The sequence below is a fragment of the Corynebacterium xerosis NBRC 16721 = ATCC 373 genome (assembly GCF_001552415.1).
GTDB lineage: Bacteria > Actinomycetota > Actinomycetes > Mycobacteriales > Mycobacteriaceae > Corynebacterium > Corynebacterium xerosis.
The window spans coordinates 1-57671 of sequence record NZ_BCRD01000006.1 but is presented as its reverse complement, the minus strand read 5'-3'; the positions used below and the strand labels follow the sequence as shown (position 1 = coordinate 57671).

The window sequence follows — 57671 nt, the reverse complement described above, 5'->3', positions numbered from 1 at the left end:
TCGGGCAGGTCGATGCGGGCGACGCCCTCCGGGGCGTCGATCCGGGTGACGTCGACCTTCCACGTGGCGGGCACCCCGCCTCGACCGGCGCCCGGGGCCTGATTGGGGATTTCCTCGAGAGAAGTGGTGCGCGCGCCCGAGGCGAACAGGGCCGACCCGCCGGTCAGCGCGGACCCCGCGAACAGTTCGATCAGCGACGCCGGCAGTTCCCCGCCGGGGCCGGTCGCCCGCGGCACCGGACGGCGGCCGGACAGCTTGCGCAGGCCCCTGCCCACGCGGCCCTCCGCCCCGACGTCCAGGCCGGCGTCGAGAAGCGCCGACAGCGACTCCGGCAACGTGTCCGATTCCCATTCGCCGGCGAGGTACGACTCGCCGAGGCCGACCCAATCCGCCTCCGCGATGCGCCGGAACATCGCGTCGGACTCGCGGATGCCGATGGTCGTCGACCCCTCGCCATCGAGATCCACGCCATGGCGGACGCACGCGCGCTCGAAGGCCTTCCGGGCCAGGTCGGCGCGCTTGCCCAGCAACGGCCCCTCGGGGACCCGGGCGACCCCGGGCCACCGGTCGGCGTCCACGGAAAAACGCTCAACTGGCATCGCGGACGCCCTCCCCTCGTTTTCGGCCATGGCGGACAGGCTACCGGTGGACGCCGCTGAATAGGCGACGGCGCACCGCACGAACTATCATGTCCCGGTACCCCAACCATGTACGACTTTTCGAGGAGAATTTCATGACCGAGACGCCCCACCGGCCGCGCACGGGACGACCGCACGTCGTCATCGTCGGTTCGGGTTTCGGTGGCCTCTTCGCCGCCCGGAAGCTCAAGGACGAAAACGTCGACGTCACCCTCATCGACCGTACGAACCACCACCTCTTCCAGCCGTTGCTGTACCAGGTGGCCACGGGCATCCTCTCCTCCGGCGAGATCGCCCCGCCGACCCGCCAGATCTTCGACGGCGAGCCGAACATTCGCGTCGTCAAGGGCGAGGTCACGGACATCGACGTCGACAAGCGGACCGTGACGTCCAAGCTCGGCGACCGCGTGCAGGACTGGGAGTACGACTACCTCCTCGTCGCCGCCGGCGCCGGCCAGGGCTACTTCGGCAACGACCACTTCGCCAACTACGCCCCCGGCATGAAGAGCATCGACGACGCGCTGGAGATCCGCTCGCGCATCATCGCCTCCTTCGAGCACGCCGAGCTGGCCACCGACCCGGCCGAGCGCGAGCGCCTGCTGACCTTCGTGGTCGTCGGCGCCGGCCCGACCGGCGTGGAGCTGGCCGGCCAGCTGGCCGAGCTGGCCAACCGCACGCTGAAGTCGTCGTTCCGCAGCTACAACCCGCACGCCGCCCGCGTCATCCTCCTCGACGGTGCGCCGCAGGTGCTGCCGCCGTTCGGCAAGCGCCTGGGCCGCAACGCCCAGAAGCAGCTGGAGAAGCTCGGCGTCAACGTCAAGCTCAACGCAATGGTCACCGACGTCAACGAGTACGGCGTGACCTACAAGAACGCCGAAGACGGCACGGTCGAGACCATCCCGTCCTACTGCAAGATCTGGTCCGCCGGCGTCTCCGCGTCGCCGCTGGGCAAGCTCATCGCCGACCAGTGCGGCGTCGGCGTTGACCGCGCCGGCCGCGTCGAGGTCAACCCGGACCTGTCCGTCGGCGAGCACAAGAACGTCTTCATCGTCGGCGACATGATCGCCCTCGACGGTCTGCCGGGCGTGGCGCAGGTGGCCATCCAGGGCGGCGAGTACGCCGCCGGCGTCATCGCCGCGGAGACCGAGGCCGGCGAGATCGGCGACCGCGAGCCGTTCGAGTACTTCGACAAGGGCTCCATGGCCACCGTCTCCCGCTTCGCCGCCGTGGTGAAGATGGGCAAGGTCGAGGTCACCGGCTTCCTGGGTTGGGTCCTGTGGCTGGCCGTGCACCTGATGTTCCTGGTCGGTTTCCGCAACCGCCTGGTGTCGGTGCTCAGCTGGGGCCTCAACGTGCTCACCCGCGATCGCTACCAGCTGGTGTCCACCCGCCAGCAGATGTACGCGCGCACCGCCATCGCCCGCCTGACGCAGCTGACCGGCGACGACACCGGCATCCGCGACAAGAAGAACATCTCGGAGATCGAGCGCGGCGACAAGTAGCGCTCGCCCGCCGCATGCCCGCGGTCGGGTACCCTCCGACCCCATGAGCAGCATTGAACCGGCGCCCCGCCTCACCTTGAGGCGGGGCGCCGGCATTCTCCGGGACCACGTCCGCGAATCCCGGGCAGCGCTGATCGCCGTGGTGGTGCTGTCAATCGTCGGGGCGGTCGCGTCGCTGGTTCAGCCGGTCCTGGTCAACGGGGTCATCGAGGCGGTCGGCGCCGGTGACGCGCTGGCCCCGTTCATCGTGGGCCTCGTCGCCGTGGTGCTGCTGTCCTCGGTGGTCGGCGCGGTCCAGCAGTACCTGCTCGGGCGCACCGCGGAAACGATGGTGCGGTCGTTGCGCCATGCGCTGCTCGACCGTCTGCTGCGGTTGCCGACCTCCTCCTATGGCCGCCACCGCACGGGTGACCTGGTTTCCCGCGTCGGGGCCGACACCGATTCGGTGCGCGCGGCGCTGACCGGCGGCATCGTCGACGCCGTCGGCGGCGTTCTCGTCATCGTCGGTTCCGCCGCCGCCATGATCTGGCTGGATCCGCTGCTCTTCGTCGTTGCCCTGGGAGTGTTGGCGGGCGCGATCGTCACCGTGGTCGCCGCATCCGGGAAAATCCAGGAGCTGTCAAGACGCGTGCGCGAGTCGACGGGCGCGATGTCCTCCGGCGTGGAGCGCGCCCTGTCGGCGTTGACGACGGTCCGCGCCGCGGGCGCGACCGACTCCGAGGCCGCCGCGTTGAAGGACGATGCCGACCGCGCCTGGCGGGCGTCGCTGCGGTCGGTCCGGCTGGAGGCGATTCTCTGGCCGATGAGCGGCCTGGCCGTCCAGGTCGCTTTCCTCGTCGTGCTTGGTCTCGGCGGCGCCCGCGTGGCGGCCGGGGAGCTGTCGGTGGCGAATCTGGTGGCGTTCCTGATGTTCCTGTTCATGCTGATGATGCCGGTCGGCCAGCTGTTCGGGGCGATCACCTCGGTCGCCGAGGCCCTCGGGGCTCTGGCCCGCATCGACGAGGTGATGTCGGAGGATCCCGAGGACGCCGCCGACTCCCCCGTCCCCGGTGCCCGCCCCGACCTGTCCGGCGCGGTGCCGGCGGTCGAGTTCGACGGCGTCGTGTTCGCGCATGACGACGCGGAGCAGCGCCCCACGCCGAATCGCCCCGTGCTCGACGGCGTCTCCTTCGTCGCCGATGCGGGGCGGACGACGGCGCTCGTCGGGCCGTCGGGTGCGGGAAAGTCGACGATTCTCGCGCTCATCGAAAGGCTCCACGACCCCCGACGCGGCATCGTCCGCGTCGGCGGCGCCGACGTCCGCGATCTCGACCGGTCGAATCTGCGCCGCCACATCGCCTACGTCGAGCAGTCGGTGCCCATTCTGGCGGGCACCATCCGCGCGAACCTGACGCTCGGGCTGGCCGACGTGCCGGACGACCGGTGCCGCAGCGCCCTGGCGTCGGTCCGGCTGTTGGACCGAATCGACGCCCATGGCGATGGCCTGGACGCGACTCTGGGCGATCGCGGCATCGGGTTGTCCGGCGGCGAACGCCAGCGGTTGGCCATCGCGCGGGCGCTGTTGTCGGATCGGCCGCTTCTGCTTCTCGACGAGCCGACCGCCTCGCTGGATTCGCGCAACGAACGGGCGCTGCAGGCCGCCATCGACACCGCATCGCGGAGCCGGACCGTCATCATCGTCGCGCACCGCCTGGCCACCGTCGCCGGCGCGGACCGCATCGTCGTCGTCGACGAGGGCCGGGTGCGCGCCACCGGCACCCACCGGGAGCTTATGGAATCGTCCGACCTTTACCGCGACCTCGCCCGGGACCAGTTGCTGCGCTGAGCCGGTGGCCCGGGCCGGATTCTTCGGCCTGCCCGATAACACCCGAACGTGACCGAATACGCATCCCGCCGATCTGCGTTCGGGCATCGACGGGCGTAAACTCACGCTCGAAGAGCGGACAAGCGCCTCGAAGCGCCGGTGTCCGACCATCTCCGCACCACCACGCGGACCTGATCGGCCCGGCCGGCCGCCGGTGAATGACTCGGCGGATGGACGTGCGAGGGCGTCGTCCGCCCGGACAAGAACTCCATCCGACGATCGCGGCCCGACACACCGGGGCCGAGAAAGGTGGCACGCGTGACCATCGCCGCCCCCAACGCCCGCATCCAGTCCGACGGCAGCTCGATCGACCCCTGGGACGGTTTCACCGACGGCCCGTGGCGCGAGTCGATCGACGTCCGCGATTTCATCCAGCGCAACTACGCGCCGTACGACGGCGACGCCTCGTTCCTCGCCGGCCCGACGGAGAAGACGCTGCGCGTGTGGGATCACCTGGAGAAGAATTACCTGTCGGTGGAGCGCAAGAAGCGCGTTTTCGACGTCGACACGCGCACCCCGGCCGACATCGACGCGTTTCCCGCCGGCCACATCAGCGAAGACGACGACGTCATCGTCGGCCTGCAGACCGACGTGCCGCTCAAGCGCGCGATGATGCCCAACGGCGGCTGGCGCATGGTGGAAACGGCCATCAAGGAGGCCGGCAAAGAGGTCGACCCGCAGGTCAAGGAGATCTTCACCAAGTACCGCAAGACCCACAACGAAGCGGTCTTCGACATCTACACCGCCCGCATCCGCGCGGCGCGCCGCTCCCACATCATCACGGGCCTGCCCGACGCCTACGGCCGCGGCCGCATCATCGGCGACTACCGCCGCGTGGCGCTCTACGGCGTCGACCACCTCATCGCGGAGAAGGAGGCGGCCAAAACGGCCGTCACCGACAAGGGCTTCTCCGAGCATTGGGCCCGCTACCGCGAAGAGCACGCCGAGCAGATCAAGGCGCTGAAGAAGCTCAAGGCGATGGCGGCCTCCTACGGGTTCGACATCTCCGGCCCCGCCGCCACGGCGAAGGAAGCCGTGCAGTGGACCTACTTCGGCTACCTCGCCTCGGTGAAGTCGCAGGACGGCGCCGCGATGTCGATCGGCCGCCTGTCGGCGTTCTTCGACCCGTATTTCGAGCGCGATTTCGCCGCGGGCCGCCTCGACGAGACCGGCGCGCAGGAGATCATGGACGCGCTGGTCATCAAGCTGCGCATCGTCCGCTTCCTGCGCACCATCGACTACGACCAGATCTTCTCCGGCGATCCCTACTGGGCCACCTGGACCGACGCGGGCTTTTCCGACGACGGCCGGCACATGGTCACCAAGACCGCCTTCCGCCTGCTGCAGACGCTGCGCAATCTGGGCCCGGCCCCCGAGCCGAACATCACCGTGTTCTGGGATCCTGCGCTGCCCGCCGGCTACAAGGACTTCTGCTCGGCCATCTCCATCGAGACCTCGTCCATCCAATACGAGTCCGACGAGCAGATCCGCGATCGTTGGGGCGATGATGCGGCGATCGCCTGCTGCGTCTCCCCCATGACCGTCGGCAAGCAGATGCAGTTTTTCGGGGCCCGCGTCAACGCGGCGAAGGCCCTGCTCTACGCGCTCAACGGCGGCCGCGACGAGGTCTCCGGCGACCGGGTCGTCGACGGTTACGAGCCGATCACCGGCGACGGCCCGCTGGACTTCGACGAGGTCTGGGCGAAGTACGAGGACATGCTCGACTGGGTCATCGGCACCTACGTCGAGGCGCTGAACATCATCCACTGGTGCCACGACAAGTACGCCTACGAGTCCATCGAGATGGCGCTGCACGACTCCGACATCGTCCGCTCCATGGGCTGCGGCATCGCCGGCCTGTCGATCGTGGCGGACTCGCTGTCGGCCATCAAGTACGCGAAGGTCACGCCCGTGCGCGACGAGACCGGGCTGATCGTCGACTACGTCACCGAGGGCGACTTCCCCGTCTACGGCAACGACGACGACCTGGCCGACGACATCGCGGCGACGATCGTCCACACCGTCATGGCGAAGATCAAGGAGATCCCGCTGTACCGCGATGCGATCCCCACGCAGTCGGTGCTGACCATCACCTCCAACGTCGTCTACGGCCGCGCCACCGGCAACTTCCCGTCTGGCCACCGCGCCGGCACCCCGTTCGCGCCGGGCGCCAACCCCGAAAACGGCATGGACACCCACGGCATGGTCGCGTCCATGCTGTCGGTGGGCAAGCTCGACTACGAAGACGCCCTCGACGGCATCTCGCTGACCAACACCATCACCCCGTCGGGGCTGGGCCGCACGAAGGACGAGCAGGTGGCCAACCTGGTCGGCATCCTCGACGCCGGCTTCATCATCGACGAGCAGTAACCCGCACCCGCACACCCGCACACCCGCACACCCGCGCACACAAGGAGACCACCCGATGTCCGCCAAGACCTTCGACGAGCGCCTCGCCGACATGAAGTCCCAGCGCACCGCCAACAACGCCGGTTCCGGCCTGTACCACGCCAACATCAACGTGCTGGACAAGTCCACGCTCGAGGATGCGATGGAAAACCCCGACAAGTACCCGAACCTGACGGTGCGCGTGTCGGGCTACGCGGTGAACTTCGTCAAGCTCACCGCCGAGCAGCAGCGCGACGTCCTGGACCGCACGTTCCACGAGAGCGCGTAGGCGCCGCCGGATGGCCGACGGCCTGAACCGCGAAGTCACGGTCGCTCCCTCGGACGGTCCGCGGGTGCGCGGAGCCGCCCGCGGGCTCGGTGGCCCGCCCGACGTCGGCGGCATCGTCGACGTCGCCGAGCACAACCGCAGGGCGCTTTTCGACGCCCGCCGCACCGGCGACATCGGCCTCGTCCACTCGTGGGAGCTGGTCACCGCCGTCGACGGGCCCGGCACGCGCATGACCCTGTTCATGTCGGGCTGTCCCCTGCGCTGCAAGTACTGCCACAACCCCGACACCATGGAGTTGCGGGAGGGCACGCTGGAAAACGTCGACGACGTGATCAAGCGGGTCAAGCGCTACCGCAGCGTCTTCCGCGCCTCCGGCGGCGGCCTGACCATCTCCGGCGGCGAGCCGCTGTTCCAGCTGGCGTTCACCAGGCGGGTGCTGGCGGCGGCGAAGGAGGCCGGCATCCACACCGCCGTCGACACCTCGGGCAACCTCGGCCACCGGCTTTCCGACGACGACCTCGACCTCGTCGACCTGTTCCTCCTCGACGTGAAGTCGGGTCTGCCGGAGACGTACGAGAAGGTGACCGGCCAGAAGCTCAAGCCGACCATCGAGTTCGGCGAGCGCCTGGTCGCCCGCGGCAAGAAGATGTGGATCCGCTTCGTGCTGGTCCCGGGGCTGACCGACGATCCGGCCAACGTCGAAGCCACCGCGGACATCGTCGCCCGCTGGGCCCCCTCCGTCGAGCGCGTGGAGGTCTTGCCCTTCCACAACATGGGCGCGGACAAGTGGGCGAATCTGGGCATGACCTACGAGCTCGCCGACGTCCGCCCGCCGTCGCGGGAGTCCCTGGAATCGGTCCGGGAGGTCTTCCGTTCGCGGGGCTTGACGACGTTCTGACGCCCCCGCCCGGCGCCCTGTCCGGCTACTCGCCCGGGTTCTGGTCCTTCGGCAGCACGGCCAAGCGCAGGTTGGTGCGGCTGAGCAGCTTGCCGTCGGACTCGCGGGTGTGCCGGATTTCCCACACCTGGGAGGTCCGGCCCAGGTGCACCGGCGTCGCGGTGGAAATGAGCACGTCGCCGGCCACGGCCGAGCGGTAGAAGTCGGTGCTGTTGTTGACGCCGACGACGGGGCGGTCCGCGCCGGCGGCGATGAATCCGGCGATGGAACCGCAGGACTCGCCCACGGTGGAGTACACCCCGCCATTGGCCACGCCCCACGGCTGCAGGTGCTCGGGGCCGATCTCCAGGCGCATGCTCATCAGGCGCGGGCCGACGGCGACGTAGCTGGTGCCCAAGTGGGCGTCGAGCCCCGACGCCTCGATGTCGCCTTCCGTCAACGCGTTGAGCTCGGCGATCTCCTCGTCGGTCAGCACCCGTTCCCCCGCCGCATTGAGCAATCGCGCGTAGACGCTGAACTGTTCCCGGGACATGGGCATGGTGGGTACCTCTTTCGTAGGCGGTGGCATCCTCGGTTCCGCCCGACGACGCCCATGTGGGCGTCGTCACGCGGAACACCTTTCCCCGAGGTTACCGGGGCACGCCCCGAGCCGTAGCCGAATCCCCGCCGCCGTCATCACGCGGCAACTACCGGCAACCTAGGCCCGTACCGCCGTGCCGCCGCGACATTGCGCTTAAACTGACGGCCATGGACAACGAGAAGCAGCAAGCACAGATCGGCGTCGTCGGCCTGGCCGTCATGGGCTCCAACATCGCCCGCAACTTCGCCCGCAACGGCCACACCGTCGCGGTCTACAACCGCAGCCCCGAAAAGACCCGCGCCCTCATCGCCGACCACGGCGACGAGGGCTCCTTCGTGCCCTCGGAGACCATCGAGGACTTCGTCGCCTCGCTGGAGCGCCCGCGCCGCGCTCTGATCATGGTCCAGGCCGGCCCCGCCACCGACACCGTCATCGACCAGCTCGCCGATGCGATGGAAGAGGGCGACATCATCATCGACGGCGGCAATTCGCTGTACACCGACACCATCCGCCGCGAGAAGGCGATCCGCGCCCGCGGCCTGCACTACGTCGGCGCCGGCATCTCCGGCGGCGAGGAGGGCGCGCTCAACGGCCCGTCGATCATGCCGGGCGGCCCCGCCGAGTCCTACGAGTCGCTGGGCCCGCTGCTCGAGTCCGTCTCCGCGCACGTCGACGGCGTGCCGTGCTGCACGCACATCTCCACCGATGGCGCCGGCCACTTCGTCAAGATGGTCCACAACGGCATCGAGTACGCCGACATGCAGGTCATCGGCGAGGCGTACCAGCTGCTGCGCGACGCCGCGGGCATGACGCCGGCGGAGATCGCCGACGTGTTCCGCGAGTGGAACGCCGGCGACCTGGATTCCTACCTGGTGGAGATCACCGCCGAGGTGCTCTCGCAGGTCGACGCGGAGACCGGCAAGCCGCTGGTCGACGTCATCGTCGACGCCGCCGGACAGAAGGGCACCGGCCGCTGGACGGTCAAGGCCGCCCTCGACCTGGGCATCCCCACCACCGGCATCGGCGAGGCGGTCTTCGCCCGCGCCCTGTCGTCGTCGCTGGACCAGCGCGCCGCCGCCCGCGATCTGCCCTCGGGCGAGGTCACGGGTGGCCCGGAGGACCGCGACGAGTTCATCGAGAAGGTCCGCCGCGCCCTCTACGCCTCGAAGATCGTGGCCTACTCGCAGGGCTTCGACGAGATCAACGCCGGCGCCGCCGAGTACGGCTGGGACATCGACCGCGGTGCGCTGGCCACCATCTGGCGCGGCGGCTGCATCATCCGCGCCCGCTTCCTCAACCGCATCAAGGAGGCCTACGACCGCAACCCGGAGCTGCCGGCCCTGCTGCTGGACCCGTACTTCCGCGATCAGGTCTCCGAGTGCCTCGACGCGTGGCGCGACGTGGTGGTCACCGCCACCCGCATGGGCCTGCCGACCCCGGTGTTCTCGTCGTCGCTGGCGTACTACGACGCCCTGCGCGCCGAGCGCCTGCCCGCCGCCCTGATCCAGGGTCAGCGCGACTTCTTCGGCGCCCACACCTACCGCCGCACGGACAAGGACGGTTCCTTCCACACGCTGTGGTCGGGCGACCGCTCCGAAGTGGAGGCCTAAACCTCCGCGCCATCCACGCCGTCCGCGTTTCCCGCGCTTTCTGCGTTTTCTCAGGCACCGCTACCGGGGTCCCCGTCGGGGCCCCGGTATTCTTTTGCCCATGTCATCCGATGCGGGCGCCACGCCCGACGCCGCCCGTTCCTTCGACGTTCTCGGGGTGGCGCCGGCGGTGCTGCGCACGCTGCGCACCATGCGCATCACCGACCCGACGCCGATCCAGGCCGCGGTGCTGCCCGATGCGATCGCCGGCCGCGACGTCCTCGGCCGCGCGCCGACGGGCTCCGGCAAGACGCTGGCGTTCGGCATCCCCATGGTCCAGTCGCTGACGGGCGCGGCGTCGAAGCCGGGCCGTCCCCGTGGCCTGGTCATCGCCCCCACCCGGGAGCTCGCCGACCAGATCGCCGACGTCCTGGGCGACCTCGGTGCCGCGGCGGGCCTGCGGGTGCTGGCCTTCGTCGGCGGCGAGAACATCAACCGGCAGAAGCTCAAGCTCGCCGCGCCCGTCGACATTGCGGTGGTCACCCCGGGCCGGGCGCACGATCTGCGGCGGCAGGGGCAGCTGTCGCTTGACGACGTCACCGACGTGGTCATCGACGAGGCCGACGAGTTGGCGGATCTGGGGTTCCTCCCCGATGTCCTCGGCCTGGTCCGCGCCACCCCGCGCGACGCGCGACGCATGCTCTTTTCGGCGACCCTGGACGAGACCGCCGATGTCCTGATGAAGGGCCGCGAGCCCGTCCGCCACGAGGTCTCCGCGGTGACGGTGTCGGTGGACACCATGAAGCACCTGGTGTTCCGCGTGCCGGACAACGGCGTCGCCGACGAGGTCTGCGCGTGGATCGCCGCCCGCGAGGGTCGCGTGGTCTTCTTCGCCAACACCCGCGACCGCGTCGTGGGCCTGGCCAAGCACCTGACGGAGCAGGGCATCCATGCCGAAGCCCTGCACGGCGACCGCGGGCAGACCGCCCGCCGCGAGGCGCTGGCCGGCTTCGCCTCCGGCGAGGTGCCCGTGCTGGTGGCCACCGACGTCGCCGCCCGCGGCATCGACGTCACCGACCTCGACCTCGTCGTCCACGCCGATCCGCCGCCCGAGGCGGCCACCTACGTGCACCGCTCCGGCCGGACCGCCCGCGCCGGGGCCACGGGCACCGTGGTGACCATCGTCCGCGACCGCCAGGCCGAATCGGTGACGGGGATGCTCCGCAAGGCGGGCGTCACGGCAGAAGTCATGGACGTCTCCCCCGGCTCGAAGGCCCTGAAGAAGTGGACCGGCGCGCGCAAACCCTCCGGCCCGGATCCCCGCGCCGGCCGCGACTCCCGCGCCACCCGCGGCGCGGGAGGCCGCCCCGGAACGCCGGGGACGGGCCGTCGTCAAGCGAAACCGACGGCGGGCGGCGGCCACCGGGGCCGGGGCAAACCGCCCGCCTCGCGGCCGCACCGCCCGAAGAAGAAGCGCGGGAAGAAGTAGACGGGAAGAAGTGGGCGGGCGGGTCACCTGACCGGCAGCGACGCTGCGGAGTAGGATCTTTCCCTAATCATGGACATATTTCTCAACATCGTCGCCGTGGTCGGCTTCATCGCGCTGACCGCGGGCACGGGACTTTTCGTCGCGTTCGAATTCGCGGTCACGGGGCTGGAACGGTCGGCAATCGAGACCGACGTGGAAAAGCGCGGCGACGGTCCGGCGCACTCGGTGCGCAAGGCCCACAACAAACTGTCGTTCCACCTGTCGGGCGCCCAGCTGGGCATCACCCTGACCACGCTGGCCACCGGTTTCCTGGCGGAACCGGTGCTCGCCCGGTACTTCACCCCGATGCTGGAGTGGATCGGGCTCTCCGAGTCCGCCACCGGGCCGACGGCGCTGGTGCTGGCCCTCATCGTGGCAACCGGGCTGTCGATGATCTACGGCGAGCTGGTGCCCAAGAACGTCGCCATCACCGAACCGCTCGGCGTCGCGCGCGTCACCGCCCGGCCCGTGATGTGGTTCAACTGGGTGTTCTACCTGTTCATCCAGTCGATGAACGTCACCGCCAACTGGATGGTGCGCAAGATGGGCATCGAACCCGCCGACGAACTGGCCTCGGCCCGTTCGCCGCAGGAGCTCGGGGCGCTGGTGCGCAACTCCGCCCAGCACGGTGCGCTGGACAAGCAGAAGGCGCAGATGCTGCAGAGCTCGCTGAAGTTCGGCGAGACCACCGCGGAAGACCTGATGACCCCGCGTTCGACCATCGTGTCGCTGGCCGCTGACGCCACCGTCGACGACCTGCTGTCCACGGCCCTGGAATCTGGCCGTTCGCGTTTCCCCGTCACCGACGGCGACCTCGACGCCACCATCGGCGTCGTCCACGTCAAGGACGCGTTCACCGTCCCCGCCGCCCGGCGCAAGTCCACGCACGTGTCGCAGCTGGCCCGCCAGGTGCCGGTGCTGCCGCAATCGCTCGACGGCGATGCGGTGCTCGAGGCCGTGCGCTCCGCGGGCTCCCAGATCGCGTTGGTCGCCGATGAGTACGGCGGCACCGCGGGAATCATCACCATCGAGGACGTGGTCGAGGAGATCCTCGGCGAGGTCTACGACGAGTACGACGACGCCGAAGCCGAGCAGGAAGTCCGCCGCGTCACCGAGGGCTGGGATTGCTCCGGCCTGGTCCGCGTCGACGATCTGCCGAACAAGGTCGGATACTTCGCGCCCGACGGCGACCACGAGACCCTCGGCGGCGTGATCATGCTCGCGCTGGGCCGCATCCCCGCCGAAGGCGACGTGGTGCTGCTGCCGGAGACCGACCGCGACATGCTCGACGAATTCGAGTCCGGCCTGGCCGGGCGCTGGTACGCCCGCATCCTGGAGATGGACGGCCGCCGCGTCGACCGCGCCCTGCTGATCCCCATCACCGACGAGCGCGCGAAGGAGATGTTCGACCGATGAGCGACTGGTTCGGAATTTCCCTCACCGTCCTGCTGCTGGCGTTCAATGCTTTCTTCGTCGGCGCGGAGTTCGCCCTCATCGCCGCCCGCCGCGACCGCCTGGAGGCATTGATCGCCCAGGGCAAGAAGCGGGCCAAGACGGTCCTGGGCGCCACCGAGCACCTGTCCATGATGCTCGCCGCCGCCCAGCTCGGCATCACCATCTGTTCGCTGCTGCTGGGCAAGGTCTCGGAGCCGGCGATCGCGCATCTGCTGGAGGAGCCGTTCGCCGCCGTCGGCGTGCCGGAGTCCCTGCTGCACCCGATCAGCTTCGCCATCGCGCTGCTGTTCATTTCGATCCTGCACATCCTGCTCGGCGAGATGGTGCCCAAGAACATCGCCCTGGCCGGCCCGGAGACCATGGCCATGTGGCTGACGCCGGCGCATCTGGCGTTCTACAAGATGACCAAGCCCCTGCTGCTGTTCTTCAACTGGGTCGCCCGCCACACTCTGGCGTGGTTCGGCATCACGCAGAAAGACGAGCTGGATTCCACGGTCAACACCGACGAACTCGCGTCCATGATCGCCGAGTCCCGGCAGGAGGGGTTGCTCGACGACGAGGAGCACTCGCGCCTCAACCGCGCCCTGTCCTCCGAGAACAGGTCCATCCGGGAGGTGCTCATCGTGCCGTCGAAGATTCGCACGGTGCCCGCGTCGCCGACGGTGGGCGACCTGGAGGCCGCGGTGACAGAAACCGGGTTCTCCCGTTTCCCGGTCAGCGGCACCGATGGGGGCTATCGGGGTTACATCCACGTCAAGGACGTCCTCGACCGCGTGCTCGACCCGGCGTCGGGCCCCGAGACGCCGATCCCCGACGAGGAGATCCGCGAGCTCATCTCCGTCGACGCCGACGGCGCCATCGACCGCACCATGCGCGAAATGCGCCGCCGGTCCGCGCACATGGCCATGGCCGTCGGGGACGGCGGACCCGTCGGCATCGTGACGCTCGAGGACCTCATCGAGGAGCACATCGGCGTCGTACGCGACTGGACGCACGAAACCAACGAGGCCATGGTCTCGCGCCCCATCAAGTCCACCGCCCAGGGCACCGCGGCCAAGGCCGTCCAGGTCAAGACCGCCGCCGTCCGCGCAGCCGCAAAGGCCGGCCACACCAAGCCCCCGACCCAGCCCCAGTCCAAGTCCCAGCCCCAGCCGAGGCCCGGCGGCGGCCCCCGCAACGCATGACCCCGACGCACGGAACCCCCGACACCGGCACGGAAACGGTTCTCCCGCTCGACGAGTGGCTGCCGCGCGCCCGGGCCCACGCGGCCCGCGCCGATGCGTTGTGCGCCGATCATCTGGCCCGCCGCTCACGGGGCGAGAAGCACCCGGTGTGGGATTTCCTCTTCGAGTACTACCCGGTGCGGCCCGGCACGCTGCGCCGCTGGTCGCCCGGTCTCGGCGTGGCGCTGGCCGGCGCCGACGACCCCCGGGCCACGGAGTTCGTGTCCCACATGCGCGACGTCTCCGTCGGCGACGACGGCGTTGCCCGGCTCGATCGGCGCGCCCACGCCGAGCGCCGCGGCGAGGCGATCGCCTACATCGCCGACCTGTTGGCGGGCACCCTGGCCAACGACGCGCACTTCGATTGCTTCGGCCTGCATGAATGGGCCATGGTCTACCGCGCCGACGAAAAGCGCCACGCCGTGCCCCTGAGGTTGGGCCGCTCGGGGACGGACGAAGTCGTCGACAAGCATCGCGTCCGATGCACGCACTACGACGCCTACCGCTTTTTCACGCCCGACGCGGTGCCGCTGAACGAAAACCGCCCGACCCGCGCCACGCAATCCTCCTGCGAGCAGGCCGGATGCCTGCACGCGAACATGGACCTGTACAAGTGGGCGGCCAAGCTGGGGCCGCTGGTGCCGGGCGAACTGTGGCTCGATTCCTTCGAGTTGGCCCGCGACGTCCGGCGTCTGGACATGGAGGCCTCGCCCTACGATCTCGCCGACCACGGGTTCGCGCCGGTGCGCATCGAAACCCCCGAGGGCAAGGCCGAGTACGTGTCGCGCCAGCGCCGCCTCGCCGAGCGGGCCGCGCCGATTCGCACGGAGTTGCTCCGTTTGGCCAGGTCCTTTCGCGGCTAAGGTGGGGTTCGACACGCTTCACCGCAGCAGTCGTCGACCCGTGAGGAGCTGAGCGCCGTGGGCAGGCATTCCGACGGACAACCGAACTACCGCGTGGCCAAGGGCCCGCTGATCCTTCTTCTCGTGGCCATCCTCGTCGGTGCCCTGGTCTTCGCCTGGTTCGCGTTGCGGGCATCCGACCGAGACGCGCTCGGCGCCGGCGGAAACTGCGTGAAGGGCGACCTGACGTTGGTCATCGCGGCGGACCCGGCCGTAGCCGGTCTCGTGCGTGACGACGCCGACGCATGGGCCGCCACCGATCCCGTCGTCCGGGACTATTGCGTACGCCCGCAGGTCACGGTCAACGGTTCGCAGCAGATCCTGGATGCGATCCGCGATCACGGTGCCGATGCCGGCGAAGGGGCGGGCGGAATCAAGCCCGTCCTGCCCGCCGTCTGGGTGCCGGCGGACGACTCCTTCATCGAGGCCGCGCGCGACGCCGGCGTGGTCGGCGTCGACGGTGAAACCGCCCGTTTCGATCCCCAGCCCGTCGGTCTGGCGGTGGCCTCCGACCGCGCCGCCGACCTCGAAGGAAAGGGGTGGGAGGACATCGACGGCGCCGACGACCTGGTCATCGCCACGCCCGGCGGCCCCGATGCAGTGGTCTCCTCCGTGGTCAACGCCCGGCTGATGCCGAACGCCGGGGCTCCCGAGCGCCTCGCCGCGTCCGAGGGGCGGATCACCGCCGGCGGCAGCTTGACGTCCGAGGCGCTGCTCGGCCAGCTGGCGAAGGGCACCGCGGAGGGGTACGACGCCGTGAGCGCGACCCAGTCGATGGTCGACGCCGCGACGAAGAACGGCTCCGAGGGGCTCAGCTTCATCTCCCCCGACGGTTCGCCCGCCCTGTCCGCGCCCATGGTCGCCTTCACCTCCGGCGGCCCGATCGACGAGACGAACGCCCGCGCGGCCGCCGAGTTCGTCGAGTTCGCCCGCGAAGACGGGGGCGCCGACGCCGACGATCCCGGCGGCGGACCCGGTCCCCTCGACGGGGCGGCCGGGGAGATCCTGCCGGACATCGCCGCCCGCGGCACCGATCCGACCGCCGGGGCCCCGACGGAGGCACCCGAGCAGCCGACCGCCACCGAGCCCGCCGGTTCCACGCTGGTGTTGCTGGACACTTCCAGCGGCATGGACATCGGGGCGGTGCGCACCGCGTTGACGCCGTTGCTCGACCGCGCCATCGACGGCGAGGGCCGCCGGGTGGCCCTGTGGAACTACTCCTCCCCCATGTCGGAGGGCGTGACCAGCCCGGTGCGTCCCAACGTCCGTTTCGGCGCGGGCGCCAAGGACCGGTCGGCGGAGGTGCTGGCGCAGCTCGGCACCGGCGGCGAGCCATGGTTGTGGCGTTCCGTCGGGCCGGCGGTCGACTACGTCGCCGAGACGCATTCGGCGGGCGTCGCCAACCGCGTGGTGCTGGTGACCACGGGCGCCGATGCCACCGGCGATGATGCCGGTGCCGCAATCGACCGCATCGCCGCGGCCGCCGGCACCGACCGCCCGGTGCGCGTCGACGTGGTCATCGTCGGCGAGGACGCCACGGGCGGCGACCTCGCTGCCCTGGCCTCGGCCACGGGCGGCTCGGTCCGCGTCGGCGGCGAGGATCTGACCGCGGCGTTGGTCGCGGCGATGGGACTCTAGCCGGCCACGAAAAAACGCCCCGCGGGGAGATGCGGGGCGTTCGTGGCGCGTGGTGCGGTCAGCCGATGCGGCGACGGCGGCGGGCGGCCAGCTCGTCGACGGGGCCGTCGCCCGGGGTGCCGTCCACGCGCTCGGACGGGAAGCTGGCGATGGAGCCGGCGAGCTCCTTCATGATGCCCGGCACCGCAATGCCGAACACTCCCTGGCCGCCGTTGAGAAGGTCGATGACCTCCTCGTTGGAGCGGCACTGGTACACGGTGCGACCATCCGACACCAGGGTGATGGTGGCCAGGTCATCGACGCCGAGGTCGCGGAGCTTGTCCACGGCCAGGCGGATGTTCTGCAGCGAGATGCCGGTGTCGAGCAGACCGCGCACGATCTTCAGGACCAGAATGTCGCGGAACGAGTAGAGCCGCTGCGAACCCGAGCCGTGAGCGTTGCGGATGGACGGCTCGACCAGCCCGGTGCGGGCCCAGTAGTCGAGCTGGCGGTAGGTGATCCCGGCGGCCTGGCAGGCGATGGGCACGCGGTAGCCCACTTCCTCGTCCGGGCCCATGTCGAACAGCGACTCCTGCACGCCGGCGTCTGCGGCGTCGTTGAGGTCGGCGTCGGGGCGATCAGCGAAGCGATCGTCGGCCATGTTCGTATTCTCCCCTGGTAGTTCCACTGATGTCGTTTATCTTTCGCCAAGGGTAAGGCACTGTCAACAGGATTTCGGCCAACACGCCGCGTGTCTAAACCTAAACTTCAGGTTCAGAGTTTTGAAATTACAAAGCCCCAGTTCACGGCACTGACCGGACACGCGACGTGGGTTTTTCCCACTCAAGTCAAGGATCAGACTTCGGGGGTGAATGGGGGTGCCACTTGCGACACTTCAGTCAAATCCAGTCACACGAGTAACAGCTTCGCGCATCAAAAACATGCTTGACGACGGCCACCGGGCCCGTGATCCGTCGTCTCGTTTCGTCCCCCCCCCGGTTTCGTGGACGGTCAGCGATCGTCCGCGTCGTCCCCGCCGCGACCGTCCTCCCCCAGGAAGTCGGCGGCGTCGATCTCGTCGAGGAAGCGGGCGAACTCCTCGACCGACTCTTCCTCTTGCGCGGCGGGCCCGTCGACGTCGTCGTCGAAAAGCGCGCCGGCCGGAACGGACGTGGCCTCGAGAATCTCCCGCGCCACCACCAGCGGCGCCTCCGAGATCTCGCACACGGCCAACGCATCGGACACGCGGCAATCCACGCGGCCGCCATCCGACAGCACCAGCGCGGCGATGAACACGCCTTCGTGGAACCCGGTGACTTCGGCCCGCTCGATGGAATTGCCCGTGCTTTCCGCCATCTCGACGATGACGTCCTGGGCGCAGGGACGGTTCTGCGTCATGCCCGCTTCGCGCGCGGCGAGGTACGCGGCTTCCGCGGCACCGAGCCACACCGGCACCACCCGGCCACTGCCCGGCCAGGACAGCAGCAGAACGGGGTGATCCTCCGGCTCATGCACCAGGATCCCGCGCGACTCGACCTCGACGAACTCGTCCATGCCCAATGAAACTCTTCCCCGCTCAGCGATTCAGGTCGTCGTTGACCTGGCGCTTGACCAAGGTCCCGTGCAGGGTGACCAACAGCGCGGTCATCTCGCGCGCCATCTCCTCCGCCTTCTGGCGGGCGCCGTCCCCCTTCGACCGCGCCATCGGCGCCGCCGCCTGGCCGACCAGATCGGCCTCGCGCGCCGCGGCCGTGCGCACCGTCTTCATGTGCCGGGCATCCAGGCCGAACTCGCGCAGCTTGCCGGCGGTGGTCGCCACCGCCAGATCATCGCCGTCGAAACCGTCCATCGCGTCCGGCGACAGCAGGCGCGCGCGGACCAGGCTGCCGACGAATTCCTCGTCGATGCCCGCCCGCTCCGCCAGCTCCGCCCGCGTCAGGTACACCACCGCGGCCTCGCGGAACTGATCCGGGGTCACCAGCGGCGTCACCGTGGCCAAACCCTCGCCGGCTGCGGCGACGTTGCCCGCGTCGATGTTGTCCAGCTGTTCCTTGATCACCTTCAGCGGCAGGTAGTTGTCGCGCTGGACGGTGAGGATGTAGCGGAGACGATCGACGTCGGCACGCGCGAACCGCCGGTACCCGGACTGGCTGCGGGACGGCGAAATCAGGCCCTCGGACTCGAGGAAGCGGATCTTCGACACCGTCACGTCGGGGAACTCCTGCTGGAGCTCCGACAAAACGGCACCGATGGACATCGTCCCCGCGGAACGGGTCCGCGGGGAGGTGCTTCCCGAATCGGGGACGGAAGCTGGGACGGCTGCCACGGCGGTGGGTACTCCCTGTGCTCTACTTCGGCGAGGTGAGGAAGACCAGGCGGAACTTGCCGATCTGGACCTCATCGCCATTGGAAAGGTCGGCCGAGTTCTTCGGCTCGCGGTTGACGTAGGTGCCGTTGAGCGATCCCACGTCGACGACCTCGAACTTGTCGCCCTCCATTCGGAACTCCGCGTGGCGGCGCGACACGGTGACGTCATCGAGGAAAATGTCGCTGTCCGGGTGGCGGCCGGCGGTGGTCACCGGCTGATCCAGCAGGAATCGAGACCCCGCGTTCGGCCCGCGCTTCACCACGAGGAGCGCCGAACCGGCGGGCAGCCCCTCGACGCCGGGCACCGCCGTGTCCTGGCCCGCTCCGGACTCCATCTCCTTGAGCAGGTCCGCGCGGAAGACCGAGGTCGTCTCAACCGATGCCTCAGGCTTGCCGGTGTTGTTCGTCATTGCACTTCCTCCGGATAATCGTCCGATTTCCTGTAACGCCCTAAATCATAGCCTTACCGCCGACCCCGCGTGGGCGACTCCCTCAACCCTGCCGCCCACCTGGGACATCCCGGCGGACGCCCGTTTGCCGGAGCCTCAGCGGAACATCGCGGCGACCGAACCGACCACCGAATCGCCGCCGGACAGCGGGTTGTCGTTGACCATGTAGGTCCACGTGGAGCTGGGACGGCCCATGCCCTCGGCGTCCAGATCGACGCCGTCGGCGGTGATGGCCACGGTGCGGAAGCTCTTCGCGGCCTCGTCGACGGCCTCGGCCGCCAGGTTCTTGAACGCGGAGATCGCCGCACGGTGGAACTCGTCGATGGGGCTCTCCTTGGCCAGCGCCCGCAGGTGCACCGACTCGCGGAGATCGTCGAGGTCCCCGAGATGCTCCGACCACCCCATGTCCAGGTGATGCAGGGCAATCTCGCGGGCCGCGCCCACCGCGACGTCCTCCGGCACCTCCGACAGGACCTCCTCGGCGCGCTCGGGCTCGCGCCCCGACAACTCGCGCCACGCCAGATCCGTGGTGAGCAACCTCTCGCGGCGATCGTCGAGAATCGCGCGCTGGTCGCCGATGAGCTTGTTGTACTTCCACGTGGTGGCGTGGATGGACAGCATCGTCGCCTCGGTGACGCGCTGGGCGCGGTCGACGTGGGCGGCGGCGCGGGCGTCGCGGATGCGGCCATCGGCCTCCGGGGTGACGGTCAATTCCTCCCCCGCTCCTCCCTCGACCACCATGTCGTCGTCGAGTGCGACGAAGAAGACGCTGGACCCCGGGTCGCCCTGTCGGCCCGCGCGGCCGCGCAGCTGGCCGTCGAGCCGCCCGGTGCGGTGCCGGGCGACGCCGATGACGCACAGACCGCCGAGTTCCACGACCTCGTCGCGATGCTCCTCGTCGGCGCCGCCGAGCCGGATGTCCGTGCCGCGGCCGGCCATCTGCGTGGACACGGTCACCCGGCCCGGGGCCCCCGCCTCGGCGATGACGGCGGCCTCCGCCTCGTCGTTCTTCGCGTTGAGCACCGCGGCGTCGATGCCCCGCTCGGCCAGGGTCTCGGCCAGCCGCTCCGATTCGGCGACGTCGCGGGTGCCCACCAGCACCGGGCGGCGCGTGGCATGAACGGCGATGACCTCCTCCACGGCGGCCGCGAACGCATCGTCGCCGGTGGCGTAGATCCGATCCGGCTCATCGTCGCGGATGCACGGCTCGTTGGGTTCGACGACGGACACCCGCATGCCGTAGAACTCGCGGAACTGGTCGCCCGCGGCCACGGCCGTGCCGGTCATGCCGCACGTGATGTCGTACCGGCCGACCAGCTGCTGGATGGTCAGGGTGTCCAGCACGCGGCCGCCGCCGGAGACGGCCAGGCCCTCCTTGGCCTCCACCGCCGCCTGCAACCCGTCGGGCCAGCGCTGCAGATCGGCGATGCGGCCCCGCGACGAATCGACCAGCGCCACCTTGCCATCGCGGACGATGTAGTCCACGTCGCGGCGCAGCAGCTCGCGGGCGTGCAGGGCGACGTTGACCTGGACGAGGGTCGTGGAGACGTTGTCCTCGTCGTAAAGCGAATCGATGCCGAGAAACCGCTCGACCCGCGACGCGCCGGTGTCGGTGAGGAACACGTTGCGCCGGCCGGCGTCGACGGTGAAGTCGTCGCCCTTGACCAGGCGGCGGACGATGTCGGTGATGCGGCCCGTCGGCGCCTCGCCCGGGGCGGAACCGGCGAGGACCAGCGGCACCAGGGCCTCGTCGACGAGGACGGAGTCGGCCTCGTCGATGATGGCCACCCGCGCCGGCTGCTGGACGCGCTCGGCGACGGAGACGGCGCACCGGTCGCGCAGCACGTCGAAGCCGAGCTCGTTGACCGCGATGAACACCACGTCGCTGGCGTAGGCGGCGCGGCGGGCCTCGGCGTCGTCGGATTCGTGGACGGAGGCGGCGGTCAGGCCCAGGAACCGGAAAATCGGGCCCATCCACTCGGCGTCGCGGCGGGCCAGGTACGAGTTCACGGTCACCGAATGCACGCGCTCGCCGCGCAACGCGAAGCCTGCCCCGGCCAGCGCACCGGACAGCGTCTTGCCCTCGCCGGTGGCCATCTGGACCACGTCGCCCTCCAGCAGGCGCAGTGCGCCCTGCAGCTGGACGTCGAAGGGGCGCATCCCGATGGCGCGGTCGGCGACCTCGCGCAGGCAGGCCAGCAACTCTGGCGCGTCATCGCGGTTGTCGCGGGCGCGGGCGACGAGATCGGCGTCCGACAGTTCCTTCAGCTCCGGCTCGAGTGCGGCGGCGCGCGCCACGAGCGACACGCTGCGCTTCTGGTCGCGGCCCTCCTTGCCCCCGAGGGCCTTCCAAAACCAGTTCATTCCGGCCACGTGAGCCTCCATCCGCTCTGCGACGCCCGCGTGCCCGACTTCCCCGGCACCGGCCCTTACGTCGATCCAGCCTAACGCACCCGATGATCCGCGACGTCTGGCAATGTTGGGGAAAGACACCGTTCCCGCCGTTGCACGGCCGGACCGCAACCGCCAACAGAATGTGGAGGCCACCATGGGCGCGACCCAGTTCATCCCCACCGCCGACCTGGTCGACGAGATCGGCTCGCACGTGCGCAGCTGCGACACCCAGTTCCGCGACATCGGCGGCACCCGCGAGTTCTGCGGCCGCATTTCCACGGTCCGCTGTTTCCAGGACAACGCGCTGCTCAAGGCGGTGTTGTCGGAGGATTCCGACGGCGGCGTGCTGGTCATCGACGGTGCAGGCTCGCTGCACACGGCGCTGGTCGGGGACGTCATCGCCGCGCTGGGCCGCGATCACGGCTGGGCGGGCGTCATCGTCCACGGCGCGGTGCGCGATTCGAAGCTCATCGGCGAGATGGACTTCGGCTGCAAGGCTTTGGGCACCAACCCGCGCAAGTCCACGAAGACCGGTTCCGGCGAGCGCGACGTCGTGGTCAGCTTCGGTGGCGTCGACTTCGTGCCGGGCGACATGGTCTACGCCGACTCCGACGGAATCGTGGTGCGGTAGCCATGCGCATCGTCTTCACCAGCATTTTCGTCCCGGATCAGCCGGCGGCCAAGCGCTTCTACACCGAAATCCTCGGCTTCGAGGTCAAGCACGACATGCCCATGGGCCCCGACGTGTCCTGGTTGACCGTCGTCTCCCCCGATCGCCCGGATGGCCCGGAGATCGTCCTGGAGCCGGACGGCCACCCGGCCGTGGCCCCGTTCAAGGAGGCCCTGTTCGCCGACGGCATTCCGGTGAACACCTTCGAGGTCGACGACGTCCGCGCCGAGCACGCGCGCCTGGCGGCGGCCGGCGTGACGTTCACCGTCGAGCCGCAGGAGCTTCCCGACGGCATGGTCCGCGCCGTCTTCGACGACGGTTTCGGCAATCTGCTGCAGATCCACCAGGTCGGCCCGGACACCGATTCGGCGGCGTAGGCCCGGGCCCGGAAAGGTCTCACCATCCTCACCGGCATCGACGTCAGCCAGTGGCAGGACGGGCTGCCCATGTCCGCGGCCGTGGCCGGCGGGCACCGTTTCGCCATCGTCCGCGCCTGCGACGGCACGTACGCGGACCCGGTGTTCGCCTCGCACGTCGCCGACGCCCGGGCCAACGGGCTCGCCGTCGGGGCCTATTGGTACGTCCGCCATCCGCTGGAGGGCACGACGTTGCGGGAACAGGCGCGGGTCGTCGCAAAGCAGCTGGTCGCGGCGTACGGGCCCGTGCTTGACGACGCCCCGGCGGTCTGGCTCGACGTCGAGACCGTGCCTCATCACCTGAGCGCGGCGGATGTGGCAGCGGCGGCGGACGCGTTGGCGGACCGGGGCGTGCGGTGCGCCGGGATCTACACGACGCGGTCGTACTGGCGGTTGCGCCCGTTTCCCGCCATCGGCGGTGGGCTGTGGCTTGCGCAGTGGCCGGGCGGCGACCGCTACCCCGGAGACGGGCACCGCGCGTGGCGGCCCTTCCGAGGACGAACCCCCGACCTGTGGCAATTCACGGATCGGGGGTCGGTGGCCGGGTTCGCCGTCGACGTCAACGCGTTTCGCGGCGACGACGGCGAATTGGCGGAACTGCTGGTGGGACGACTGCCCGGAAACTAGCTGGGGGCCGAGGCGAGCGAGGGCGCGGACCACTGCGGGTCACGGCCGACGAAGGCCATGAGGCGCTCGACCTGGTCCTCGGAATCGGTGTCGACGGCCGGGCCGAAGTGGCTGGAGTCGCGCAGGCCCTCGCCCATCGCGGCCAGGCCCTCGTGCACGCCGGCGGCGTAGGAGCCGGAGAGGTGGACCTCGATGTCGGCGGCCTTGGCCAGGTCCCACGTGTGCATGAACACGTCGGCGGTGTACAGGCGGTCGATGGCCTCGTCGAGGCGCATGCCGGCGAAGTCGCCGGACTCGATGGTCTTCGAGGCGAGGTCGCGGTCGTCGAGGATGGCCTGGACCTCGACGGTGCGCAGGCGCCAGCGGTCGGCGAGGCCGCGCGACGGGATGTCCGTCAGGGACGGGCCGCCCCAGGACTCGAGGGCGGGCGGGAACCAGGTGAGCAGGTGCTCGACGATGTCGCCGGTGATCCACTCGGGAACCGGGGTGGGCGCATCCCACTTGGTGACGCGGTCCGCGACGGCCGCGAAGTCGCGGGCGACGTTTTCGTGACGGCTCGAAATCTGGGTCATTGCTGCCTCCTGAAGTCGCATTGGCGGGCGCGTCGGACGCGTCCGCTCCAGCGCATGCCCCGCCGGGCGGCGGGATGGTCCTGAAGAATAGCGCTAAGGATAGCGATACCCGGTCATTTTCCGAAAATGCGTGACATGTAAACCGCCCAATGCCCTTCACATCACCTGTCGTCAGCCGGATGTCACCGTAGAGCAGCTCCAGTGCACACCGTTCTGAAAGCCCGTCGCGCCCACGCACGCAAAAAGCCCCGGCGGAGATGATCTCCACCGGGGCCGCAGCCGTGACGAACTGCATGTGACGCTTTGGTCGGACTGACAGGATTTGAACCTGCGACCCCCTCACCCCCAGTGAGGTGCGCTACCAAGCTGCGCCACAGTCCGCCGCTGCCGTTCAACGGCAACTGCCACAGATTACAACATTGTCGGCATGGTGGGCTAATCCGCAGGTCACGGTCGATTCTCGGGATCCACCGCCAGCCGCTCCCGCTCGGCGGCGATGATTTCGCGCGCGAGTTCCGCCTCCGACACGTCGTACGCCTCCGGCGCGGCCTCGGCGGTGGTGGACACCCGCACCACGTCGTCGAAAAGCTGCTTTTTGCGGGCGAGGATCTCCAGGATCCGCGCGTCGACGGAATCCTCCAGCAGCAACCTGTGCACCTGGACGCTCTCCAACTGGCCCATGCGGTGCGCGCGGGCGATGGCCTGCCACTCGGTAGTCGGCTTCAGCTGCGGCTCGCAGATGACCACCACCGACGCCGCCTGGATGTTCAGGCCCACGCCGCCAGCCACGATCTGCGACACCAGCACCGCCCCACCGTCGGCTGCGGAGAACTCGTCGACCAGCTCCTGCCTCCGATTGGCCGGCACGTCGCCGGTCAAAGGGCCCACCGCGACGTCACCCAGGACCGCCATGACCGTGTCGATCACATCGCGGAAGTGCGAGAAGACGATCACGCGGCGACCGTTGTCGCGGGCTTCCTCGGCGATGTCGACCAACCGCTCCACCTTCGCCGATCCTGCGCCGGCGACATACGCCGCCCGCCGCATGGCCATGAAGTTCCCCTCGCCGACGGCCTTCCGGTACGCGGCATCGTCCGCCTCGGTGGCCTCCACCCAATCGTCGACCTCGACCAGATCGGGCAGCTCGTCGAGCACGTCGGCCTGATTGCGCCGGAGGTACACCGGCGCGACCAGCTCGCGGAATTCCGCCACCGGCACGTCCTTCTCCCCTTCCACCAGGTCCGGGCGCAGGTAGCCCACCAGCGTGCGGAACTCATCGATGCGGTTCTCCAGCGCCGTGCCGGTGAGCAGGATCGCGCCGTCGACTTCCGCGATCACCCCGGCCAACAACTGCGACCGCTTCGCCGCGGGATTCTTGATGTAGTGGGCCTCGTCCACGATCACGCAGGCCAGCCCCGGGCACGCGGCGACGCGGTCGCGGACCGTGCCCAACGTGCCATAGGTGGTCACGCCGACTCCCCCGCGCGTCAGCCACTCGTCGACCGCCAGCTCACGGGCCGCGCCGTGCAACCGGCGCGCCTCCAGCCGCGACTTCGACTCCACCTCGCGGATCCAATTCGACACCACCGCCGCCGGGCACACGACCAGGAAATGCGTCCGCCCCTCGGCGTGCAGATGCGTCAGCGCGGCCAGCGCCTCGATGGTCTTGCCCAGACCCATCTCGTCGCCGATGAGCACCTTCTTCTGCACCAGCGCGAACCGCGCCGCGAAATCCTGGTAACCGCGCAGCGACGCCGCCAAATAGCGGGTGTCCAGGTCCATGCCGCGAATCGCCGCGACGATCTCCTCCGGCAGGTCGCCGTGGACGCGCTCGCCTTCGTCGGGAAGCAACCCCAGCTGGGCCGCCAGCGCCTGATAATCCGCCGGCCGCGCCCGGAAATCCGCCCACAGCTCTTCGTCGGAGGCGTTCGGGGACGCGCCCGGCGGTGTCCCAGTCGCTGCCCCGGCCTTGTCCCCGCCGCCTGCGACCCGTCCCGCCGCACCACGCAGCGCCTCGGCCAGGCGCAGCACGCCCGCCACCGCACCCCGGAATTCGGGGATTCCGCGGCCGGAGGTCGGGAACACCACCACGTCGCCGACGCCCGGGGCCATCACGGGCGCCAGTGCCGAGAGCGCCACCGCCGCCGTCGACCCGTCCGGGCCCCGCAGCGGCCCGCGGGCGATCTCCCAGCGGCGCAACTGCCGCAGTACGTCGGTGGCTTCCGGCGACCGGTTCGCCGGATCCAGCTGCACCGGCTGATCGTCGAACGTTTGCTGCCGCAGCGTCTGCGCCGCACCGAGCAACTTCCGCGCCGAATCCGGCCCGATGCCCGGCACCTCCGCCAGCGACGCCCCCGCCGCCAGCACCGCCCCCACCGTCCGCAAACCCGCGTCCTCGATGGGCGCGATGCGCAGCCGGTCGCGCGTGACGTCGCGCAGCGCCTCCACCCCCAGCCCCGCCAACAACTCGCCGACGGCCACCCCGCGCAGCCGTTCGCCCGCGCCGATCGCCGCCAAGCGCGTCGTCCGCTCCGTCTCCAACGCACTGGCCAGCGCCCCCAGCGCCTCCGGCAATGCGGCGACATCCGCACCGGACAACAGCTCGGGCGCCCCGAACCCGCCCGGCAGGCCGTCGGCAAGCACCTGCAGCACCCCGACGTCCGGGTACATCAGGTCCGTGGGCACCAACTGCGGCGCGGCGCTGGTGGCCTCGACCTCCAGCCGGTCCAGCAACGCCGGCAGCTCGCGGCGGCGCACGCGGTCAACCACGTCACCCAGGTACGCCACCGCCCGATCCGCCGTCGCGCGCGCATCCGGGCGCGAGAAGAACCTGCGCCACCCTTCGGCCGCCCACGTCTCGCGCACGGCCGTCGCTGCGGGCCCGGCGAGCTCGTCGACGAGCCGCGCTTCCTCCATCCCGATCCCGGTCAGCCACCGGTGCCGCACGATCTCGCCGGCGCGCAGCAGGGCCGCGGAATCGACGGGCAACACCCGCCACGCCACGCCACCGTCGAGTTTGACCGGCACCGTGCGCTGCACGAGTTCCGCGGTCGCGCCGGCGGCGGCGTCGGCGATGCGCCCGCGACCGTCGAGCACCCGCACCGCCTGCCCGGACCAGCGGCGGATGAGGTCGATCGACTCGCGTGGGGCGACGGCATTCATGGCCCCGACTTTATCGCCCGCCCCGGATCCGGGCCCCGACGTACCCTGGGGTCACCGGAGGTGTCCCATGTTCCCCAGCATGTTCCGCGAAAAGCCGGGTCCCCGCACCCGCCCGCCCGCCGTGGCCGGCACGTTCTACCCCGCGGACGCGCGCGAGTTGCGCGAGCAGATCGAGGCACTGTTGGCAGGTGCCGCGCAGCCTGACGACGCCCCGCCGCCCCGCGCGCTGATCCTGCCCCACGCGGGCTACGTCTATTCGGGTGCCGTGGCGGCCTCCGGATACCGGCTCATCGTCCCCTCCCGGTTCGCCCGCGCCGTGGTCCTCGGCCCGGCCCACCGCGTGCCCGTGCGCGGCGTCGCGGATGCCGGCGTCGACGCCTTCGACACGCCGCTGGGTTCCGTCGCCGTGCCGGCGGGGCTTTGCGACGACCTGCGCGCTCGTCTGGCCCCGACCTTCCCGGATCTGCTGGTCACCTCGCCCGGCGTCCACGCCCGCGAACATTCCGTGGAGGTCCACCTGCCTTTCCTGCAGGTCATCGCACCCGGCCTGCCCGTTCTGCCGTTGGTGGCGGGGGACGCGACGGTGGCGGAGATGACCGAACTCGTCGCCGCGGTCATGGCCGACGACGACACGCTGCTGATCATCAGCTCCGACCTGTCGCACTTTCTGCCCGTCGCGGAAGCCGTCGCGGCCGACGCCGACACGCTCGACCGCATCCTGCGGCTGGAGGCGCCGCTGCCACCGAGGTCGGCATGCGGGGCCATCCCCATCAACGGGCTGATCGGTTTCGCCCGCCGCGCCGGGTGGGCCGGCACCGTAATGGACCGCGCGACCTCGGCCGACGCCCCCGGCGGCGATCCCCACCGGGTGGTCGGCTACCCCGCCGTCCGCTTTGACCCCATCGGCCCGCGCCTGCCCGCCTACGCCCGCGCGGTGCTCGAGCACCGGCTGGCCGGTGGCCCCGACCCGTCCGGCACGATCGGCCACCCGTGGTTGGACGCGCCGGGCGCATCCTTCGTCACCCTCACCGTCGACGGTCGCCTGCGCGGCTGCATCGGCTCGTTGCGCCCGACGCGGCCCCTCGGCGCGGACATCGCCGCCCACGCCATCGACGCGGCACTCGACGACCCGCGCTTCCCCGCCGTCACCGCAGCCGAACTGCCCGGCATCCGCATCGAAGTCTCCGTTCTCTCGGCGCCCGAAACCCTCGACGTCGATTCCGAAGCCAACGCCATCGCCGCGCTGCGCCCGCACGTCGACGGCGCGATCCTCTCGGGGCCCCGACGCCAGGGCACGTTCCTGCCGCAGGTGTGGGACCAACTGCCGGACCCGACGGATTTCATCCGCCACCTCAAGGCCAAGGCCGGGCTGGCCCCGGACCCGCACTCGGCACACTGGGGCGCCGACTGGCGGCTGAGCCGCTACACGGTGCAATCGTGGGAGGAGGGCGAACCGCGATGATGCCGCCGTCGCAAAGCCCCCGCCCCGCCCGCTGGGGCCGCGCGCTCGACGACGGGCGCGTGCAATGCCTGCTGTGCCCGCGCGAATGCCGGATGCGCGACGGCCAGCGCGGATTCTGCTTCGTCCGCGCCAACCACGGCGGCCGGCTGGTGCTGGACACGTGGGGGCGGTCGTCGGGGTTCTGTCTCGACCCGATCGAGAAGAAGCCGCTCAACCATTTCCTGCCCGGCACGTCGGTGCTCAGCTTCGGCACCGCCGGCTGCAATCTGGGCTGCAAGTTCTGCCAGAACCACGAGATCTCCACGTCTCGTGAGGTGGACACCCTCACCGAGACCGCAATGCCCGGGGACATCGCCGACGCCGCCGTCGCAGCCGGCGCCGCGTCCGTCGCGTTCACCTACAACGACCCCGTCATCTTCGCCGAGTACGCCATCGACATCGCCGCCGCCTGCCGCGACCGGGGCGTGCGCACCGTCGGCGTCACGGCCGGGTACGTCTCGCCGATCGCCCGCGAGGAATTCTTCGGCGCCATGGACGCCGTCAACGTGGACCTCAAGGGCTTCACGCCGGAGTTCTACAAGCGGCTGACCGGCGCCGACCTCGACGTGGTGCTGGACAACCTCGCGTGGCTGGCAGGGACGGACACCTGGGTGGAGATCACCACCCTGCTCATCCCCGGCCACAACGACTCCGACGCCGAAATCCGCGCCATGGCCGACTGGATCGTCGCCAACCTCGGCCCCGACGTCCCCCACCACTTCAGCGCGTTCCACCCCGACAACCGCATGCGCGACGTGCCCCCGACGCCGCCTGCCACGCTGCACCGGGCCCGCGAGATCGCGTTGGCCGCCGGCGAGCGCCACGTCTACACCGGCAACGTCCACGACAAGGACGGCGACACCACCTTCTGCCCCGGCTGCGACGCGCCGCTGATCGTGCGCGATTGGTACCGCATGGTCGACTACCAGCTCGTGGCCGACGCCGCGGGCCGCGGGATCTGCCCGCAGTGCGGCACGACGGTCCCCGGGCTTTACGACGTCGCCGGCCCCGGCACCTTCGGCGCCCGCCGCGTCCCCGTCCGGATCACGCGGCCATGACGGCGGCGGGGGCAACGGCGGAAACTACTGCAGCGTGATGGTCACCGGCTGATCGGTCATGGCCGTGCTGCCCGCCGGCGGATCGATGGTGGCCACGGTGCCGGTCAGGGACGACAGCGAATTCGTGGGGTTGCCGTTGGCGTCGAGGATGGTGATGTCTCCGAAACCGGCGCGCCGCAGAGCGAGCTCGACCTCGGCCGGGGACTTGCCGGCCGCCTCCGGGATCGTCGCCGCGACGGCCTCGCCGCCGCCCAGGCCCGGGATCGCCGGCGGGGTCTCGCGGATGCTGTTGACCTCCTCGCGCAGACGGTCGAGCTCGTCGCGCATCGGGTCGGAGGTCTCCGTCGGTTCCTCCGACGTCACAGTCTCCGAGGTCGTGGAGCTGGGCTCCGGAGGCGGCGTCGCGGTGGTCGGGTCGTTCGCCGTGTCGTCGCCGGACAGGAAGCGGAACATCAGCGCGACCAGAATGACGATGGCGATGATCGCCGCCACCGCCACGATCGTCGCACCCTTGCCGAAGCCACCGCGGCCACCGTCGTCGCGGTCGTCGCGCCGGTCACGGTCATCGTCCCGGTAGTCGCGGTACTCGCGGTCGTCGCGCGGCGGGAGACCGCCGCCCGCACCGGCGGCTCCCGTGGCTCCGGCGGCGCCGCGCGGATCGACGCCGCGTTCCTCCGGCGTCAGCGGCGCCCAGTACTGGCCGGAACCGTCGCGCCCCACCGCGCGGGTTTCGTCGGCGCCGCGGTTGGGGCGGTTGGTGCCGCCGGCGCCGCCGCCGAAATCGGCGTCCGGGTCGTATCCGGCGTCGCGGCCGATGAACTCGGTGGGCTGGTCGTCGCGGCCGCCCCAGGTGCTCCGCGTCGGCTCGTCGCGGCCGATGAATTCGGTGCGGTCGTCGTCGAAGGGATCACGTCCATGCCGGTTGCCGGACATCGCTCATCGTCTCCTGCGTTCATGAGGGGCCCATCGTCGCGCCCCTTCGCTTCTGGCCCCACAATGCACGCACGACGCGCCGCCGCGCAATCGACCACGCCCGAAAACGGCCGAAGCCCCGGGGCGACCGGGGAACGGTCGCGCCGGGGCGTCGTCACGCAAAGCCGCAAGCGGCCCGCCTTCGCCTACTTGCGCTTGCGCTTCTCGCGCACGCGCACGGCGATGCGCACGGGCGAGCCCTCGAAGCCGAACTCCTCGCGCAGGCGGCGCTCCAGGAAACGGCGGTAACCGTGCTCCAGGAAGCCGGTGGTGAACAGCACGATCACCGGCGGACGCGTCGACGCCTGCGTGGCGAACAGCACGCGCGGCAGACGGCCACCGCGCATCGGCGGCGGCACCTCCTGCAGCACGGTGCGCAGCCAGGTGTTCAGGCGGCCGGTCGGGATGCGGCGGTCCCACGAATCCAGGGCCTCCAGCATCGCCGGCTCGAGCTTCTGCAGCGCGCGGCCGGTCTTCGCCGAAATGTTGACGCGCCGCGCCCACGGCACGTGCGCCAGCTGCAGGTCGATCTCGCGCTCGAGCATGTCGCGGCGGTCCTCGTCCATGAGGTCCCACTTGTTGTAGGCGACCACCAGGGCGCGGCCGGAGTCGAGGATCATGCGCAGCACGCGCTGGTCCTGTTCCGCGATCGGCTCGGAGGAGTCGACGAGGAAGATCACGACCTCGGAGTTGTCGATCGCCGAGCGCGTGCGCAGCGACGCGTAGAACTCGTGGCCCTGCGCCTGCTTCGTCTTCTTGCGGATGCCGGCGGTGTCGACGAAGCGCCACAGCGAATCCTCGAGCTGCACCAGCGAGTCGACCGGGTCGACGGTGGTGCCGGCGATGTCGGAGACCACGGCGCGGTCCTCGCCCGAGATCTTGTTCAGCAGCGACGACTTGCCCACGTTCGGCTTGCCGACGATGGCCACGCGGCGCGGGCCCTGCGGCTGCGCCTTGGCGCGCGGCACCTCGGGGAAGGCCTTGACCACCTCGTCCATGACGTCCGCGTTGCCGCGGCCGTGCAGCGCCGACGTCGGGTGCGGCTCGCCCAGGCCCAGGGCCCAGAACTCGGCGACGTCGCCGAGCTGCGAGTCCGACTCGAACTTGTTGGCGGTGAGGATCACCGGCTGTTCGGCGCGCTGCAGGCGGCGGGCCATCATCTCGTCGGTGGCGGTGACGCCGACGTTGGTGTCGACGACCATGATGATCACGTCGGCGGTCTCCATCGCCGCCTCCGCCTGGCGTGCGATGGACGCGTTGAGGCCCTTGGCATCGGGGTCCCAGCCGCCGGTGTCCTGCACCCAGAAGCGGCGGCCGCCCCAGTCGCCGAGGTAGCTGATGCGGTCTCGGGTGACTCCGGGGAAGTCCTCCACGACTGCTTCGCGACGGCCGATGAACCGGTTGACCATCGTCGACTTGCCCACGTTGGGGCGGCCCACGATGGCGACGGTCGGCAACGCCTCGTCCTCTTCGGCGGCGGAGCCGAGGACGGAGAACGCTTCCTCCAGGTCCTCCCAGTCCTCGTCGTCCTCGCCGAGTTCGCCGGCTTCGGCGCGGGCGATGGCGTCGGCGATGACGGTCTCGTGGTCGGCGATGGCGCGGTCGATGCCGGCCTCCGGGTCCTCGTGCGCGCCGTCGGCGGTGGCCTGGACGAACTCGGTCGCGCCGTCGCCGGCGTCGCCGTCGACGGAGCCGGGGTAGGCGGCCTCGACGACGTCGAGGATGTGGTCGATGACCTCCTCGATGTCCATTTCGGAGGTGTCGAGCACCACGGCGTCGTCGGCCGGTCGCAGCGGCGACGTGGCGCGGGAGCTGTCGAGCTCGTCGCGGCGGATGACGTCGGCCAGGACCTCGTCGTAGTCGGCGTCGCGGCCGGCGGCGATGTCCTGGGCGTGGCGGCGGCGGGCGCGGACCTCGGCGGCGGCGGTCATGAAGACCTTCGCCGGCACGTCCGGCAGCACGACGGTGCCGATGTCGCGGCCCTCTACGACGCAGCGGCCGGCGTCGGCGGCCAGGCGGCGCTGCAGGTCCACGAGGTTCTCGCGCACGGCGGGGATCGCCGACACGGCGGAGACGTTCTGCGTGACCTCGGGGCCGCGGATCTCACCGGAGACGTCCTCGCCGTCGAGGAGCACCTCCGTCGAACGCGGGTCGTCGCTGACCGCCAGCGGCAGGTCGGCGGTGGCGGCAGCGACCGCGTCGGAGTCGGCCGGGTCGATGCCCTGGCGCAGCACCCACAGGGTGGCCACGCGGTACATCGCGCCGGTGTCCAGGTACTTGGCGCCGAGGTGCTCGGCGACGGCCCGCGAGACCGTCGACTTGCCGGTGCCCGAGGGGCCGTCGATGGCCAGCAGCAGGGCGTCGACGGCGGTGGATTCGTTCATGTTTCGGCTGCTCTCGGTTGCGTCGGTCATTTACAGTCCCACCGCCTTGTACAGCGAGGCGAGCTCGGCGCGGTTGAGCGCGCGCAGCGCGCCCGGGGTCTGCTCGCCGAGCTGGACGGTGTGGATCTTGGTGCGCACCAGGCGCTCCACGGGGTAGTCGAGTTCCTTGAGCATGCGGCGCACGATGTGCTTGCGGCCCTCGTGCAGCTCGACGCGGATGATCGACCGGCCCTGCCACACGTCGATGATTTGAGCGAAGTCGGCCTTGGCGGGGCCGTCGTCGAGTTCGACGCCCTTGGTCAGGTCGCGAATCAGCTTGTTGTCCGCCTCTCCCTTGACCGTGGCCATGTACGTCTTGGTGACGTTGTAGCTCGGGTGCATCAGGCGGTTGGCCAACTCGCCGTCGTTGGTCAGGATCAGCAGGCCCTCGGTGGCCGCGTCGAGGCGGCCGACGTGGAACAGGCGCTGGCCGGCGGAGACCTTTTCGCCGATGATGTCGCCGACGCAGGGGCGGCCCTGGTCGTCGTGCATGGTGCACTGCACGCCGCGGGGCTTGTTCAGGACGAAGTACTGCATGTCCTCGTTGACCACCACGCGCGAGCCGTCGACGCGGATGACCGCGACGTTCGGGTCGACGCGGACGCCCTGGCGGGTGACGATCTTGCCGTCGACCTCGACGCGGCCTTCGTCGATGAGGCGCTCGGCCATGCGGCGGGAGGCGACGCCGGCCTGGGCCAGCACCTTCTGCAGGCGCACGCCTTCGCCGTCGTTTCCTCCGCCGCCGCGGTTGCGTTCGACGTGCTGGTGTCGGGCGGGGCGGGCCTGGGAGACGTAGTAGTCCCCGGCCTTCTTGGGCTTGTTGCCCCGGTTTCGGTCCGGTGTGCCGTCTCGGCGAGCGGTGGGTGACACGTGTGTCCTCATTCTGTAGAGCGGTGCGGGTTTCGCGTCCGGCGGATCGCCGCCGGCGTGCGTCGCGGGGCTACAGAGAGCAGTCATCCCATCACGCTCGGCTCGTTGCTCGGCGGATGGGACAAGGTGTCGGTGCGCCCCACGGCGATGTCCGCTGGCCAGCCTACCCCACGAAAGCCCTGATGCCCGATTCGGAAAACCAGCCCGGCGCGGCGGCGACGAACCGCTCCCGTTCCATGGCCCCCGCACCTTCGGGCACTGCGCCGAGGACGTCGACGCCGGTGAGGTGCGGCAGGTCCTCCAGGTTGGTGGCGACGATGGGGTCGATCTCCCCCGCGGCGTGCCGAGCGGGCAGCGATCCACCGATCAGACCGATGACGTCCATGCCCCGCCCCTCGGCCACTTCCACGGTCAGCTCGGCGGTGTTGAGGCTGCCCAGCCCCAGCGACGTCACCACCACCGTTTTCGCGCCGGGCAGGCGCGCGGCGAGGTCGGGCAGGCCCCATTCCCCGGCTCCCCCGGCTCCCCCGTCATCGCCGGCACCGCTGCCCAACCGCACCAGCAGCCCGCCCGCCCCTTCGACGAGCACGGTGCGGTCCGGCCCGTCGAGCTCGCGGATCCGCGCCGCCGCCTCGCCGAGCCCCAGCGTCGGCAGCCCAGCCCGACGCGCCGCGGCCAGCGGCGCCATCGGTTCGGGGTAGCGCACGAACCCGTGCAGGTCGGTCACGCCGGTCAATCGTGCGACGTCGTCCAGGTCTCCGCCGGTGCCGGGAAATCCGGTTTGCGCGGGCTTGACGACGACCACCCTCCTCCCCTGCGCCGCCAACGTCGCGGCGACGGCCGCCGTGGCGATGGTCTTGCCGATGTCCGTGCCCGTTCCGGTGATGAACACGATGCTCATCGGTTCTCCGCCGCCACGATCGCCCCGATCGCGCGGCAGATGGCGGCGACTTCCCCGTCGTCGCAGATGTACATGGGCATGGCGTAGACGAGCTTCCCGAAGGGCCGCAGCCACACCCCTTCCGCCACGCACGCCGCGGTGGCGCGGGCCATGTCGACGGGCTCGTCCATCTCCACGACGCCGATGGCCCCGAGCACCCGGACGTCGGCGACCCCCGGCTCCGACCGCAGCGGCTCGAACCCGGCGCGCAGTCCCGCTTCGATGCGAGGCACGTCTGCCCGCCACCGCCCTTCGGCGATGATGTCCAGGTTCTCCGAAGCGATGGCGCACGCCAGCGGATTGGCCATGAAGGTCGGCCCGTGCATCAGGCCGCCGCCGTCGCCGGCGGAGATCGCGGCGGCGACTTCCCGCGTCGTCAGCGTCGCGGCCAGCGACAGAAATCCACCGGTCAACGCTTTGCCCACGCACAGGACATCAGGCGTGACCGCGGCCGCCGCGGTGGCGAACAGGTCGCCGGTGCGCCCGAAGCCGGTCGCGATCTCGTCGGCGATGAGCAGCAGCCCGTGCCGGTCGCAGATCTCCCGCAGCCCGACGAGCAGCTCGTGGTCGTGGAAGCGCATGCCACCGGCCCCCTGGACGACGGGTTCGACGATCACGGCGGCGACGGAATCGTCGACAAGCGACTCGAACTCGGCGAGGTACGCCGCGCGGACCTGCTCCGACGACCCGCGCGGCGGCGGGACCGGCGCGAAAGCCTGCGGAGTGAACGTGCCCGCCCACAGGGAGTGCATGCCGCCGTCGGGGTCGCAGACGCTCATCGGCGCGCGGGTGTCGCCGTGGTAGCCGCCGCGCCAGGTCAGCAGGCGGTTGCGCCCCGGCTTTCCGACGGCCCGCTGGTACTGCAGCGCCATCTTGATCGCCACTTCCACCGACACCGACCCGGAGTCGGAGAAGAACACCGCGTCGAGCGCGGGGTCGGTCATCGCCAGCAGGCGTCGGGCCAGGTCGACGGCCGGGGCGTGGGTGAGGCCGCCGAACATGACGTGGGACATGGTCGCCGCCTGCCGTTGCGCGGCGCCCACCAGGCGCGGGTGCGAATGCCCGTGGCACGCCGCCCACCAGCTGCTCATGCCGTCGATGAGGCTGCGGCCATCCTCCAGCGTCAGCCGCGTCCCCTGCGCCGAGGCCACCGGCAGCGCCGGCACGGGGCTCGGCATCGGCCCGTAGGGGTGCCAGACGTGGGCCGCGTCGAAGGTGGCGGTGTCGGATTCGGCGGCGTCCGCGAAAAGAGCATCGGCGGGAACGGTGGCTGCGGTCATGAAGGGCGACGTTAGTCCGATCCGACCGAATCGAACACTGTTCAGGGGTGGCCGCGGGGGATGATTTGCCACTCGACATTCCGATCAGCACGATAAGCGCATGACCAGCGTTGGACAGCGTTCAAGTGGGGAAATCGCGGTACCCGAACCCTCTTCCCGCCCGCCCGGACGAGCCCGGATCGCCCTGCCCGCGATCATCGGCATCGAATCGTGGGAGCGCTTCAGCTTCTACGGCATGCAGGCGATCATGGCGTATTACCTCTACGGGGCGGTCACCGACGGCGGCATCGGCCTGCCCACCACCACCGCCACGGCGCTGATGGGCGCCTACGGCAGCCTCGTCTACCTGTGCACCATCGCCGGCGGCTGGATCGGCGACCGCATCCTCGGCGCCGAGAAGACCCTGCTGGCCGGAGCGCGGGTCCTCGTCGCCGGCCACCTCACCCTGTCGCTGGTGCCCGGCGCGGCCGGCGTCGCCATCGGCATGGTCCTCGTGGCCGCGGGCTCGGGCGCCCTGAAGACCTCCGCGATCACCATGCTCGGCCGGGTCCGCGCCTCCGGAGACCCGCGCCGCGACAACGACTTCCAGTACTTCTACTTCGGCATCAACGTCGGCGGTCTGCTGGGCCCACTGCTCACCGGCGCATTGTCCGTCGCCTACGGCTTCGACGTCGGCTTCGCGGCGGCGGCGATCCTCATGATCGCCGGGTTGATCCACTACCACTGGCATCGGCGCCGTCTTTCGGGCTCGTGGCGGAACGATGCCCGCGTGGCCGTCGAGAAGCCGACCTCGCCGATCGGACGGCGTGGCCTGACCCTGGTCCTGCTGGGCATGGCGGGCACCGTCGCGGCGATGGTCGGGCTGACGATATCCGGTGTCCTGCCGTTGCATCGCTTGCCGACGGTCATGCTCGCCGCCACCATGGCGGCCACCGTCGCCCTGTTCGCGCAGATGATCCTCGACCCCGAGATCGAGCGCGCCGAGCGTTCGCGTGTGCTGGCGTTCATCCCGCTGTTCATCGCGGCGGTGGCGTTCTGGTCCATTCACAACCAGGCGTTCGGCGCGCTGGCCGTCTATTCCGACGTGCGCGTCGACCGCACCATCGGGGCCGGGGCGGGCGGAGGCTGGGAGGCCCCCGCGGCATGGGCGCAATCGCTCAACCCGGTGTTCACCCTGCTGCTGATTCTGCCGCTGGCCGCGCTGCGCCTGCGGATGGGCCGCCGCGCCCCCGACATCCCCCTCCAGATGATCGCCGGTACCGCCGTGACCGGCTGCGCGATGCTCATCGTCGTGCCTTTCGCCGGCTTCGTCGACAAAACGGTGCCACTGTCGGTGATCGTCGCCGTGTACCTGGCCATCACTCTCGGCGAGCTGCAGGTCAGCCCCGTCGGCATGGCCGCCTCCACGGTGCTCGCGCCCGCGAAGTACCGCACGCGGTTTTCCGCCCTGTACTTCCTCACGATGGCGGTGGGCACCGCACTGTCGGGCGTCCTGTCCACCAACTACGACCCCGCCGACGCCTCGGCGGAGCGCGTCTACTTCTTGTCCGTGGGAATCGGCGTCATCGCCGTCGCCGGAGTCATGGCCGCGCTGCTGCCGTGGATCCGCCGCCGCATCGACGGCGGGGAACGGCGGTGACTACTCGGTCGTGGTGCCGCTGAACCAGCCGGCGGCGCGGCCGAGGAACTCCTCGCGGTCCAGCTCTTCGGCGCCTTCCGGCAGCCACGCCAGCACGGGCAGGCCGGTGACGATCGGCACCTGCTCGACGATGGTTTCCGCCACCGCATCCGGCTGCGTGGACAGGGAGCCGCCGATGATGCCGGTGATCTCCAGGCCTCGGGCGCGGCACGCCTCCAGCGTCAGCTCGACGGCGTTGAGGGTGCCGGGCGACGCCGCGGTGACGATGGTGACCTTCGCGCCGAGCTCCTCCGCCAGCTGCGGCACGGACCAATTGGCGATGCGGGCCAGCACGCCGCCGGTGCCCTCGACGAATACGGGGCGGCCGTCGGCGGCGAGGTCGCGCAGCTTGTCGGCGGTCTCCTCCAGGTCCAGCTCCTCCGCGCCGATGCGGCGGGCGGCGAACGCCGGCGGCAGGGCGTCGGGGTAGCGGGCGAACTCGTGCAGGTCCTCGCAGCCGGTGAGCCGGTGGATGGTCGCCAGCGCACCCTGCCCCTCGGGCTCGCCGGTCTGGGCGAGCTTGACCACGATGGGCTCCTCGCCGGCGGCCATCGCCTGTGCGACGAGGGCTGCGGTGGCGGTCGTCTTGCCGACGCTGCGCCCCGTGCCGGTGATGATGTGGATGCCCCTGAAGTACATGAGGAAGAAATGTCCTTTCCCGCTCGTGGGAACCGGCGCGCTCGTGGCCGCCCGTTCCCCAGACCTGTTCACCAGTCTCTTTCATCCACGACAATATCCGGCGTCCAGCGTTCGCCTTAATCCGGGGTTCGTCATACGACCAAGATCACACGTGCGCGGTGCCCCCACCGCCCGTTTTTCAGGGCAGGTCCGGCTCGTCGATGAGGTCCACGTCCGGCAGCAGCGGCGCGAGGTCGGGCAGCTGGTCGAGCGATTCGATGCCGAGCTGCTCGAGAAGGAGGTTCGTGGTGACGTACAGGTGCGCCCCCGTCGCCGGTTCCTCCCCCGCCTCCGCGACCAGGCCGCGCGCCAGCAGCGTCCGCATGACGCCGTCGACGTTGACGCCGCGCACCGCCGACACCTGAGCGCGCGTGGCCGGCTGGCGGTAGGCCACGACCGCGAGAGTTTCCATCGCCGCCCGCGACAGCCGCGTCTGCGTGCCGTCGAGGAGGAACGCCTCCACCGCATCGGAATAGTCGGCGCGGGTGTACAGGCGCCAACCGCCCTCGACTTCGCGGAGGTCGAAACCGGAGCCGCGGGCTTCGAACTCGTCGCGCATCTGGGCGAGCACCTCCCGGATCGCCTCGGGCTCCACGTCGAGCGCGCGGGCGAGGTCGATGGGCGCGACCGGCGTGTCGATGACGAGCAGCACGCTTTCCACCGCGGCACGCAACGGGTCGATCTGGGGCAGGTCCATGGCGGGCAGTGTATCCAGCGACGGGTCTAGGGTGGGCAACGTGCTCGCATTTCTCGCGTCCAATTCGCTGCTGGCCCTGGCCGTCATCCTCACCGTCGGTTTCGCCCTCGGGCGGATCCGGGTCGCGGGGCTGAGCCTGGGGTCGGCGGCGATCCTCTTCGTCGCCATCGGCTTGTCGACGGCCAACCCCGACATCCAGATGCCTCCCCTCATTTACCAGTTCGGGTTGGCGTTGTTCGTGTACTGCATCGGCTTGGCCGCGGGGCCGGCATTCTTCCGCACGCTGCGCAGCCGAGGTCTGGCGCTGAACCTCATCGTCGCCGTTTTGCTGGTCGGGTTGACGGCGCTGACGTTCGCGCTGGTGACGTTCTCCGGCGCGGACGCCATCACCGGCGCCGGCATGTTCGCGGGCGCGGTGTCGTCGACGCCGGGCATGGCGGCGATCCTCGCCGCCGTCCCCGATCTGCTGCCCGCCGGGTCGGATCCGGATGCGGCGTCGGCGGCGGTCGTCGGTTATTCGCTGGCGTACCCCGGTGGCGTGCTGGGCATCATCATCGTCGCGGCCCTCGGCGCACGGCTGCTGCGCGTCGACCACGTCGCCGACGCCAAGGCCGAGGGCGTGCTGGCCGAGAAGCTCCACTACATCGGCATCCGCATCGGCCCCGGCCGGGAGCTGACCGTGGCACAGGTGCCGGAATTCACGGGTGCGAAGATCATCACCACGCGCGTGGCAGATGGCGGCGACGGAAGCGATGGAGACGGCACGGCCCGGAACCAGCGCCTCGCCGAACCTCACGATGTCTTGCGCGAGGGATGTTCGATCATGGTCAACGGAACGGCCGAGGAGCTGGACAAGGCCGTCGCAAAGCTGGGCGAACGCATCGAGATGGACCCGCATGAGTCGGATCTGCAGTTCACCCGCATGGCGGTGTCGAACCCCGATGTCGCGGGACGCACGATCGGCGAACTGCGCATCCTGGAGGATCACGGCTTCACCATCGCCCGCCTGCGCCGCGGCGACGCCGACGTCGTCCCCGACAAGGACGATCGGCTGCAGCTGTCCGACCGCGTCCGCGTGGTCGCGCCGAAGCAGCGCATCGAGGCCATCCGGGCGTTCCTCGGCGACTCCGAGAAGTCCCTGGCCAATCCGGATCTGCTACCCCTCGCACTGGGTCTGGCACTGGGTCTCGCGCTCGGTGCGATCCCGATTCCCATGCCCGGCGGCGGCACCCTGTCCCTGGGCTTCGGCGGCGGCCCCATCATCGCGGGCCTGGTCTTCGGCGCCCTGGGCCGCACCGGCCCGGTGCGCTGGCAGTTGCCGTACCACTCGACGACGACCCTGGAGGCCTTCGGCATGGCGCTGTTCATGGCCGGCGTCGGCACCACGGCTGGCGCGGGGTTCCGGTCGGCCCTGGCGGACCCGACGAGCCTGCTGTACATCGGCCTGGGCCTGGTGGTCACGCTGGCCAGTGCGATCGCCACCGTCGCGCTGCTGATGACGTGGCGCAAACTCACCTTCGACGAGTCCATCGGCGTCGCGGCGGGCATCACCACCAATCCAGCGGTCATCGCGTACCTGAACACCGCCTCCGGCACGGACCTCGCCGCGCGCGGGTACACGACGGTGTACCCGGTGGCGATGGTCGGCAAGATCGTCGCCGCGCAGGTGCTGATCATGATGCTGCTGTGATGGTTGAAGTAATCGTTGGTGTGATCGTTGGTGTGATCCGTGGTGTGATCCGTGGTGTGATCAAAACGGCGGCACATCCGGGTACTTCTTCATCTTCTGTTTGAGCGGCAGCTCCGATTCCGGGCCCGACGCATTGGGGCCGTACAAATCCTCCCATTTCTTCATCGCCGCATCTTGGGCTTCCTCGGTCACTCGCTTGGCTTCGGCTTCTTCGGCGATGCGCCGCGCGTTATGCTCGGCACGCGCTCCGGTCAATCGGGTGGCGCGGGCATCGAAGGTCTGGCGGCCGAATCCCGCCAGCGGCCCCTGCGGGACGGTCACATACCGATGTTCGCCGTCCGCGCTCGTCCACACCTCGGTTCCATCGGGATGGGCTTCCACGTCCCACAACTTCGCGGTCTTCAGGTTGTGGTGGCGACGACACAGGCAGTGCAAGTTCCCAGTGGCGGTCGGCCCGCCGGCGTCGGGATCGTCATGGTCGTAGTTCTGCACGTGATCCTTGTCGTCCCGGTGCGCGGGCTTGTCGCAGCCGGGGAACCGGCAGACGCCGTCGCGCCCTTCGACGAAGGCGTCCATGGCGTCGGTGGGCACGTACCCGTCGGTCTTGCCGTTCGACGACAACCGCAGATGAGTCAACCGCTTGACCCATTCGTCGGTCGCCACCGCATCGAGCCACCCCGGACCCGACATCCAGGCGGGGCCGCCGGCGACGTCCTGGTAGACGTTGAAGACGACCTTGACCTCCTTCGCCGTGCCCCGCAACGCATGCAAGAGGGCTTCTCTGCGGCCGCAACCATGGGCGGCGCCCACGGCGTCGAGAATCGCGAGCACCTCCCGCCCCTGATCCGCGCGCAACGTCACCCGCATCGTCGAGTGGGTGGCGGAGCGTTCGTCGACGTTGAAGTTCGGGTCCTCCGATGGCTTCGGCGCGGGCTCGTCCTCCGGATCATCGGGCCGGGCCAGAGGCTGAATGTCGCCGATGATGCGGCACATCGCCGACGCCATCGACCGGTGGCCGACGAGAGTTTGACCGTTCCTCTTCGGCGCCAGGTAGCGCAGCAGCCGGTCGCAGAACTCCTCGACGTGGTCGTCGGACAGGGGGATCACCGCCTGGGCGATCATCTTCAGGTGCGACCACGGCAAAAACGGTCGCTCCTCCAACACCTCGGCCAACGTCGGCAAGCGGTCCAGCATGAGGCCCACGTCGCAGTAGTCCAGCCCGACCCCGTACGTGACGCCGAGTCGCGGCGCGACGCGCGCCAGATGATCCTCGACGTCGGCCACGGAGTCGGGGCAGGTCAACTCGGCGACCCGGAGGTCACGTGCATTCCGTTCCAGGCCCGCGGCACACAGCGGGTCGGCGGCGTCCTCGTGAGCGTATCGGGTGTCGGGAAATTCGAATCGGCGGCCATCGTCCTGGCCGTCGGGTGGATCGTCGTCGTTGCGGTGTTCCGGACCTGCGCAGCCGTCTACGGCCATGGCCTATCCCCGGTGTTCGTTCGAATGATCGTTCAAGCGGGCTTTTCGACGAACTCCCCCGACCCCCAAGTCGCGGGAGGTGACGGCAACCAACTTCCCCCGCCGTCACCGGCAACGATACCCGCATTCGAACGCATGCGCTACCCGAACCCAAATCACCGGCGTCGCAGGTGAATTGATCGATCACATATTTGAACCAGGCCCCTACTCCCAGTTCGACGCCGCTACGACGGTCGGATCGACGTCGAGGCCGGTCCAGGAGACGGTGAGCTCCTCGAGGGCCTCCTCCTGCTCGGTCTCGATGGCCTTGGCGCGGTACAGCTCCAGCAACGCCAGGAACCGCCCGACGACCTCCATGGACACGCGGCATTCCGACGTCAGCTGCGCGAACGTCAGCCACGTCCCCTCGCCGGCGATGCGCAGCGCGTCGAGGATGCGCCCGGCCTGCTCCGGCACCGACACGGCGACCTGGTGGATGTGACCGATGCCGACCTCCTCCGGCGGCTTCGGGCGCATGACGACGGCAGCGAACTCCGCGAACGACTGAGCATCCATCCCCAGCTCGACCGGCGGCAACAGGCCCTCGAACCCGGGGTCGGGGCCCGTGGCACGCGGGTACCGGTGCGGGGCGACGCGGGCCCAATCGGCGAACAGGTCGGCGACGCGGCTGTAGGCGCGGTACTGCAAAAGGCGGGCGAACAGCAGGTCTCGGGCCTCGAGCAGAGCCAGGTCCTCTTCGTCGTCGACGTCGCCGCGCGGCAGCAGGCGGGCGGTCTTCAAGTCGAGCAGGGTCGCGGCGACGACGAGGAACTCGGTGATCTCGTCGAGGTCGCCCACCGCATCCAGGCTGCGGGTATACGCGATGAACTCGTCGGTCACCGCCGCCAACGCCACCTCGGTGACGTCCATCTTCTTCGACCCGATCAACTGCAGAAGAAGGTCGAACGGCCCCGTGAAGTTGGCCAGCGCCACCCGGAACCCGGTGAGCTCCTCTTGCACGGGTTCGGTCGGCGCGGCTTCCGTCACCGCGCCTTCGGCGATCGGTGGCTCGACCCCCCGCACCGGCTCGTCGGAAAGCAAAGGCAGTCCCTCACCCGCCGGTGCGCTCGATGACCTCGCGCGCCAAGTTGCGGTACTGGTCGGCGCCCGGGGACTTCGGCGCCCAACGGGTGATGGGCTCGCCGGCGACGGACGTCTCGGGGAAACGCACCGTGCGCGTGATCACCGTGTCGAAGACGGTGTCGCCGAAGACCTCGATGAGCCGCTCCATCACCTCGCGGGCGTGCAGCGTGCGGCGGTCGAACATGGTCACCAGGATGCCCAGGACCTCGAGGTCGAAGTTCAGGCGATCGCGGACCTTGCCCACCGTGTCGGTGAGCAGCGCCAGGCCGCGCAGCGAGAAGTACTCGCACTCCATGGGGATGATCACGCCCTGCGCGATGGTCAAAGCGTTGACGGTCAGCAGGCCCAGCGACGGCTGGCAGTCGACGATGATGAAGTCGTAGTCGCGGCGCACCGGGCGCAGCGCACGGCCCAGCGCCTGCTCGCGGCCGACCTCGTTGACCAGCTGGATCTCCGCGGCCGACAGGTCGATGTTCGCCGGCACCAGATCCAGGCCCGGCACCGACGTGTGGTGGATGGCGTCGCGGACGTCGGTGTCCGAATCGATGATCAGGTTGTAGACCGTCAGATCCAGATCCTCGTGCGGGATGCCCAGGCCCGCCGACAGTGCGCCCTGCGGATCCAGGTCGACCAGCAGGACCTTGCGGCCGAACTCCGCCAGCGCCGCGCCCATGTTGATGGTCGACGTGGTCTTGCCCACGCCGCCCTTCTGGTTGCACATGGCCAGGATCGTCGCCGGCCCATGGGACTCCAGGGGCTTCGGCTCGGGCAGCTCGCGCAGGGGACGGCCGGTGAGGCCCACCTGCATGCCCTCGGCGTCGAACAAGCCCGACTCAGCCACCGTCAACCCCTATTCCTTGACAATCTGTGGACCCTTCGAGCCAACCGCCCGAAAGGATGGTGCGAACCACTGCGGGAGAATGCGACTCCCTCGCGACCACTGTACCGGCGCTCACCGCGCCCGCGGGTGAGCACCCGCCCAAACCCGGCGGAGATTATCGGCCGTGACCATCGTGTAGATCTGCGTCGTGGTCACCGACGCGTGCCCCAGCAGCTCCTGCACGGAGCGGACGTCGACGCCGCCCTCGAGCAAATGCGTGGCGAAACTGTGCCGCAACGTATGCGGCGACACCCGCCCGGCCAGGCCGGCGCGCTCCGCGACGACCGCCAGAATGTTCGCCGCCGACTGCCGCGACATCCGCCGGCCCAGCGAATTGATCAGCAGCGCCGGGCCGGAGTTCGCCCGCGCCCACCCGGGCCGCCCGCGCACCAGCCACGCGTCGACGGCCTCGATCGCCGGGCCGCCGACGGGAACGATGCGCTCCTTGCCGCCCTTGCCGCGCAGCAGCACCAGGCGCTCCTCGCGGTCGAGGTCGTCGACGTCGAGCCCGGTCACCTCCGACACGCGCGCGCCCGTCGAGTACAGCAGCTCCACCAGCGCACGGTCGCGGACGTCGGCGACCTCGGCGGCCTCGCCGACGGGGATGGCGTCGATCAGTCGCGTGACCTCCTCCACCCGCAGCGCCTTCGGCAGCGAACTGCCCCTCTTCGGCGGAGCCACCGACGCCGCCACGTCGACGTCGACGTCGCCCTCGCCGACCGCGAACTTGTGCAGGCCCCGCACCGCCGACAGCGCGCGCGACACCGACGACGCGGCCATCGGCGGCTGCCCGGCGTCGACGTCGCCGCGCGACAGGTGCGCCACGAACGCGCCGACGTCGGACTCCGTCACCGCCCGCAAATCCGCGCGCCCCAGGCGATCCAGGTAGTCCAGGTACTTCGCCAGGTCGCGCCGGTACGCGCCGAGCGTGTTCGCCGACGCCCCGCGCTCCACCGCCAGATGGTCGAAGAACGCCTCCGCCACGCGCCGCGCCGCAGTCCCCGCCACCTAATCCCCCGCTTCCGGCACGTGCTTCAGGTCCGCGTCCGGGCCCAGCGCCGCGGCCCGGCGGTCCGCGAGCCGGGTGGGGCGGATCGCGAAGGGCACGTCCGCTTCACGACGGACCCTGCCTTCCGACAACGTCACGTGCGCGCAGAGAATGCCCGCCACCGCGATGGAGTTGAGAACCTCGCCGCGGATGACCATGTCCGCCGCTTCCGCGAGGTCGACCCAGGATTCCGTCATGTCGGCCTCCTCGTCCTCGGGTTCGGGGCGGTCGGCGTCGGAAAGCCCCTCGGCCAGGTAAATGCGGACGGTTTCCTCCGCGAAGCCCGGGGACACGTAGATGTCGGTGAGCAGCGACCACCGCTCGGCGGCCACGCCGGCCTCCTCGGCGAGCTCGCGGCGGGCGGCCACCAGCGGGTCCTCCCCGGCGACGTCGAGGATGCCGGCGGGCAACTCGATCAGGCGGTCGCGCGCCGTCTGCCGCCACTGGCGCAGCAGGCAGATGCGGCCGTCGTCGTCGAGGGCGACCACCGCGACGGCGCCGAAGTGCTCGACGATCTCGCGCGCGGCGATGCGGCCGCCCGGCATGCGCACCCGATCGCGGCGCAGGGCGATGATCGGCGCCTCGACGAGGATCTCGGAGTCGACGACGTCGAAGGCGTGGGCGCCGGCGGACGGCGCCGTGGACTCGGACGAGGACTGTGCGGCGGACTGGGGCGTGGATGTCATAATCAACTGCCTACCCTCGCGCGGCGGATTCCGCGAGCGCCGCCCCGAGCAGGCCCGCGAACAGCGGATGCGGATTCGTCGGCCGGGACTTGTACTCCGGGTGGGCCTGGGTGGCCACGAAGAACGGGTGCTCCTCGCGCGGGTACTCCACGAACTCGACCAGCGCCCCGTCCGGCGACGTGCCCGAAATGACCAGGCCCGCCGACTCGATGGCGTCGCGGTAGGCGTTGTTGACCTCGTAGCGGTGGCGGTGGCGCTCGGACACCTCGGTCGCGCCGTAAACGTCCGCGGTGACCGACCCCTCCGCCAGCACCGCCGGATACGCGCCCAGGCGCATCGACCCGCCGAGGTCCGCCTCGCCGGACACCGCCGCCAGCTGCTCCGCCATCGTCGCGATCACCGGCGACGGCGTGGCCTCGTCGAACTCCGACGACGACGCACCCGGCACGCCCCCGCGCCGCGCCGCCTCGATCACCGCGCACTGCATGCCCAGGCACAGGCCCAGCAGCGGGATCCGGTTTTCACGGCAATGCGCGATAGCCCCGATCTTGCCCTCGATGCCCCGGATGCCGAAGCCCCCGGGCACCACCACCGCATCGGCGCCGGCGAGCTGCTCCGCCGCGCCCTCCGGCGTCTCGCACGAATCCGACGCCACCCACCGGACGTTCGCCCGCGCACCGTGGGCGAAACCGCCGGCGCGGATGGCCTCCGCCACCGACAGGTACGCGTCCGGCAGGTCGACGTACTTGCCCACCAGCGCCACGGTCACCTCGCGCGACGGCCGGTGCACCCGGTCGAGCAGGCCGCCCCACTCCTCCCAATCCAGGTCGCGGAACGGCAGCCCCAGGCGGCGCACGATGAACGTGTCCAGGTGTTCGTCGTGAAGCACGCGCGGAATGTCGTAGATGCTCGCCGCATCCGGGCACGACACCACGCCCTCCTCGTCGACGTCGCACATCAGCGCGATCTTGCGCTTCAGTGCGCCGGGCACCTCGCGGTCGCAGCGCAGCACCACCGAATCCGGCACCAGGCCGATCGACCGCAGCTCGGCCACGGAATGCTGCGTCGGCTTCGTCTTCAGCTCCCCCGACGGCTTCAGGTACGGCACCAACGACACGTGCAGGTAGTGGATGTTCTCGCGGCCGACGTCGTGGCGCACCTGGCGGGCGGCCTCGAGGAAGGGCTGCGACTCGATGTCGCCGACGGTGCCGCCGATCTCGGTGATCACCACGTCGGGGCGCAGGCCGTTGGCGTCCGGCCGGTCCATGCCGGTGATCCGCGACTTGATCTCGTCGGTGATGTGCGGGATGACCTGCACCGTCTCGCCCAGGAATTCTCCGCGCCGCTCCTTCGCGATCACCGACGAGTACACCTTGCCCGTGGTGACGTTCGCCCCGCCGTCCAGGTCGCGGTCCAGGAACCGCTCGTAGTGGCCCAGGTCCAGGTCGGTTTCGGCGCCGTCCTCGGTGACGAAGACCTCGCCGTGCTGGAACGGGTTCATCGTGCCGGGGTCGACGTTGAGGTACGGGTCCAGCTTCTGCATGGTCACCCGCAGCCCGCGCGACGACAGCAGCCGCCCCAGGCTCGACGCCGTCAGGCCCTTGCCCAACGACGACGCCACCCCTCCCGTGACGATGATGTACTTCGTGATGTGCCGGCCACCGCGCTCGCTCGCCATGCCCACTCAACTCCCGGGGTCTCGCTCGGGCGGCGGGCGCGCCACCGGTTGTCGGGGGTGTCCGCCGCAGGCCGTCTCGTGTCGACCACGGAACCTCAGGCTAAGCGGGCGGGGCACCGCAACCAAGCGAAAAACCATGCTTGACGACGCTTTTCGCGCCGCATCACACCGCGCCGGGCAGATTCAACGGTGGGGAAATCGACGTGAAACACGGCGGTAACACGCCGGGGCGATCACTCCGCTGCGGGGGCCTCCTCGGCGGGCGCCTCTTCCACGGGGGCTTCTCCGGTGGGAGCCTCCCCGCCCTTTCCCTCCACGATCGCGCGGACCACGCCCACGCGGCCGGCGGGGTCGCCGATGGCGGCCTGGGTGCGCACGGCGCCGGCGGTGCGCGAATTCTCGAGCACCTCGATCACGCCGCCGTCGCGGTCGGCCTCGGGCCCGCCGGCGACGACGACCGTGCCGTCGGCGGACAGGGCCTCGGCGAAGTCCGCGAGAATGCGCGAACCGACCGTCGGGTCCTCCCCCTCGCCATTGCCGGAGCCGGTGACCAGCACGATCGCGGCGGTCGGCCGCAGCGTGCCGTCCTCGTACTCAATGAAGCCCGCGTCGCGCAGCGACCCCAGCAGCAGACGGCGGTCGGCGACGTTCGCGCGCTCGGTCGCCCCCTCCCCGACCAACAGCACCGGCGACAGCGCCTGGCCGGCCTGGAAACCGGGGTCGCGGCGCTCCACGTCGAGCTCCGTGCCGGCGGGCAGCGCGGTGGTGACCACGTCCTTCAGCTCGTCCGCGCCCTCGGCCGAACGGAACTTTTCGGTCAGGCCCATCCGCGAAATCTCCGGCGAACCGGCGTCGCGGAGCAGCTGCTCCATCGCGTCCACCGCGCCGGAATCGGCGTCCGGGGTGGTCACCAGCAACGCCGGGACGTCGGAAAGCGAACCGTCGACGACCTGCGCCGCCAGATCCTCCACGACCGAATTGGCCGCATCGGCGCGGGTATTGGCCGAATCGCGCTCGACGATAGCCGCGTCACGCTCCTCCGCCGCCTGCGCGCCGCCCCACTCGATGCCGCCCTCCGGCGCCAGCACGTAGGCGCCCAACGCCGTACCCGCCGCAATGCCCAGTGCCGCACCCGTGATGCCGGCGCTCCACGCGCCCGACCGCTTCCTCGCCATGATCGCCGACCCCCGCTAGTTGAACAGGCCCTGGAACCACAGGGCGATGGAATTCCACGTGTCGACGAGGTTCTCGCCCACCGAGCCGTCGCCCGCCGTGCCGGCGATGGCGATGATGACCGCCAACGCCACGATGATCGCCAGCAGCGCCCACATGAAACGCAGACCGCCGCCCTCCACGCGGTACAGATCCGCCACGACGTCGCCGTCGACGAGTTTGTCGCCCGCCTTCAGGCGGCTGAGCAGCGCCGACGGCAGGCCGCGCTGGTCCGCGCCGCCATAGACGTCGTCCTGGTCCAGCCGCGAGCCGACGTTGACGATCATCGACGCGCCATGATGGTCTGCCAGCACCAGCGCCAGGTCCGTCGCCGAATCCGACAGCGCCGGGAAGGTCATCGCGCCGATGCCCAGATCCTGGATGTGCTCCAGGCCCTGGGCGTGCCCGTCCGGGTCCGCCGGCAGGATCACGCGCGCACCGGAGCGCAGCGTCTCCGACCGGATTCCCTCGGGATCGCCGATGATCAGGTCCGGCTCGTAGCCCTGCCCGACCAACGCATCCGCGCCGGCGTCGACGCCGATGAGCACCGGATCGAACTCGCGGATGAAGCCCTTGAGGTTCTTCAGCGTCTCCTCGTGGCCCGCGCCGGGGCTGACCAGCAGCACCTTGCGGCCGGCGAGCTTGGTCTCCACGTCGGGGATGCCCAGGCCATCGACGTACAGCGGCGATTCCGTCGCCGCGAACTCCACGAAGTTGCCGGAAAACGCCTCCAGCCGGTCGACCATCCCGGTGCGGGCGTCGTCGAAGTCCTTGGAGATCTTGTCCATGGTGACCTCGTCGCCGGCCGCCACTCGACGATCGCCGAGGTACAGCTTGCCCTCGTACAGGCGGTGCACCTTGCCGTCGCGGATCTTCGACGCCTCGGACGGCACCGCGTTCTCGACGAGGACCACGTCGGCGTCGAGAAGCATCTGCGGGCCGAAATTGGGGACGACGCCGGTGGTGAACGCACCGGTGTTGACGACCGCCCCGGCCTTCGCGTCGATGATCCGCTGGGCCAGCACGCGGGTGATGTCGGGCGCGTCGACGACGACGATGTCGCCCTCGCCGAGCTTGTTCAGCGCGCGGTCGGAGCGCAGGCAATCCCGGACGACGCCCTTGATGCCGGGCTCGTCGACGGTCTTCTTCGAGAACAGACTCATGGGCCACAGTGTGCCGCCGAGTCGCGGAGGTTCGGCGGAGGCGCGCCGATGGTCCGCCGTTACTTCGCCGCGCCCCGGTCGGCCTGCGCCTTCTCCAGCAGATCCGTCGCATGCGCGCGGCCCGACTCGGTGCCGTCGAGGCCCGCCATCATCCGCGCGAGTTCCTCGATGCGGCGGTCCCGGTCGAGCTCGCCCACGCCCGAGACGACGCCGTCCTCGGCGACGTCCTTGGCCACGTGCAAGTGGGTGTCGGCGTAGGCCGCGACCTGCGGCAAGTGCGTGACGACGATGACCTGGTTGCGTTCGGCCAATCGCGCCAGGCGGCGCCCGATTTCCACGGCCGCGCGGCCGCCGACGCCGGCGTCGACCTCGTCGAAGACCAGGGTGCGGCCGCCGTCGCCCTCGGCGAGGACGACCTCCAGCGCCAGCATGACGCGGGAGAGTTCGCCGCCGGAGGCGCTGCCGGCCAGCGGGCGCGGCTCGGCGCCCTTGTGGGCCGACAGCAGGAAGGACACGTCGTCGGCGCCGACGGGACCGAAGGAACCGGACGGCGCGACCTCCACGACCAGCGACGTCATCGGCATGGCCAGGCCCTTGAGCTCCGCGGTGACGCGGCGGCCCAGGTCGCCCGCGAGCTCGGTGCGGACCTTGGTCAGTTTCTTCGCGGCCGCCTTGACCTTCTTCTCCAGGGCGGCGACGTCGGCGGCGAGCTTGTCCAGGGCCTCGCCCGAGACGTCGAGCGAGCCGAGCTTGCGCCGCGCCTTGTCGCGCCACTGCAGCACGCCGTCGATGTCGGGGGCGTACTTGCGCGTGAGATTGCGGATCTCCGCCTGGCGGGCCAGCAGCCCGTCGAGGGATTCCGTCTCCTCGGGCAGACCCTCGAGGTAGGTGCCCAGGTCCGCGGAAACGTCCGTGAGCCCGCTGGTCAGTTCGCCGATGCGCTCGGCCAAGCCGACGAGTTCGGAGTCGCCGGAGTTGGCCAGGGCGTGCTGGGCGCGGCCGAGGAGGTCGGCGGCGCCGTCTTCCTCGTCGATGGAGCCCCACGCCGTCGAGGCCGCCTCGCGAAGGCCATCGAGATCCTGCATGCGGCGGATGGTCTGGGTCAGCTCGACGTCCTCGCCCGGTTCGGGGTCGACGGCGTCGATCTCCTCCAGCGCGAACGTCAGCTGATCGGCGCGCATGGCCAGCTCGCGGCGCTTGGTGGTGCGCTCCTCGAGGTCCTTGGCCGCGGTGCGCCACTCGCGCCGCACCGCGCGGTAGGCCTCCAGCAGCGGAGCCACACGGTCGCCGCCGAGGCGGTCCAGCGCGGCGATCTGCTCGTCGCCGCCGAGCAGGCGCAGCTGGTCGTTCTGGCCGTGGATGGCCAGCACCGCGCCGGCGAGATCCGCCAGCGACGACGCCGGCGTGCCGCGTCCGCCGATCCACGCGCGGGAGCGCCCCTTCGCGGAGACCTGGCGCGCCAGCAGGATCTCGCCGTTTTCGTCCCTGTCCCCGCCGCATTCGGCGAGGATCTCCTCGACCGCGTCGGACAGCGGCCCCGCCAGATCATCGGTGGCCACGCGTCCTTCCACCAGGGCCTTCTCGGCGCCGGTGCGCACGCGGCCCGCATCGGCGCGGCCGCCGGACAGCAGGCGCAGGCCGGTGACGACCATCGTCTTGCCCGCACCGGTTTCACCGGTGAGCACCGTCAGGCCCGGGCTGAATTCCACCGTCGATTCGGGGATGACGCCGAGATCGCGGATGGTGAGCTCGGTCAGCATCGTCCGGTCACCGCCTCGGGCCCCGCCATCCGGTCACGGGCAGGCGGAACTTGTGCACCAACCGATCGGTGAACGGCGCCGCATCGAGGCGGACCCACTTCACCGGCTGCTCGCCGCGGGTGATCTCGATGCGGCTGCCCGGCGGCATGGGGATGTGGCGGAACCCGTCGAGCACCGCCTGGGCGGCGCTGGTCTGCGGATTCGACTCCACCGCCACCGTCGAATGCGGCGACACGACCATCGGGCGGTCGAACAGGGCGTGGGCGTTGTTGGGCACCACCAGGATCGCGTCGAGCTCCGGCCACAGCACCGGGCCGCCGGCGGAGAACGCGTAGGCGGTCGATCCGGTCGGCGTGGAGATGAGCACGCCGTCGCAGCCGTAGGAGCTCACCGGGCGCTCGTCGACCTCCAGCACGACGTCGAGGACGCCGCGGCGGTTGAGGTTTTCGATGCTGACCTCGTTGAGCGCCCAGCCGGTGCCGATGACCCGGCCATCGTTGTCGCGCACCGTCGCGCGGATGGTCATCCGGTCCTCGACGCGCCAGCTGCGGTCGATGACCCGCTGGATCGCCTCGGTCATCGACTCCTGCTCCCATTCGGCCAGGAACCCGACGTGGCCCATGTTGATGCCCAACACTGGCAGGTCCATCGAATGGGCGATGTCCGCCGCGCGCAGGAACGTCCCGTCGCCGCCGAGCACGAGCACCAGCTCGCACCCGTTGGCGGCCTGCGGCGAATGCCCGAAGCGCGGGTACTTGCCCAGCACGGGGTGGCGCAGCAGCTTCGACGGGTCATCGCCGGCGAGCACGCGCACGCCGATGCCCGCGCCCTCGAGCAGCTCGGCAGCCTCGGCGGCCATCTCCAGATTCGCGCTGCGGCCGGCATGGGGCACCAGCAGTACCTGGCGGTCGCCGCGGTCGTCCCGGCCGTCGTCGTAGTCCGTCATTGCGGGCCCTCCTGCACTGCGCGTTCGATCATCTCGTCCAGCTTCCCATCATCGACGTCCGACGCGCCACCGTCCTTGACCAGCCAGAGGAAATACTCCACGTTGCCGGACGGGCCGGGCAGCGGGCTGGCCACCACGCCACGCACCGACGTCCCCAACGTGCGGGCGAAGCGGGCGACGTCGCCGACGACTTCCGCGCGCAGCGCGGGGCTGCGCACCACGCCACCGTGGCCGAGGCGGTCCTTGCCGACCTCGAACTGCGGCTTGACCATCGGCAACAGTTCGGCACCGTCGGCCAGGCTGTCGACCAGCGCCGGCAGCGTCAACCGCAGCGAAATGAAAGACAGGTCCCCCACCATCACGTCGGCCGGGCCGCCGATCATCTCGGGCGTCAGCGTCCGGACGTTCGTGCGGTCGAGCACGGTCACGCGGTCATCGTCGCGAAGCCTCCAGATCAGCTGCCCGTAGCCGACGTCGACGGCGATGACCTCCGCCGCGCCCCGGCGCAGGCACACGTCGGTGAAACCACCGGTCGACGCGCCGGCGTCGATGATCCGGCGGCCGGCCAGGCTCAGGCCCTCCGGCTCGAATGCCTCGAGGGCGCCGATGAGCTTGTGCGCGCCGCGCGACGCCCAGTTGGCGTCGTCGGCGTCCTCGGCCACGCGGATGGACACGTCGCCGGTCACCGACGTCGCGGGTTTCGTCGCGGCCATGCCGTTGACCGTCACCCGGCCGTGCTTGATCAGTTCCACGGCGTGTTCGCGGGAACGGGCGATCTTGCGGCGCACCAGTTCCGCGTCGAGCCGACGCTTCGGCGTCGATCCCTTACCCACGGCCGGCCCCCTCACCGCCGAGCGCGTCCTGCAGCAGCGCGTGAGCGCGCTCCATCTGCGCGGCGCGGTCGGCGGGAGTCGGCGCGGGGGCCTCGAGCGTCTCCATCACTTGACGACGGAGCCGCTCCGGATCCACCGCCCCGCCCGCGAGAGCGGCGGCCGCGTCGGCGGGCGTGGGCGACGACCCTGCGGCGGACGAGCCGGGGCCGGGAACCGGGGCGTTGCCGGGAACTGCCATGGCCCGGATCACCGCCAGGCGGCGACCGCGGCGGCCGCGGCCTCGGAGGTGGTGCGCACGCCGGTCACCGGGGCGGTCGACGGGGCCCCGTCGGCGTCGAACCACGCCACGGAAGCGGCGGTCAGCAGCGCCGCGACTGCGGCGCGCGCCGGATCCGCCAAACGCGCGTCGGAGGCGTCGCCCCCGCCGATGACGATCACGGCCGGATCGTCGGCGTCGCGCTCCGCGGTGAACCCCGCCTGCGGGCGCGGCTCGGCATGTTCCGCCGGGGCGACCAGCGCACTCATGTCCGCGCCGATGAGAGTCGGACGCTCCTCCGGGATCGCCGACAGGGTTTCATGGTGCCCGGAGATGCCGGTGACGGTCATCAACGTGTCGTAACCCGCCGCATTGCCGCCGGCGATGTCGGTGTTCAGGCGGTCGCCGATGACGATGGGCCGTTCCGACTCCAGGCGCGCGGCGCCACGGTGGAACATCGGCGGCAGCGGCTTGCCCGCGCTGCGCGGCTCGACGCCGGTGGCCGACACGATCGCGGCGACCATCGACCCGTTGCCGACGAGCAGGCCCCGCTCGGTCGGCAGCGTCGTGTCCAGGTTCGAAGCCAGGTACTTCGCGCCGCGGGAAATGGACAGCGCGGCCTCCGACATCATCGCCCAGTTCGTGCCCGGGTTGTGGCCCTGGAACACCGCCGCCGGCTCGTCGTCGGCGGAATCGACCAGCTCGTACCCGGCGTCGGTGGCCAGATCGCGGAAAGACTGGGCACCGAGGATGAGGACCTTCGAACCCTCCGGGATGATGTCCGCCGCCATCTCGATCGCCGCCTGCGCCGACGTCATCACGTCGTCGGCATCGCAGTCATAGCCGAGCGAACGAAGCTGCTCGGCGACCGTCTCCGGGGCCCGCGACGCATTGTTGGTGACGAACAACATCGGCAGACCGGCCTCGGTCAGCCCCTCCAGGGCGCCGGGGACCGCGCGCCCGCCTTCGTAGATGGTGCCGTCGAGGTCCAACAGCGCCGCATCGTAGCGGCCGGCCAGCAGTTCGTTGCTCATGAAAGCGTCGATCCAATCCTTGATGGTGTCGTGCCCGGTGCCGGGACTTTTACAGCTCGGCCGCGCGATCGCCGGCGTCGAGAAGCCCGTCCGGATCGAGATCCGCCGAGCGGTTGAACCACTCCCGGGCCTCGTCGGTGCGGCCGGCCGCAGCCAGCGCATCGGCGTAGGCGTAAAACAGTCGCGCGCCCTCGAAGTCCTTGCGCGACGGATCGAGGTCCTGCGCCTCGAGCTCAATGATCGCGGCGTCGAGATCGCCCATGTCGCGGCGCGCGCCGGCCACGACGATGGCCAGCTCGGTGCGGGATTCGTCGTCGAGCAGGCGGACCTCGTCGGAACGGCCCAGCTCGATGGCCTTTTCCGGGCGTCCGAGGCCGCGCTCGCAGTCGGCCATGACGGCCAGCAGGCCGGCGCCGCCGGAAATGCGGCGGGCGGCGCGCAGCTCGGCGAGCGCCTCCTTCCACTCCCCGGCGTGGTACGCGGCGACGCCGTTGGTCTCGCGGACCACGCCGACGCGGCCGGCACGGTCCTTCGCCGCGCGAGCGTGGCGCAGCGCCAGCTTCGGGTCATCGGCCATCAGCGTGGCGGCCATGATCATGTGGCGCGCGACCTGGTCGGCGTTGTCCTTGGACAGGCTTTTCAGGTCCTGGCGCACCGACGGGTCGAGCTCGTCGGGCTGCACGTCCTCGGGCAGCGACGGCTCGTTCTGGCGCGCGACGATCCGCTCTTCGCGGAAACCCGGGCGCTGCGGGCCGGTGCGGGGCGCGCGCTTCTGGTCGTCCTGGAAGCGGCCACCGCGGTTGGAATGCCGACGGTCGCCACCGGGGCCGCCACGACGGTCATCGCGACGATCTCCACGCGGACCACCGGGACCACCACGGCGGTCGTCACGGCGATCTCCGCGCGGACCACCCGAACCACCGCGACGGTCATCGCGGCGGTCGTCACGGCGCCACTCGCGGTCGCCGCCACGGCGACGGTCATCGCCGCCCCAGTTGCCTCGGCCCTCGCGGCCCTCGCCACGCTCGTCGCGACGGCCTTCACGGCGATCTCCGCCACGATCATCGCGGCTCTCCCAGCGACGACCTCCCTGGCCACCCTGGCCACCGCGACCACCGCGGCCACCCTGGCCACGCCCACCGGAACGGCCGCCCTGGCCACCGCCGGGACGGCCTCCCCGGAATCCGCCGGGGCGACCGCCCTGACCTCCTCGACGCTCTCCGTCGGGACGCGAACCTTCGTTCTCGGCCATGTGTTGGCAGCTCCTTACGCAATTGATGCACTCGCGTGCCGCCGCCTCCGGGTCCCGGGACGATCGGCCGCTTGAAAATCTGGAAATGCGGGCTGGCGAACCAGTCACGGGCAGCACCCGTCACCGCATACAACGGCCCAGGCTACCAGCCCTGGCCCCCGCGTCCGTTCACGCGTGGACGGAAAGATGATGCGCGACGAGCACCGCGTCCGCCGACAAATCCCACGTCGACGTCGCCGTCCAACCGCTGCCCCGAGTGATGGCCACGCCCGTCGAGCCGATGACGTTCACCTCGGGCCGGGGAGCAGAGAAATCACCCGGGAACGCCGCCGAAAGATCCGCGGGGACCAGCGCCGCACGCTTCGTCAGAAACTGCAGCCGAGCGTCCTCCCCGTCGCGCGCCTTACCCGCCGCACGCACCAAGGTGGTCTGCGCGGCACGCACCTTCGACGCGGCCTCCGCGACCGGATCCGCTGCGACGTCGAAAAGCCCGCCCTGGGCCGCTTTACCGGACGTGCTTGACGACGCCTCCGCGGTCGCGGAAAAGCCGACGGTTTCGGGTGCGGCCATCATCAGTTCGGCGCTCTTCGTCGCACCCGGGAAGCCCGGGCCCTCGTTGGCGGGTTCACCGGCCTGAAACGAAGTCGCGGCGGCACGAGCGCGCTCATCTGCGGCCTCGTTCATCTCATGGCCGGCATGACCCTTGATCCATTCGAAACGGACGTTGCGGCCCTGCATGAGCCGATCGATGACGGACAGGATGTCGACGTTGAGCACGGGCTTGCCGTCGCGCTTCTTCCAGCCCTTCTTCTTCCAGCCCGGCATCCACTTCGTCACCGAGTTGATGACGTACTGCGAGTCGCAGAGAATGCGAAGTTCCTCGTCGGCGCGATGCGCCGTGGCCGCCAGCAGCTCGGCGACCGCCATCAGTTCGCCGCGGTTGTTCGTGCTCTTCTTCCAGCCGCCCGCGGCCCACGTGTCGTCGTCGATGTACCAGGACCAGCCGGCCGGACCGGGATTGCCGAGTGCCGAACCGTCTGCTGCGGCGATGATAGTCATGGGAGCCGATTGTAACGGGGTTCAAAAAAGCCCCGGGAAGCGGTCCCGACACATGAAATGCTTCGCCGAAAAGACCACGGAAATGCGAAAGAAGCCGTTGTCGGTGCCACACCCCACAACAGGGTGCGACACCAACAACGGCTCCAATCAATCTTCAAACCATGTTATTGGCCGGCGGTGACCTACTCTCCCACACCCTCCCAGGTGCAGTACCATCGGCGCAGGTGGGCTTAGCTTCCGGGTTCGGAATGGGACCGGGCGTGACCCCACCGCTATAACCACCGACACGTATACACGGGACACTTCGCAACCCACCACACGAAACCAACCAAGGTTATCGCGGGCC

General features: G+C 70.4%; 48 protein-coding genes, 1 tRNA gene, 1 rRNA gene and 1 pseudogene (1 of these 51 running past the window's edge). 18 read left to right on the top strand and 33 right to left on the bottom strand.

Going from position 1 to position 57671, the window contains the following annotated elements; all coding sequences use genetic code 11:
- A protein-coding gene (locus CX1_RS10280; RefSeq protein ID WP_240941411.1) for a class I SAM-dependent methyltransferase crosses the window boundary here: on the bottom strand, positions 1 to 629 show its 5' portion. 733 nt of this gene lie to the left of the window's left edge; the window shows 629 of its 1362 coding nt (coding positions 1-629); the start codon lies at positions 627 to 629; the stop codon falls past the left edge of the window.
- 104 nt (positions 630 to 733) lie between these two features.
- On the opposite strand from CX1_RS10280, the gene CX1_RS10275 reads away from it, so the two are divergent.
- The 5 genes from CX1_RS10275 (at position 734) to pflA (ending at position 7579) form a co-directional block, all read left to right on the top strand.
- Positions 734 to 2140, top strand: coding sequence for an NAD(P)/FAD-dependent oxidoreductase (locus tag CX1_RS10275; RefSeq protein WP_046649753.1), 1407 nt, complete (start codon positions 734 to 736; stop codon positions 2138 to 2140).
- A gap of 43 nt (positions 2141 to 2183) precedes the next feature.
- A complete protein-coding gene (locus tag CX1_RS10270) occupies positions 2184 to 3965 on the top strand; it encodes an ABC transporter ATP-binding protein (protein ID WP_082719300.1) in 1782 nt (593 codons plus the stop codon).
- A 297-nt stretch (positions 3966 to 4262) separates the two neighbouring features.
- Positions 4263 to 6374: a pyruvate formate lyase family protein gene (locus tag CX1_RS10265; protein WP_371440219.1), complete on the top strand. Its 2112-nt coding sequence runs from the start codon at positions 4263 to 4265 to the stop codon at positions 6372 to 6374.
- A 55-nt stretch (positions 6375 to 6429) separates the two neighbouring features.
- Positions 6430 to 6681, top strand: a complete 252-nt coding sequence (grcA2, locus tag CX1_RS10260) for an autonomous glycyl radical cofactor GrcA2 (RefSeq protein ID WP_046649754.1) — start codon at positions 6430 to 6432, stop codon at positions 6679 to 6681.
- Between the two features lie 10 nt (positions 6682 to 6691).
- Positions 6692 to 7579: a pyruvate formate-lyase-activating protein gene (gene pflA / locus CX1_RS10255; protein ID WP_046649755.1), complete on the top strand. Its 888-nt coding sequence runs from the start codon at positions 6692 to 6694 to the stop codon at positions 7577 to 7579.
- Between the two features lie 25 nt (positions 7580 to 7604).
- On the opposite strand, the gene CX1_RS12850 is transcribed toward pflA, so the two are convergent.
- Positions 7605 to 7934, bottom strand: coding sequence for a PaaI family thioesterase (locus CX1_RS12850; RefSeq protein ID WP_240941468.1), 330 nt, complete (start codon positions 7932 to 7934; stop codon positions 7605 to 7607).
- Between the two features lie 392 nt (positions 7935 to 8326).
- Here CX1_RS12850 and gndA point away from each other — a divergent pair, with 392 nt between their 5' ends.
- From gndA to CX1_RS10220, 6 genes and pseudogenes are all read left to right on the top strand, one after another.
- Positions 8327 to 9769 (top strand): NADP-dependent phosphogluconate dehydrogenase, encoded by a 1443-nt coding sequence (gene gndA, locus CX1_RS10245; RefSeq protein ID WP_046649756.1) that lies wholly within the window; start codon positions 8327 to 8329, stop codon positions 9767 to 9769.
- 100 nt (positions 9770 to 9869) lie between these two features.
- Positions 9870 to 11237: a DEAD/DEAH box helicase gene (locus tag CX1_RS10240; RefSeq protein ID WP_113570082.1), complete on the top strand. Its 1368-nt coding sequence runs from the start codon at positions 9870 to 9872 to the stop codon at positions 11235 to 11237.
- A gap of 69 nt (positions 11238 to 11306) precedes the next feature.
- Entirely contained in the window at positions 11307 to 12692 is a 1386-nt protein-coding gene (locus CX1_RS10235; RefSeq protein ID WP_046649757.1) for a hemolysin family protein, read from the top strand.
- A pseudogene (locus CX1_RS10230) lies at positions 12689 to 13738 on the top strand (hemolysin family protein); the annotation flags it as partial. The gene CX1_RS10235 and the pseudogene CX1_RS10230, both read left to right, overlap by 4 nt.
- 173 nt (positions 13739 to 13911) lie before the next feature.
- Positions 13912 to 14817: a hypothetical protein gene (locus CX1_RS10225; RefSeq protein WP_046649758.1), complete on the top strand. Its 906-nt coding sequence runs from the start codon at positions 13912 to 13914 to the stop codon at positions 14815 to 14817.
- Positions 14818 to 14874: 57 nt separating this feature from the next.
- On the top strand, positions 14875 to 16494 hold the full coding sequence (locus CX1_RS10220) for a vWA domain-containing protein (protein ID WP_146780743.1): 1620 nt from the start codon (positions 14875 to 14877) through the stop codon (positions 16492 to 16494).
- A gap of 58 nt (positions 16495 to 16552) precedes the next feature.
- Here CX1_RS10220 and CX1_RS10215 read toward each other — a convergent pair whose 3' ends face one another.
- From CX1_RS10215 to secA2, 5 genes are all read right to left on the bottom strand, one after another.
- Positions 16553 to 17050, bottom strand: a complete 498-nt coding sequence (locus CX1_RS10215; RefSeq protein WP_046649775.1) for a MerR family transcriptional regulator — start codon at positions 17048 to 17050, stop codon at positions 16553 to 16555.
- A gap of 434 nt (positions 17051 to 17484) precedes the next feature.
- Positions 17485 to 18027, bottom strand: a complete 543-nt coding sequence (locus CX1_RS10210; RefSeq protein WP_046649759.1) for a bifunctional nuclease family protein — start codon at positions 18025 to 18027, stop codon at positions 17485 to 17487.
- Between the two features lie 22 nt (positions 18028 to 18049).
- Positions 18050 to 18799, bottom strand: coding sequence for a transcriptional regulator FtsR (gene ftsR, locus CX1_RS10205; protein WP_046649760.1), 750 nt, complete (start codon positions 18797 to 18799; stop codon positions 18050 to 18052).
- Positions 18800 to 18821: 22 nt separating this feature from the next.
- Positions 18822 to 19250: an oxoglutarate dehydrogenase inhibitor Odhl gene (gene odhI / locus CX1_RS10200; RefSeq protein ID WP_046649761.1), complete on the bottom strand. Its 429-nt coding sequence runs from the start codon at positions 19248 to 19250 to the stop codon at positions 18822 to 18824.
- A gap of 135 nt (positions 19251 to 19385) precedes the next feature.
- The gene (gene secA2, locus CX1_RS10195) at positions 19386 to 21662 is read right to left on the bottom strand and encodes an accessory Sec system translocase SecA2 (protein WP_060925648.1); all 2277 of its coding nucleotides are present in this window, start codon (positions 21660 to 21662) and stop codon (positions 19386 to 19388) included.
- 175 nt (positions 21663 to 21837) lie between these two features.
- Between secA2 and rraA the strand changes: the two genes are divergently transcribed.
- Genes rraA through CX1_RS10180 form a run of 3 tightly spaced genes read left to right on the top strand, consistent with a single transcriptional unit; the run spans position 21838 to position 23396 of the window.
- Positions 21838 to 22314, top strand: coding sequence for a ribonuclease E activity regulator RraA (rraA, locus tag CX1_RS10190; RefSeq protein WP_046649776.1), 477 nt, complete (start codon positions 21838 to 21840; stop codon positions 22312 to 22314).
- Positions 22315 to 22316: 2 nt separating this feature from the next.
- The gene (locus CX1_RS10185) at positions 22317 to 22730 is read left to right on the top strand and encodes a glyoxalase/bleomycin resistance/extradiol dioxygenase family protein (protein ID WP_060925627.1); all 414 of its coding nucleotides are present in this window, start codon (positions 22317 to 22319) and stop codon (positions 22728 to 22730) included.
- 24 nt (positions 22731 to 22754) lie between these two features.
- Entirely contained in the window at positions 22755 to 23396 is a 642-nt protein-coding gene (locus CX1_RS10180) for a glycoside hydrolase family 25 protein (RefSeq protein ID WP_113570083.1), read from the top strand.
- Here CX1_RS10180 and CX1_RS10175 read toward each other — a convergent pair.
- From CX1_RS10175 to CX1_RS10165, 3 genes are all read right to left on the bottom strand, one after another.
- Entirely contained in the window at positions 23393 to 23968 is a 576-nt protein-coding gene (locus CX1_RS10175) for a DinB family protein (RefSeq protein ID WP_046649765.1), read from the bottom strand. The genes CX1_RS10180 and CX1_RS10175 overlap by 4 nt on opposite strands.
- Before the next feature lie 304 nt (positions 23969 to 24272).
- Positions 24273 to 24349 (bottom strand) — tRNA-Pro (locus CX1_RS10170).
- A 66-nt stretch (positions 24350 to 24415) separates the two neighbouring features.
- Positions 24416 to 27130, bottom strand: coding sequence for a DEAD/DEAH box helicase (locus CX1_RS10165; RefSeq protein WP_060925626.1), 2715 nt, complete (start codon positions 27128 to 27130; stop codon positions 24416 to 24418).
- A 67-nt stretch (positions 27131 to 27197) separates the two neighbouring features.
- Between CX1_RS10165 and amrB the strand changes: the two genes are divergently transcribed.
- Together amrB and amrS are read left to right on the top strand one after the other, a co-directional pair.
- Entirely contained in the window at positions 27198 to 28592 is a 1395-nt protein-coding gene (gene amrB, locus CX1_RS12695; RefSeq protein ID WP_060925625.1) for an AmmeMemoRadiSam system protein B, read from the top strand.
- Entirely contained in the window at positions 28592 to 29689 is a 1098-nt protein-coding gene (gene amrS / locus CX1_RS10155; protein ID WP_152663176.1) for an AmmeMemoRadiSam system radical SAM enzyme, read from the top strand. The genes amrB and amrS overlap by 1 nt, the downstream gene beginning before the upstream one ends.
- Positions 29690 to 29713: 24 nt before the next feature.
- Here the strand turns inward: amrS and CX1_RS10150 are convergent, their stop codons facing one another.
- From CX1_RS10150 to CX1_RS10130, 5 genes are all read right to left on the bottom strand, one after another.
- Positions 29714 to 30622, bottom strand: a complete 909-nt coding sequence (locus CX1_RS10150; protein ID WP_060925624.1) for a PASTA domain-containing protein — start codon at positions 30620 to 30622, stop codon at positions 29714 to 29716.
- A 185-nt stretch (positions 30623 to 30807) separates the two neighbouring features.
- On the bottom strand, positions 30808 to 33045 hold the full coding sequence (gene der / locus CX1_RS10145; protein ID WP_432264158.1) for a bifunctional cytidylate kinase/GTPase Der: 2238 nt from the start codon (positions 33043 to 33045) through the stop codon (positions 30808 to 30810).
- A gap of 30 nt (positions 33046 to 33075) precedes the next feature.
- Positions 33076 to 33954 (bottom strand): pseudouridine synthase, encoded by an 879-nt coding sequence (locus CX1_RS10140; protein ID WP_046649769.1) that lies wholly within the window; start codon positions 33952 to 33954, stop codon positions 33076 to 33078.
- Positions 33955 to 34117: 163 nt separating this feature from the next.
- The gene (gene bioD / locus CX1_RS10135; RefSeq protein ID WP_060925622.1) at positions 34118 to 34855 is read right to left on the bottom strand and encodes an ATP-dependent dethiobiotin synthetase BioD; all 738 of its coding nucleotides are present in this window, start codon (positions 34853 to 34855) and stop codon (positions 34118 to 34120) included.
- Positions 34852 to 36174, bottom strand: coding sequence for an adenosylmethionine--8-amino-7-oxononanoate transaminase (locus CX1_RS10130; protein WP_046650674.1), 1323 nt, complete (start codon positions 36172 to 36174; stop codon positions 34852 to 34854). The genes bioD (CX1_RS10135) and CX1_RS10130 overlap by 4 nt, the downstream gene beginning before the upstream one ends.
- A gap of 100 nt (positions 36175 to 36274) precedes the next feature.
- Between CX1_RS10130 and CX1_RS10125 the strand changes: the two genes are divergently transcribed.
- Positions 36275 to 37813 (top strand): peptide MFS transporter, encoded by a 1539-nt coding sequence (locus tag CX1_RS10125; RefSeq protein ID WP_082719296.1) that lies wholly within the window; start codon positions 36275 to 36277, stop codon positions 37811 to 37813.
- Here the strand turns inward: CX1_RS10125 and bioD (CX1_RS10120) are convergent, their stop codons facing one another.
- The gene (bioD, locus tag CX1_RS10120) at positions 37814 to 38491 is read right to left on the bottom strand and encodes an ATP-dependent dethiobiotin synthetase BioD (RefSeq protein ID WP_046650677.1); all 678 of its coding nucleotides are present in this window, start codon (positions 38489 to 38491) and stop codon (positions 37814 to 37816) included.
- 178 nt (positions 38492 to 38669) lie between these two features.
- Positions 38670 to 39227 (bottom strand): SMC-Scp complex subunit ScpB, encoded by a 558-nt coding sequence (scpB, locus tag CX1_RS10115; RefSeq protein WP_046650678.1) that lies wholly within the window; start codon positions 39225 to 39227, stop codon positions 38670 to 38672.
- A 40-nt stretch (positions 39228 to 39267) separates the two neighbouring features.
- Here scpB and CX1_RS10110 point away from each other — a divergent pair, with 40 nt between their 5' ends.
- Positions 39268 to 40917 carry an aspartate:alanine exchanger family transporter gene (locus tag CX1_RS10110; protein ID WP_060925647.1) on the top strand — a complete coding sequence of 550 codons (1650 nt, stop codon included), beginning with the start codon at positions 39268 to 39270 and terminating at the stop codon, positions 40915 to 40917.
- A gap of 60 nt (positions 40918 to 40977) precedes the next feature.
- Here the strand turns inward: CX1_RS10110 and CX1_RS10105 are convergent, their stop codons facing one another.
- From CX1_RS10105 to rrf, 16 genes are all read right to left on the bottom strand, one after another.
- Positions 40978 to 42396 (bottom strand): HNH endonuclease signature motif containing protein, encoded by a 1419-nt coding sequence (locus CX1_RS10105; protein WP_052753245.1) that lies wholly within the window; start codon positions 42394 to 42396, stop codon positions 40978 to 40980.
- A gap of 204 nt (positions 42397 to 42600) precedes the next feature.
- On the bottom strand, positions 42601 to 43422 hold the full coding sequence (locus CX1_RS10100) for a segregation and condensation protein A (protein ID WP_174520168.1): 822 nt from the start codon (positions 43420 to 43422) through the stop codon (positions 42601 to 42603).
- A gap of 64 nt (positions 43423 to 43486) precedes the next feature.
- Positions 43487 to 44359 carry a ParA family protein gene (locus CX1_RS10095; RefSeq protein ID WP_046650680.1) on the bottom strand — a complete coding sequence of 291 codons (873 nt, stop codon included), beginning with the start codon at positions 44357 to 44359 and terminating at the stop codon, positions 43487 to 43489.
- Between the two features lie 111 nt (positions 44360 to 44470).
- Entirely contained in the window at positions 44471 to 45406 is a 936-nt protein-coding gene (locus tag CX1_RS10090; RefSeq protein WP_046650681.1) for a site-specific tyrosine recombinase XerD, read from the bottom strand.
- Positions 45407 to 46132, bottom strand: a complete 726-nt coding sequence (locus tag CX1_RS10085) for an NUDIX domain-containing protein (RefSeq protein WP_082719295.1) — start codon at positions 46130 to 46132, stop codon at positions 45407 to 45409.
- Between the two features lie 10 nt (positions 46133 to 46142).
- Positions 46143 to 47810 (bottom strand): CTP synthase, encoded by a 1668-nt coding sequence (gene pyrG / locus CX1_RS10080; protein WP_060925621.1) that lies wholly within the window; start codon positions 47808 to 47810, stop codon positions 46143 to 46145.
- Positions 47811 to 48043: 233 nt separating this feature from the next.
- Positions 48044 to 48985: a copper transporter gene (locus tag CX1_RS10075; RefSeq protein WP_060925620.1), complete on the bottom strand. Its 942-nt coding sequence runs from the start codon at positions 48983 to 48985 to the stop codon at positions 48044 to 48046.
- 15 nt (positions 48986 to 49000) lie between these two features.
- Positions 49001 to 50185, bottom strand: a complete 1185-nt coding sequence (gene steA / locus CX1_RS10070) for a putative cytokinetic ring protein SteA (protein WP_046650682.1) — start codon at positions 50183 to 50185, stop codon at positions 49001 to 49003.
- Positions 50186 to 50244: 59 nt separating this feature from the next.
- Positions 50245 to 51945 (bottom strand): DNA repair protein RecN, encoded by a 1701-nt coding sequence (gene recN / locus CX1_RS10065; protein ID WP_060925619.1) that lies wholly within the window; start codon positions 51943 to 51945, stop codon positions 50245 to 50247.
- 7 nt (positions 51946 to 51952) lie between these two features.
- Positions 51953 to 52891: an NAD kinase gene (locus CX1_RS10060; RefSeq protein ID WP_046650683.1), complete on the bottom strand. Its 939-nt coding sequence runs from the start codon at positions 52889 to 52891 to the stop codon at positions 51953 to 51955.
- Positions 52888 to 53724, bottom strand: coding sequence for a TlyA family RNA methyltransferase (locus CX1_RS10055; protein WP_046650685.1), 837 nt, complete (start codon positions 53722 to 53724; stop codon positions 52888 to 52890). The genes CX1_RS10060 and CX1_RS10055 overlap by 4 nt, the downstream gene beginning before the upstream one ends.
- Complete coding sequence (locus CX1_RS10050) at positions 53717 to 53962, bottom strand: hypothetical protein (RefSeq protein ID WP_060925618.1); 246 nt, start codon at positions 53960 to 53962, stop codon at positions 53717 to 53719. The genes CX1_RS10055 and CX1_RS10050 overlap by 8 nt, the downstream gene beginning before the upstream one ends.
- 8 nt (positions 53963 to 53970) lie before the next feature.
- On the bottom strand, positions 53971 to 55014 hold the full coding sequence (locus tag CX1_RS10045; RefSeq protein ID WP_060925617.1) for an HAD-IIA family hydrolase: 1044 nt from the start codon (positions 55012 to 55014) through the stop codon (positions 53971 to 53973).
- Between the two features lie 49 nt (positions 55015 to 55063).
- Positions 55064 to 56266, bottom strand: a complete 1203-nt coding sequence (locus tag CX1_RS12105; protein WP_046651536.1) for a tetratricopeptide repeat protein — start codon at positions 56264 to 56266, stop codon at positions 55064 to 55066.
- A 168-nt stretch (positions 56267 to 56434) separates the two neighbouring features.
- Positions 56435 to 57325 carry an RNase H family protein gene (locus tag CX1_RS12100; RefSeq protein ID WP_046651537.1) on the bottom strand — a complete coding sequence of 297 codons (891 nt, stop codon included), beginning with the start codon at positions 57323 to 57325 and terminating at the stop codon, positions 56435 to 56437.
- A 169-nt stretch (positions 57326 to 57494) separates the two neighbouring features.
- Positions 57495 to 57611: ribosomal RNA gene (gene rrf, locus CX1_RS10030) — 5S ribosomal RNA — on the bottom strand.
- Positions 57612 to 57671: the final 60 nt, after the last annotated feature.

Excerpts from the sequence above, each read along its gene's own strand:
- CX1_RS10225 (WP_046649758.1), top strand. The coding sequence starts at position 13,912 with ATGACCCCGACGCACGGAACCCCCGACACCGGCACGGAAACGGTTCTC.
- scpB (WP_046650678.1), bottom strand. The coding sequence starts at position 39,227 with ATGGACCTGCCCCAGATCGACCCGTTGCGTGCCGCGGTGGAAAGCGTG.
- der (WP_432264158.1), bottom strand. The coding sequence starts at position 33,045 with ATGAACGAATCCACCGCCGTCGACGCCCTGCTGCTGGCCATCGACGGC.
- CX1_RS10060 (WP_046650683.1), bottom strand. The coding sequence starts at position 52,891 with ATGACGGACTACGACGACGGCCGGGACGACCGCGGCGACCGCCAGGTA.
- CX1_RS10165 (WP_060925626.1), bottom strand. The coding sequence starts at position 27,130 with ATGAATGCCGTCGCCCCACGCGAGTCGATCGACCTCATCCGCCGCTGG.
- CX1_RS10275 (WP_046649753.1), top strand. The coding sequence starts at position 734 with ATGACCGAGACGCCCCACCGGCCGCGCACGGGACGACCGCACGTCGTC.
- recN (WP_060925619.1), bottom strand. The coding sequence starts at position 51,945 with ATGCTGACCGAGCTCACCATCCGCGATCTCGGCGTCATCCCCGAATCG.
- CX1_RS12105 (WP_046651536.1), bottom strand. The coding sequence starts at position 56,266 with ATGGCCGAGAACGAAGGTTCGCGTCCCGACGGAGAGCGTCGAGGAGGT.
- pflA (WP_046649755.1), top strand. The coding sequence starts at position 6,692 with ATGGCCGACGGCCTGAACCGCGAAGTCACGGTCGCTCCCTCGGACGGT.
- bioD (WP_060925622.1), bottom strand. The coding sequence starts at position 34,855 with ATGAGCATCGTGTTCATCACCGGAACGGGCACGGACATCGGCAAGACC.
- CX1_RS12100 (WP_046651537.1), bottom strand. The coding sequence starts at position 57,325 with ATGACTATCATCGCCGCAGCAGACGGTTCGGCACTCGGCAATCCCGGT.
- CX1_RS10270 (WP_082719300.1), top strand. The coding sequence starts at position 2,184 with ATGAGCAGCATTGAACCGGCGCCCCGCCTCACCTTGAGGCGGGGCGCC.
- CX1_RS10210 (WP_046649759.1), bottom strand. The coding sequence starts at position 18,027 with ATGGACGAGTTCGTCGAGGTCGAGTCGCGCGGGATCCTGGTGCATGAG.
- CX1_RS10075 (WP_060925620.1), bottom strand. The coding sequence starts at position 48,985 with ATGGCGAGGAAGCGGTCGGGCGCGTGGAGCGCCGGCATCACGGGTGCG.
- CX1_RS12850 (WP_240941468.1), bottom strand. The coding sequence starts at position 7,934 with ATGCGCCTGGAGATCGGCCCCGAGCACCTGCAGCCGTGGGGCGTGGCC.
- CX1_RS10045 (WP_060925617.1), bottom strand. The coding sequence starts at position 55,014 with ATGAGCAACGAACTGCTGGCCGGCCGCTACGATGCGGCGCTGTTGGAC.
- pyrG (WP_060925621.1), bottom strand. The coding sequence starts at position 47,810 with ATGGCGAGCGAGCGCGGTGGCCGGCACATCACGAAGTACATCATCGTC.
- CX1_RS10125 (WP_082719296.1), top strand. The coding sequence starts at position 36,275 with ATGACCAGCGTTGGACAGCGTTCAAGTGGGGAAATCGCGGTACCCGAA.
- grcA2 (WP_046649754.1), top strand. The coding sequence starts at position 6,430 with ATGTCCGCCAAGACCTTCGACGAGCGCCTCGCCGACATGAAGTCCCAG.
- CX1_RS10105 (WP_052753245.1), bottom strand. The coding sequence starts at position 42,396 with ATGGCCGTAGACGGCTGCGCAGGTCCGGAACACCGCAACGACGACGAT.
- CX1_RS10240 (WP_113570082.1), top strand. The coding sequence starts at position 9,870 with ATGTCATCCGATGCGGGCGCCACGCCCGACGCCGCCCGTTCCTTCGAC.
- CX1_RS10085 (WP_082719295.1), bottom strand. The coding sequence starts at position 46,132 with ATGACATCCACGCCCCAGTCCGCCGCACAGTCCTCGTCCGAGTCCACG.
- bioD (WP_046650677.1), bottom strand. The coding sequence starts at position 38,491 with ATGTACTTCAGGGGCATCCACATCATCACCGGCACGGGGCGCAGCGTC.
- CX1_RS10150 (WP_060925624.1), bottom strand. The coding sequence starts at position 30,622 with ATGTCCGGCAACCGGCATGGACGTGATCCCTTCGACGACGACCGCACC.
- CX1_RS10130 (WP_046650674.1), bottom strand. The coding sequence starts at position 36,174 with ATGACCGCAGCCACCGTTCCCGCCGATGCTCTTTTCGCGGACGCCGCC.
- CX1_RS10185 (WP_060925627.1), top strand. The coding sequence starts at position 22,317 with ATGCGCATCGTCTTCACCAGCATTTTCGTCCCGGATCAGCCGGCGGCC.
- odhI (WP_046649761.1), bottom strand. The coding sequence starts at position 19,250 with ATGACGAACAACACCGGCAAGCCTGAGGCATCGGTTGAGACGACCTCG.
- CX1_RS10235 (WP_046649757.1), top strand. The coding sequence starts at position 11,307 with ATGGACATATTTCTCAACATCGTCGCCGTGGTCGGCTTCATCGCGCTG.
- rraA (WP_046649776.1), top strand. The coding sequence starts at position 21,838 with ATGGGCGCGACCCAGTTCATCCCCACCGCCGACCTGGTCGACGAGATC.
- steA (WP_046650682.1), bottom strand. The coding sequence starts at position 50,185 with ATGAGTCTGTTCTCGAAGAAGACCGTCGACGAGCCCGGCATCAAGGGC.
- gndA (WP_046649756.1), top strand. The coding sequence starts at position 8,327 with ATGGACAACGAGAAGCAGCAAGCACAGATCGGCGTCGTCGGCCTGGCC.
- CX1_RS10175 (WP_046649765.1), bottom strand. The coding sequence starts at position 23,968 with ATGACCCAGATTTCGAGCCGTCACGAAAACGTCGCCCGCGACTTCGCG.
- CX1_RS10215 (WP_046649775.1), bottom strand. The coding sequence starts at position 17,050 with ATGGGCCCGGACGAGGAAGTGGGCTACCGCGTGCCCATCGCCTGCCAG.
- CX1_RS10050 (WP_060925618.1), bottom strand. The coding sequence starts at position 53,962 with ATGGCAGTTCCCGGCAACGCCCCGGTTCCCGGCCCCGGCTCGTCCGCC.
- amrS (WP_152663176.1), top strand. The coding sequence starts at position 28,592 with ATGCCGCCGTCGCAAAGCCCCCGCCCCGCCCGCTGGGGCCGCGCGCTC.
- amrB (WP_060925625.1), top strand. The coding sequence starts at position 27,198 with ATGTTCCCCAGCATGTTCCGCGAAAAGCCGGGTCCCCGCACCCGCCCG.